Origin of the sequence: Jiangella alkaliphila (assembly GCF_900105925.1) — a bacterium.
Lineage (GTDB): Bacteria > Actinomycetota > Actinomycetes > Jiangellales > Jiangellaceae > Jiangella > Jiangella alkaliphila.
The window spans coordinates 5071615-5127176 of the sequence record NZ_LT629791.1 but is presented as its reverse complement, the minus strand read 5'-3'; the positions used below and the strand labels follow the sequence as shown (position 1 = coordinate 5127176).

At 72.6% G+C, this 55562-nt stretch carries 57 protein-coding genes, 2 pseudogenes and 1 riboswitch (1 of these 60 running past the window's edge); of the genes and pseudogenes, 34 read left to right on the top strand and 25 right to left on the bottom strand.

The window, feature by feature from the left end; translation table 11 throughout:
• Positions 1-181 precede the first annotated feature (181 nt).
• Both BLV05_RS23525 and BLV05_RS23520 read right to left on the bottom strand, forming a co-directional pair.
• Positions 182-1732, bottom strand: a complete 1551-nt coding sequence (locus BLV05_RS23525) for a DHA2 family efflux MFS transporter permease subunit (protein ID WP_046770132.1) — start codon at positions 1730-1732, stop codon at positions 182-184.
• Entirely contained in the window at positions 1729-2193 is a 465-nt protein-coding gene (locus BLV05_RS23520) for a MarR family winged helix-turn-helix transcriptional regulator (protein WP_052762688.1), read from the bottom strand. The genes BLV05_RS23525 and BLV05_RS23520 overlap by 4 nt, the downstream gene beginning before the upstream one ends.
• A 229-nt stretch (positions 2194-2422) precedes the next feature.
• On the opposite strand from BLV05_RS23520, the gene BLV05_RS23515 reads away from it, so the two are divergent.
• The 9 genes and pseudogenes from BLV05_RS23515 (at position 2423) to BLV05_RS23475 (ending at position 8500) form a co-directional block, all read left to right on the top strand.
• Entirely contained in the window at positions 2423-3025 is a 603-nt protein-coding gene (locus tag BLV05_RS23515; protein ID WP_052762687.1) for a CDP-alcohol phosphatidyltransferase family protein, read from the top strand.
• A gap of 56 nt (positions 3026-3081) precedes the next feature.
• Positions 3082-3942 (top strand): DUF881 domain-containing protein, encoded by an 861-nt coding sequence (locus BLV05_RS23510; RefSeq protein WP_157524285.1) that lies wholly within the window; start codon positions 3082-3084, stop codon positions 3940-3942.
• Positions 3939-4271, top strand: coding sequence for a small basic family protein (locus BLV05_RS23505; protein WP_046770129.1), 333 nt, complete (start codon positions 3939-3941; stop codon positions 4269-4271). The genes BLV05_RS23510 and BLV05_RS23505 overlap by 4 nt, the downstream gene beginning before the upstream one ends.
• Positions 4264-5319: a DUF881 domain-containing protein gene (locus tag BLV05_RS23500; RefSeq protein ID WP_052762686.1), complete on the top strand. Its 1056-nt coding sequence runs from the start codon at positions 4264-4266 to the stop codon at positions 5317-5319. Before BLV05_RS23505 ends, BLV05_RS23500 begins: the two co-directional genes overlap by 8 nt.
• A gap of 34 nt (positions 5320-5353) precedes the next feature.
• Positions 5354-5740, top strand: coding sequence for a glycine cleavage system protein GcvH (gene gcvH / locus BLV05_RS23495; RefSeq protein ID WP_046770128.1), 387 nt, complete (start codon positions 5354-5356; stop codon positions 5738-5740).
• 171 nt (positions 5741-5911) lie between these two features.
• Positions 5912-6442 (top strand): annotated as a pseudogene (locus tag BLV05_RS37805) (FHA domain-containing protein); the annotation flags it as partial.
• A gap of 71 nt (positions 6443-6513) precedes the next feature.
• Positions 6514-7182, top strand: a complete 669-nt coding sequence (gene ftsR / locus BLV05_RS23485) for a transcriptional regulator FtsR (RefSeq protein ID WP_046770183.1) — start codon at positions 6514-6516, stop codon at positions 7180-7182.
• 74 nt (positions 7183-7256) lie between these two features.
• Positions 7257-7733: a bifunctional nuclease family protein gene (locus BLV05_RS23480; protein WP_046770126.1), complete on the top strand. Its 477-nt coding sequence runs from the start codon at positions 7257-7259 to the stop codon at positions 7731-7733.
• A gap of 134 nt (positions 7734-7867) precedes the next feature.
• Positions 7868-8500, top strand: coding sequence for a MerR family transcriptional regulator (locus BLV05_RS23475; RefSeq protein ID WP_082155431.1), 633 nt, complete (start codon positions 7868-7870; stop codon positions 8498-8500).
• A gap of 19 nt (positions 8501-8519) precedes the next feature.
• Here BLV05_RS23475 and BLV05_RS23470 read toward each other — a convergent pair whose 3' ends face one another.
• Both BLV05_RS23470 and BLV05_RS23465 read right to left on the bottom strand, forming a co-directional pair.
• Positions 8520-9188, bottom strand: a complete 669-nt coding sequence (locus BLV05_RS23470; RefSeq protein ID WP_082155430.1) for a potassium channel family protein — start codon at positions 9186-9188, stop codon at positions 8520-8522.
• Positions 9181-10554 (bottom strand): TrkH family potassium uptake protein, encoded by a 1374-nt coding sequence (locus tag BLV05_RS23465; protein ID WP_197683281.1) that lies wholly within the window; start codon positions 10552-10554, stop codon positions 9181-9183. The genes BLV05_RS23470 and BLV05_RS23465 overlap by 8 nt, the downstream gene beginning before the upstream one ends.
• A 389-nt stretch (positions 10555-10943) precedes the next feature.
• Between BLV05_RS23465 and BLV05_RS23460 the strand changes: the two genes are divergently transcribed.
• The 5 genes from BLV05_RS23460 (at position 10944) to BLV05_RS23440 (ending at position 17252) form a co-directional block, all read left to right on the top strand.
• Positions 10944-11459: a helix-turn-helix domain-containing protein gene (locus tag BLV05_RS23460; RefSeq protein ID WP_046770125.1), complete on the top strand. Its 516-nt coding sequence runs from the start codon at positions 10944-10946 to the stop codon at positions 11457-11459.
• Between the two features lie 87 nt (positions 11460-11546).
• A riboswitch (glycine riboswitch) is annotated at positions 11547-11644 on the top strand.
• Between the two features lie 76 nt (positions 11645-11720).
• Positions 11721-14585 (top strand): aminomethyl-transferring glycine dehydrogenase, encoded by a 2865-nt coding sequence (gene gcvP / locus BLV05_RS23455; protein ID WP_046770124.1) that lies wholly within the window; start codon positions 11721-11723, stop codon positions 14583-14585.
• Positions 14586-14707: 122 nt separating this feature from the next.
• Positions 14708-15394, top strand: a complete 687-nt coding sequence (locus BLV05_RS23450) for a DedA family protein (protein ID WP_046770123.1) — start codon at positions 14708-14710, stop codon at positions 15392-15394.
• A gap of 41 nt (positions 15395-15435) precedes the next feature.
• Complete coding sequence (locus BLV05_RS23445) at positions 15436-16608, top strand: sensor histidine kinase (RefSeq protein WP_052762685.1); 1173 nt, start codon at positions 15436-15438, stop codon at positions 16606-16608.
• Positions 16599-17252: a response regulator transcription factor gene (locus tag BLV05_RS23440; RefSeq protein WP_046770122.1), complete on the top strand. Its 654-nt coding sequence runs from the start codon at positions 16599-16601 to the stop codon at positions 17250-17252. The genes BLV05_RS23445 and BLV05_RS23440 overlap by 10 nt, the downstream gene beginning before the upstream one ends.
• Here BLV05_RS23440 and BLV05_RS23435 read toward each other — a convergent pair.
• Positions 17237-17854: a DedA family protein gene (locus tag BLV05_RS23435; RefSeq protein WP_052762695.1), complete on the bottom strand. Its 618-nt coding sequence runs from the start codon at positions 17852-17854 to the stop codon at positions 17237-17239. The two genes, BLV05_RS23440 and BLV05_RS23435, sit on opposite strands and share 16 nt — an antisense overlap.
• A gap of 259 nt (positions 17855-18113) precedes the next feature.
• Here BLV05_RS23435 and BLV05_RS23430 point away from each other — a divergent pair, with 259 nt between their 5' ends.
• From BLV05_RS23430 to BLV05_RS23415, 4 genes are all read left to right on the top strand, one after another.
• Positions 18114-18911 carry a polysaccharide deacetylase family protein gene (locus BLV05_RS23430; RefSeq protein WP_152690862.1) on the top strand — a complete coding sequence of 266 codons (798 nt, stop codon included), beginning with the start codon at positions 18114-18116 and terminating at the stop codon, positions 18909-18911.
• A 78-nt stretch (positions 18912-18989) separates the two neighbouring features.
• Positions 18990-19679: a hypothetical protein gene (locus BLV05_RS23425; RefSeq protein WP_052762684.1), complete on the top strand. Its 690-nt coding sequence runs from the start codon at positions 18990-18992 to the stop codon at positions 19677-19679.
• Between the two features lie 10 nt (positions 19680-19689).
• The gene (locus BLV05_RS23420; protein ID WP_046770119.1) at positions 19690-20316 is read left to right on the top strand and encodes a hypothetical protein; all 627 of its coding nucleotides are present in this window, start codon (positions 19690-19692) and stop codon (positions 20314-20316) included.
• Positions 20317-20464: 148 nt separating this feature from the next.
• Positions 20465-22120 carry a calcineurin-like phosphoesterase C-terminal domain-containing protein gene (locus BLV05_RS23415; RefSeq protein ID WP_046770118.1) on the top strand — a complete coding sequence of 552 codons (1656 nt, stop codon included), beginning with the start codon at positions 20465-20467 and terminating at the stop codon, positions 22118-22120.
• Positions 22121-22183: 63 nt separating this feature from the next.
• Here BLV05_RS23415 and BLV05_RS23410 read toward each other — a convergent pair whose 3' ends face one another.
• From BLV05_RS23410 to BLV05_RS23395, 4 genes are all read right to left on the bottom strand, one after another.
• Positions 22184-23563, bottom strand: a complete 1380-nt coding sequence (locus BLV05_RS23410) for a metallopeptidase TldD-related protein (RefSeq protein ID WP_046770177.1) — start codon at positions 23561-23563, stop codon at positions 22184-22186.
• Between the two features lie 8 nt (positions 23564-23571).
• On the bottom strand, positions 23572-25098 hold the full coding sequence (locus BLV05_RS23405; RefSeq protein WP_046770117.1) for a TldD/PmbA family protein: 1527 nt from the start codon (positions 25096-25098) through the stop codon (positions 23572-23574).
• A gap of 81 nt (positions 25099-25179) precedes the next feature.
• Positions 25180-25593 (bottom strand): type II toxin-antitoxin system VapC family toxin, encoded by a 414-nt coding sequence (locus BLV05_RS23400; RefSeq protein WP_046770116.1) that lies wholly within the window; start codon positions 25591-25593, stop codon positions 25180-25182.
• Positions 25590-25877: a type II toxin-antitoxin system Phd/YefM family antitoxin gene (locus BLV05_RS23395; protein ID WP_046770115.1), complete on the bottom strand. Its 288-nt coding sequence runs from the start codon at positions 25875-25877 to the stop codon at positions 25590-25592. The genes BLV05_RS23400 and BLV05_RS23395 overlap by 4 nt, the downstream gene beginning before the upstream one ends.
• 106 nt (positions 25878-25983) lie before the next feature.
• On the opposite strand from BLV05_RS23395, the gene aroC reads away from it, so the two are divergent.
• From aroC to aroB, 3 genes are read left to right on the top strand one after another with little or no spacing between them, the layout of a single operon-like run.
• Positions 25984-27180 carry a chorismate synthase gene (gene aroC / locus BLV05_RS23390; RefSeq protein ID WP_046770114.1) on the top strand — a complete coding sequence of 399 codons (1197 nt, stop codon included), beginning with the start codon at positions 25984-25986 and terminating at the stop codon, positions 27178-27180.
• Positions 27180-27680: a shikimate kinase gene (locus BLV05_RS23385; protein ID WP_082155427.1), complete on the top strand. Its 501-nt coding sequence runs from the start codon at positions 27180-27182 to the stop codon at positions 27678-27680. The genes aroC and BLV05_RS23385 overlap by 1 nt, the downstream gene beginning before the upstream one ends.
• On the top strand, positions 27670-28761 hold the full coding sequence (gene aroB, locus BLV05_RS23380; RefSeq protein ID WP_046770113.1) for a 3-dehydroquinate synthase: 1092 nt from the start codon (positions 27670-27672) through the stop codon (positions 28759-28761). Before BLV05_RS23385 ends, aroB begins: the two co-directional genes overlap by 11 nt.
• Here the strand turns inward: aroB and BLV05_RS23375 are convergent.
• Complete coding sequence (locus BLV05_RS23375) at positions 28758-29264, bottom strand: pyridoxamine 5'-phosphate oxidase family protein (RefSeq protein WP_046770112.1); 507 nt, start codon at positions 29262-29264, stop codon at positions 28758-28760. The genes aroB and BLV05_RS23375 overlap by 4 nt on opposite strands.
• Before the next feature lie 41 nt (positions 29265-29305).
• Positions 29306-30253: a type IV toxin-antitoxin system AbiEi family antitoxin domain-containing protein gene (locus BLV05_RS23370; RefSeq protein ID WP_052762683.1), complete on the bottom strand. Its 948-nt coding sequence runs from the start codon at positions 30251-30253 to the stop codon at positions 29306-29308.
• Between the two features lie 193 nt (positions 30254-30446).
• Here BLV05_RS23370 and BLV05_RS23365 point away from each other — a divergent pair.
• Both BLV05_RS23365 and aroQ read left to right on the top strand, forming a co-directional pair.
• Positions 30447-31363 (top strand): annotated as a pseudogene (locus BLV05_RS23365) (aldo/keto reductase).
• Positions 31364-31384: 21 nt separating this feature from the next.
• Positions 31385-31819 carry a type II 3-dehydroquinate dehydratase gene (gene aroQ / locus BLV05_RS23360; RefSeq protein ID WP_046770111.1) on the top strand — a complete coding sequence of 145 codons (435 nt, stop codon included), beginning with the start codon at positions 31385-31387 and terminating at the stop codon, positions 31817-31819.
• A gap of 7 nt (positions 31820-31826) precedes the next feature.
• Here aroQ and BLV05_RS37115 read toward each other — a convergent pair whose 3' ends face one another.
• Genes BLV05_RS37115 through BLV05_RS23340 form a run of 4 tightly spaced genes read right to left on the bottom strand, consistent with a single transcriptional unit; the run spans position 31827 to position 33777 of the window.
• Complete coding sequence (locus BLV05_RS37115; RefSeq protein ID WP_046770110.1) at positions 31827-32492, bottom strand: ribosomal protein L7/L12; 666 nt, start codon at positions 32490-32492, stop codon at positions 31827-31829.
• Positions 32493-32508: 16 nt separating this feature from the next.
• Positions 32509-32955, bottom strand: a complete 447-nt coding sequence (locus BLV05_RS23350; RefSeq protein WP_152690861.1) for a type II toxin-antitoxin system VapC family toxin — start codon at positions 32953-32955, stop codon at positions 32509-32511.
• Positions 32952-33257 carry a toxin-antitoxin system HicB family antitoxin gene (locus BLV05_RS23345; protein ID WP_046770108.1) on the bottom strand — a complete coding sequence of 102 codons (306 nt, stop codon included), beginning with the start codon at positions 33255-33257 and terminating at the stop codon, positions 32952-32954. The genes BLV05_RS23350 and BLV05_RS23345 overlap by 4 nt, the downstream gene beginning before the upstream one ends.
• A 40-nt stretch (positions 33258-33297) precedes the next feature.
• Positions 33298-33777 (bottom strand): hypothetical protein, encoded by a 480-nt coding sequence (locus BLV05_RS23340; RefSeq protein ID WP_046770107.1) that lies wholly within the window; start codon positions 33775-33777, stop codon positions 33298-33300.
• A gap of 99 nt (positions 33778-33876) precedes the next feature.
• On the opposite strand from BLV05_RS23340, the gene BLV05_RS23335 reads away from it, so the two are divergent.
• From BLV05_RS23335 to nusB, 3 genes are read left to right on the top strand one after another with little or no spacing between them, the layout of a single operon-like run.
• Entirely contained in the window at positions 33877-34986 is a 1110-nt protein-coding gene (locus tag BLV05_RS23335) for a M24 family metallopeptidase (protein ID WP_046770106.1), read from the top strand.
• Between the two features lie 45 nt (positions 34987-35031).
• A complete protein-coding gene (gene efp, locus BLV05_RS23330) occupies positions 35032-35592 on the top strand; it encodes an elongation factor P (protein ID WP_046770105.1) in 561 nt (186 codons plus the stop codon).
• A gap of 12 nt (positions 35593-35604) precedes the next feature.
• Positions 35605-36015: a transcription antitermination factor NusB gene (nusB, locus tag BLV05_RS23325; protein ID WP_046770104.1), complete on the top strand. Its 411-nt coding sequence runs from the start codon at positions 35605-35607 to the stop codon at positions 36013-36015.
• 12 nt (positions 36016-36027) lie between these two features.
• Here nusB and arfB read toward each other — a convergent pair whose 3' ends face one another.
• A complete protein-coding gene (gene arfB, locus BLV05_RS23320) occupies positions 36028-36489 on the bottom strand; it encodes an alternative ribosome rescue aminoacyl-tRNA hydrolase ArfB (protein ID WP_082155424.1) in 462 nt (153 codons plus the stop codon).
• Positions 36490-36567: 78 nt separating this feature from the next.
• Here arfB and BLV05_RS23315 point away from each other — a divergent pair, with 78 nt between their 5' ends.
• Genes BLV05_RS23315 through BLV05_RS23305 form a run of 3 tightly spaced genes read left to right on the top strand, consistent with a single transcriptional unit; the run spans position 36568 to position 40023 of the window.
• Positions 36568-38289, top strand: coding sequence for an FAD-dependent oxidoreductase (locus BLV05_RS23315; protein WP_046770102.1), 1722 nt, complete (start codon positions 36568-36570; stop codon positions 38287-38289).
• Positions 38286-39689, top strand: a complete 1404-nt coding sequence (locus BLV05_RS23310; RefSeq protein ID WP_152690860.1) for an adenylate/guanylate cyclase domain-containing protein — start codon at positions 38286-38288, stop codon at positions 39687-39689. The genes BLV05_RS23315 and BLV05_RS23310 overlap by 4 nt, the downstream gene beginning before the upstream one ends.
• Positions 39690-39711: 22 nt before the next feature.
• A complete protein-coding gene (locus BLV05_RS23305; protein ID WP_046770100.1) occupies positions 39712-40023 on the top strand; it encodes a DUF3817 domain-containing protein in 312 nt (103 codons plus the stop codon).
• Here BLV05_RS23305 and BLV05_RS23300 read toward each other — a convergent pair.
• Entirely contained in the window at positions 39989-40798 is an 810-nt protein-coding gene (locus BLV05_RS23300) for an SURF1 family protein (protein WP_052762681.1), read from the bottom strand. The two genes, BLV05_RS23305 and BLV05_RS23300, sit on opposite strands and share 35 nt — an antisense overlap.
• Before the next feature lie 187 nt (positions 40799-40985).
• On the opposite strand from BLV05_RS23300, the gene BLV05_RS23295 reads away from it, so the two are divergent.
• Complete coding sequence (locus BLV05_RS23295; RefSeq protein WP_152690859.1) at positions 40986-41747, top strand: hypothetical protein; 762 nt, start codon at positions 40986-40988, stop codon at positions 41745-41747.
• Positions 41748-41771: 24 nt separating this feature from the next.
• On the opposite strand, the gene BLV05_RS23290 is transcribed toward BLV05_RS23295, so the two are convergent.
• The 6 genes from BLV05_RS23290 to BLV05_RS23265 all read right to left on the bottom strand — a co-directional run bounded on the left by BLV05_RS23290 (position 41772) and on the right by BLV05_RS23265 (position 49381).
• Entirely contained in the window at positions 41772-43316 is a 1545-nt protein-coding gene (locus tag BLV05_RS23290; protein ID WP_046770098.1) for an ATP-dependent DNA ligase, read from the bottom strand.
• 100 nt (positions 43317-43416) lie between these two features.
• Complete coding sequence (locus tag BLV05_RS23285; protein WP_082155423.1) at positions 43417-44835, bottom strand: S1C family serine protease; 1419 nt, start codon at positions 44833-44835, stop codon at positions 43417-43419.
• A gap of 40 nt (positions 44836-44875) precedes the next feature.
• Entirely contained in the window at positions 44876-46378 is a 1503-nt protein-coding gene (locus BLV05_RS23280) for a HAMP domain-containing sensor histidine kinase (RefSeq protein ID WP_197683278.1), read from the bottom strand.
• The gene (locus tag BLV05_RS23275; RefSeq protein ID WP_046770097.1) at positions 46375-47064 is read right to left on the bottom strand and encodes a response regulator transcription factor; all 690 of its coding nucleotides are present in this window, start codon (positions 47062-47064) and stop codon (positions 46375-46377) included. Before BLV05_RS23275 ends, BLV05_RS23280 begins: the two co-directional genes overlap by 4 nt.
• 128 nt (positions 47065-47192) lie before the next feature.
• Entirely contained in the window at positions 47193-48146 is a 954-nt protein-coding gene (locus tag BLV05_RS23270) for a hypothetical protein (RefSeq protein ID WP_052762680.1), read from the bottom strand.
• A gap of 320 nt (positions 48147-48466) precedes the next feature.
• Positions 48467-49381, bottom strand: a complete 915-nt coding sequence (locus tag BLV05_RS23265; protein WP_046770096.1) for a Gfo/Idh/MocA family protein — start codon at positions 49379-49381, stop codon at positions 48467-48469.
• Positions 49382-49483: 102 nt separating this feature from the next.
• On the opposite strand from BLV05_RS23265, the gene BLV05_RS23260 reads away from it, so the two are divergent.
• The 4 genes from BLV05_RS23260 (at position 49484) to BLV05_RS23245 (ending at position 54636) form a co-directional block, all read left to right on the top strand.
• On the top strand, positions 49484-52126 hold the full coding sequence (locus BLV05_RS23260; RefSeq protein ID WP_046770095.1) for a bifunctional acetate--CoA ligase family protein/GNAT family N-acetyltransferase: 2643 nt from the start codon (positions 49484-49486) through the stop codon (positions 52124-52126).
• Positions 52127-52286: 160 nt separating this feature from the next.
• On the top strand, positions 52287-52868 hold the full coding sequence (locus BLV05_RS23255; RefSeq protein WP_046770094.1) for a DUF5998 family protein: 582 nt from the start codon (positions 52287-52289) through the stop codon (positions 52866-52868).
• Between the two features lie 3 nt (positions 52869-52871).
• On the top strand, positions 52872-53981 hold the full coding sequence (locus BLV05_RS23250; RefSeq protein WP_046770093.1) for an alkaline phosphatase family protein: 1110 nt from the start codon (positions 52872-52874) through the stop codon (positions 53979-53981).
• A 7-nt stretch (positions 53982-53988) separates the two neighbouring features.
• Positions 53989-54636, top strand: a complete 648-nt coding sequence (locus BLV05_RS23245) for a thymidine kinase (RefSeq protein WP_046770092.1) — start codon at positions 53989-53991, stop codon at positions 54634-54636.
• 4 nt (positions 54637-54640) lie between these two features.
• Here the strand turns inward: BLV05_RS23245 and BLV05_RS23240 are convergent, their stop codons facing one another.
• On the bottom strand, positions 54641-55336 hold the full coding sequence (locus BLV05_RS23240) for an APH(3') family aminoglycoside O-phosphotransferase (protein ID WP_046770091.1): 696 nt from the start codon (positions 55334-55336) through the stop codon (positions 54641-54643).
• Positions 55337-55562 carry the end of a hypothetical protein gene (locus BLV05_RS23235; protein ID WP_052762676.1) on the bottom strand. It continues 230 nt past the right edge of the window, so only the last 226 of its 456 coding nucleotides appear in the window; its start codon lies beyond the right edge, outside the window; the stop codon is at positions 55337-55339. It lies immediately after the preceding gene.

The following is a 55562-nucleotide window of genomic DNA, read 5'->3' as shown; positions in this document are numbered from 1 at the left end:
CTGGCGACCGCATGACGAGTGGATCAGGCCCGCAAGTGGTCCTCAGGAGGGTGAGGTGCACCTGCGGCGGGTGAGGTGCTTCGATCCGCGCCCCGACGATGGAGCCAGCGGCCAGCTGGCGTAGCTCGGCAAAGGCCCCGCCCGGCAGAACGCCGGACGGGGCCTTCGTGCGAAGCCGGCCTCAGTGCAGGACGACCGGCGGCGCCTGGCTGGCGTCGCCCTCGCCCTCCTCGCGGGGGTCGAGACGCAGCTCCTGCTTCGACCGCGGCAGGAAGAACGCCGGGACGAGGCAGAGCAGGACCAGCACGACCGCCACCACGTAGGTGTTGCCGAACGCCTCGGCCAGCGCCTGCTGTCCGGCCGCGAAGAGGTCCGGCGGCAGCTGGTCCTCGGACTGGGTCTGGACCGCGCCGTAGAACGTGGCGGCGGACTGGTTGTTGATGATGTTGTTCGTCAGGATGACCGACATGACGGCGGTACCGATCGAGCCGCCGGTCTGCTGGACGATGTTCATCAGCGTCGACCCACGGGCCACCTCGCCGTGCGTGAGGCTGGCCAGCGCGGCGGTCATGATCGGCATCATCGTCATGCCCATGCCGAGGCCCATGACGAACAGCGCGCCCATCAGCAGCCCGTACGGCGTGTCGGCGTCGAGCTGGGTGAACGTCCCCATGCCGATGGCGATGAGCACGATGCCGCCGAGCACCAGCTTGCCGGGGCCGGCCTTGTCGGTGAACCGGCCCGCGATCGGCATCGTCACCATGGCGCCGAGACCCTGGGGCGCGATCAGCAGACCGGCCATCAGCGTGCTCTCGCCGCGGACCTGCACGAAGTAGCCGGGGAACAGCAGACCGGCGCCCATGAAGGCCACGATGAACAGCGACATCGTCACGACGGCGATGGTGAGGTGCCGGTTGAGGAACAGCCGCAGGTCGATCAGCGGGTGGTCCTTGCGCAGCGCGTGGAAGACGAACGCGACCACGAGGGCCAGGCCGATGATGGCCGGGATGAGCACCTCGGCGTTGTTGACCGTGCCGTGCTCCGGGATCGACGACACGCCGTACAGGAACGCCGCGAGGCCGGGGGAGAGCAGCGCCATACCGAGGAAGTCGAACGTCTCGGACGGCTGCTCGGTGTCGCGCGGCAGCACCCGCCACGCCGCGAAGATGCCGACGATGCCGATGGGCAGGTTGATCAGGAAGATCCAGTGCCAGGAGGCGACGTCGATCAGCCAGCCGCCGAGGATCGGGCCGCCGATCGGGCCCAGCAGCATCGGCACGCCCAGCACGGCCATGACGCGGCCGACGCGGTCCGGGCCGGCGGCGCGGGTCATGATCGTCATGCCCAGCGGCATCAGCATGCCGCCGCCGAGGCCCTGCAGCACGCGGGCGCCGATGAGCGGGCCGATGTCCCAGGCCATGGCACACAGCACCGAGCCGAGGGTGAACAGGACGAGCGACGTCAGGTAGAGCCGCTTGGTGCCGAACCGGTCCGCCGCCCAGCCGCTGATCGGGATGACCGCGGCCAGAGCCAGGGTGTACGCCGTCATCGTCCAAGCGACGGTGGCGTAGGTGGCGTTGAACTCGGACTGGAAGGTCGGCAGCGCGATGCTGACGACCGTGATGTCGAGGATCGACATGATGGCGCCGAGCACCACCACGCCGGCGACCTTCAGGACGCCGCGATCGAGCTTGTCAGACCCGGTGTCGGGGGGTCCGGCCGGTGCACTCATGAGAGTTGTTCCTCCAGGCGAGATGGTGCGGATGGTTCGACGATCGGAGCGAGCGCGGCGGTGAGCCGGTCCCGGTCCGCCGGGTCGAGGGACTGGGCGAACGCCACGAGTGCGTTGCGGTGGTGGGCGTCGATCTCGGTCATGATCGACCTCCCCGTGTCGGACAGCGAGACCAGCCGGACCCTGCGGTCCTGCGGGTCCTCACGCCGTTCGACCAGCCCGTGCGCGAGCAGGCGGTCGACGTTGCGACCGGCCGTGGCCAGCGTGAGGTCGAGACCGTCGGCCAGCTCGTTGATCGGCAGCGCCTCGGCATGCCGGCCGAGCAGGATGAGGCAGCGGAACTGGGAGATGGACAGATCCATCTCGACCATGGACCGCAGATCGGAGTCGGCCTTGGTGCACGACAGCTGATGGAAGAGCGCCTCCAGCGCGCGGATGAGCTCGAGCTCGGAGGCGGACACCCGAGAATACTAACGCACCCGCAACCATTGCGGGTGTGAGAGCGATCACGCCCGTACGTCCCCCGGTCCCCGTCCACGCCCGCAAGCATGACTGCCGCTGACGCCGTCGCGCATCGGATTTTCCCCGCCACTGTCCTGGCCACACCAACCAAGACGTACGACCCCGCCGGATTGTGACGCGTACGCTGGGGGCGGCATCGAGCCACAGGCGAACGGGGGACGACGGGCTGTGAAGGCGCAGGAGACGGCGGTGCAGACCGACCGGGTGTTCACGGTTCCGAACATCCTGTCGTTCCTGCGCCTGCTCGGCGTGCCGGTGTTCCTCTGGCTGGTGCTGGTCGAGGAGGCCGACACTCTCGCGATCATCCTGCTCGCGGTCTCCGGGTTCACCGACTACCTCGACGGCTACCTCGCGCGGCGGTGGAACCAGATCAGCCGGGTCGGCCAGTTGCTCGACCCGCTCGCGGACAGGCTCTACATCCTCACCACGATCGTGGCGCTGACGCTGCGCGAGGTCATCCCGCTCTGGTTCGCGGTGCTGCTGGTCGCGCGCGACGTGTACATGGCGGGCATCGTCGCGCTGCTGCGCGCCCGCCGCGGCATCACCGGCCTGCCCGTCCACTTCCTCGGCAAGTCCGCGACGGCCTGCCTGCTCTACGCGTTCCCGCTGCTGCTCTGGGGTGACGGCGACGGCACCGTCCCGATGCTGGCCCGGGTGTTCGGCTGGGCGTTCGTCATCTGGGGCGTGGCGCTGTACTGGTGGGCGGCGGTCCTCTATACCGAGCAGACCCGCAAGGTGCTCGCGACACCCGTCGCCGGCCGGAATTCCTGAGGGCCTGACGCGGATGTCGGCGCGGAACGTCGTGACGTGCGTGCGAGCATAGGACCGTGGTGACAGGGCAGGCTCCGCGCGTCCGTCCGCTGCGGCGGCCGGACGAGTCGATGTCGCTGCTCAACGACCTGTTCGCCAAGCCGCTCGACGCCGGGTACGAGGAGGCGGCGGCACGACGTCAGGCCGCGGGCGAGCGGCCGACCTCCGAGCGCACCTGGCGGTCGCCGGCCCTGGCGATCGGGCTGGTCGCGCTCGGCCTGTTGCTGACCATGTCGGTGTTGCAGGTACGCGACACCGCTAGTGTTGTCTCTTCGGAGCGGCAGGGGCTCATCGAGCAGATCGACAACGAGGACGCACGGGTCAGCCGGCTGCAGGGCGAGGTCACCGCCCTGGAGGCCGAGATCGGCGAGCTCGAGAGCAACCTCCTGCAGAACTCCGCGGCCGGGCAGCAGATGCGTGAGGAAGTCGAGGGCTTGCAGGTGACAACGGGGGCGATCGCCGTGACGGGGCCAGGGGTGGTCGTCACGGTCGACGATGCCGAGGACCAGAGCGCCGAGGACGGCACCGACCGCGTCCTCGACCTCGACCTGCGCCAGGTCGTGAACGGGCTCTGGTCGGCCGGCGCCGAGGCCATCGCCATCAACGGCCAGCGCATCACCCCGCTCACCGGCATCCGCTCCGCCCAGGACCTCATCCAGATCAACTACCGGCCCACGGACGCGCCCTACGAGATCTCCGCCATCGGCGACCCTCGCACGCTGGCCCGCGACTTCGGCGACGGCAGCGGCGGCGAGTGGTTGCGCCGCACCGCCGCGAGCAGCGGCATCTCGTCCAACGTCCGCACCGAGGAGTCCCTGGACCTTCCGGCCGGCAACACTCCGCTTTCCTTTGCCACCCCGGGGGAGGGCGCGTCGTGATCCCCCTCGCCGGGCTCCTGGTCGGCATCCTGGCCGGCCTGTACTTCGACGTGTCGGTGCCGCTGGAGCTGCAGCCGTACCTGCCCATCGCCATCGTGGCCGCGCTCGACGCGGTGTTCGGTGGCATCCGGGCGGTCATCGAGGGCATCTTCAACGACAAGGTGTTCGTGGTCTCGTTCATCGCCAACGTGCTGATCGCCGCGTTCATCGTGTTCCTCGGCGACCAGCTCGGCGTCGGCTCGCAGCTGTCGACGGCGGTGATCGTCGTGCTGGGCATCCGCATCTTCACCAACGTCGCGACGATCAGGCGGCACATCTTCCATGCCTGACCCCACCGCCGATCCCGCCGACGCCGTGCCCGACGGCGCCGCCGCCCCGGCCGAGCCCGTCCGGCGCAGCGAGCCCACGGAGTACGAGGAGCACGAGGCGCGTGAGGGGCGCGCCGAGCCCGATGAACCAACCGAGCCCGCTGCGCCTGCCGAGCCCTCGGAGCGGGACGCGCGCGACGCGCCGGACGAGCCGCCGGAGCGGGAGGAGCCGAACGAGCCGGCCGCCGGCGACGAGCCCGCGGCGCCGCGGCAGCCGTTCGTCCCCGGTGGCAGCCGCTTCACCCCGGCCGCGCCGTCGGGCACGCAGCGGCTCTGGAACGCCGTCCGGCAGAAGCCCGACGGCGGCCAGGTGCTGGTGGCCGTGCTGGTCGCGCTGCTCGGGTTCAGCGCCGTGCTGCAGGTGCGCTCGGACGACGACGACGCGCTCGCCAGCGCCCGCCGCGACGACCTCGTGCAGATCCTCGACGGGCTGCGCCGCCAGGCCGACCGCCTCGACGACCACGTGACCGAGCTGGAGTCCGATCGCCGCGACCTCGTCAGCGGCGCCGACACCGAGGCGGCCGCGCTCGAGCAGGCCGAGGAGCGGGCCCGCAGCACCGGCGTGCTGGCCGGCACCATCCCGGCCAGCGGTCCCGGCATCATCATGACGATCAGCGACCCCGACCACGCCGTCAGCGCCTTCACCATGCTCCGCGCCGTCAACGAGCTGCGGGTGGCCGGCGCCGAGGCGATCCAGATCCGCGGCGGCGGGAACGACGAGGCGGTCCGCGTCGTCGCGAGCACGTCGTTCGAGAACCCGAGCAGCGACGTCCTCACCGTCGGCGGCAAGGAGCTGGAGCCGCCGTACGACATCACCGCCATCGGCGACCCGGGCGAGCTGTCCGGCGCCATGACGTTCGCCGGCGGCATCGTCGCCAGCATCGAGGACGACGGCGACGGCGCGGACGCCACCGTCGACGAGTACGACGACCTCATCGTGGACGTGTTGCACGAGCCGGAGGCGCCTCAGTACGCTCGCCCGGCGCCGGACGACGGCGACGACGAATGACCCCGCACAGGTGCCCCCGAGGAGGCAGATCTCGTTGTATCCCGACGACCTGAGGTACACCGCGGAGCACGAGTGGGTCCGCAGCCCCGGCGAGACCGAGGGCAGCGTCCGCGTCGGCATCACGCACTTCGCCCAGGAGCAGCTCGGCGACATCGTGTACGTCCAGCTCCCGGCCGTCGGTGACGAGCTCACCGCGGGCGGCGTCTGCGGCGAGCTCGAGTCCACCAAGAGCGTGAGCGAGCTGTTCGCGCCGCTCACCGGCACCGTCACGGCGCGCAACGACGAGCTCGACGCCGCGCCCGAGCAGGTGAACGCCGACCCGTACGGCGCCGGCTGGATGATCGAGATCGTCCCCGCCGACCCGGGGGCCGTCGATCAGCTCCTGACGGCCGACGACTACCGTTCTCAGGTGGAGGGCTGACCGGGGCGGTCGGAAGGGGGGAAGCCGCCGGTTGACCCTGGCGGCGGCCGGTTCTAGGTTGCCAACATCCGTAAACCCTCAGGCGCTGGTCGAGAGTGAGTGAGACACTCGTAGCGCCGACGAGTCGAAGCCGGGGGGAGACCCTCGGCGGGAGGCCAGCTGATGCCGTTCTGCACCCAGTGCGGGCACCAAAACCCGTCCGACGCGAAGTTCTGCTCGAATTGCGGAGCCCCGCTGGTCCGGCCCATGCAGCCGGCCGAGACGGGGGGTGACGCCACGAGCACCATGGCCATGGTGCGCGAGGAGACCGCGCAGGGGGTCGAGCGGGACGACTCCAGTGACCTCGCGGCGGCCGACCAGGCCGCCGTCGACGCACTGCCCGAGGGCAGCGCTCTGCTCGTCGTACTGCGCGGCCCCAACGCCGGCAGCCGGTTCCTGCTCGACACCGACGTCGTGAGCGCCGGCCGGCACCCCGACTCCGACATCTTCCTCGACGATGTCACCGTCTCGCGGCGGCACGCGGAGTTCCGGCGCATGCCCGGCGGCTTCGTCGTGTCCGACGTCGGCAGCCTCAACGGCACCTACGTCAACCGCGACCGCATCGACGAGGTGGCGCTGAGCAACGGCGACGAGGTCCAGATCGGCAAGTACCGCCTGGTCTACTACTCCAGCCAGCACGGGTTCGGAGGCGGGCCCAGGTGAGTCCCGCCGAGGGGAACTCGGCGCGTGCCTCCGGGCCGGCGCGGCGCGACGCCGCGCCGGCCGGCCAGACGATGAGCATCGGCGAGGTGCTCGCCCAGCTGCGGCCCGACTTCGCCGACGTCAGCATCTCCAAGATCCGGTTCCTCGAGACCGAGGGCCTGGTCGAGCCGCAGCGCTCGCCGTCGGGCTACCGCCGCTTCACCCACGACGACGTCGCACGGCTGCGCTACGTTCTCACCGTCCAGCGCGACCACTACCTGCCGCTGCGGGTGATCAAAGAGCAACTGGCACAGCTCGACCGAGGAATGGAGCTGGTCACCGAGGGTGGCAGTTCGGTCACGCCATACACCGCGGCCGCGGCGGCGAACGACGAGGTGCTGCTGCCGCGCGCGTCGCTGCTAGAGGCCGCGGCCATCTCCGACGAGCTGCTGACCGAGCTGGAGTCCTACGGGCTGGTGACGGCGCGCCGCGGGGGCGCGTACGACGCCGACGCCTTGCTGGTCGCCCGCACGGCCGGCGAGCTGGCCCAGTACGGGCTGCAGCCGCGGCACCTGCGTTCGGTCCGGACCGCCGCCGAGCGGCAGGTCGGGCTGGTCGAGCAGGTGGTGGCGCCGATCTTCCGGCAGCGCAGTGCCGACTCCCGCGGCCGGGCCGAAGAGGCCGCCGTCGACGTCGCCCGGCTGACCGTCCGGCTGCACGCCGCGCTGGTCGACGCCGGGGCGCGCCGGCTGTCGCGCTGAGGGCGGGCCGGACGTCGTCCCGCGGGCTGGTTCTGCCGCAGAGCCCGGCCCGATGCGGGGGTAGTGTTGAAGGCGTGCGCGAGCTAGACGTCGTGGGTGTCCGTGTGGAGATGCCCTCCAACCAGCCCATCGTCCTACTGCGTGAGGTGGGCGGAGACCGGTTCCTGCCCATCTGGATCGGCGCGGTGGAGGCCACCGCCATCGCGTTCGCCCAGCAGGGCGTCGTCCCGCCCCGGCCCATGACCCACGATCTGTTCAAAGACGTGCTCGACGCCGCCGGCATCACGCTCGAGCAGGTCCGCATCACCGAGGTGCGCGACAACACCTACTACGCCGAGCTGGTGCTGTCCGGCGGCCTCGAGGTCAGCTCGCGGCCGTCCGACTCCATCGCGCTCGCGCTGCGCACGGGATCTCCCATCTACGCGTCCGAGCCGCTGCTCGACGAGGCCGGGGTGCTCATGGCCGACCCTGACTCCGAAGAGCAGGAGGACGAGGTCGCCCGGTTCCGCCAGTTCCTCGACGAGGTCACCCCGGAAGACTTCAGCGGCTGAGCCTCCTGTTACTCGTGTGACTGGTGTGATTCCTGTCTAGAGCTGAAGTCGAGCTTGAGACTTGCCGCGTGTTGCATTGACCGGGGTGGGGCCCGGGCCTAACGTCACTCGTGTAATACGACGTCGCAATCGGCATGGACCATGAAGGGGTCGGCGTGAGCGCAGACAGCACATCCGGTACTGGCGCGGCAGGTGACGCCGGTCGTACCGCTGCGGCCGGTCGCGCCGCCACGCGGCAGGGCCTGCTGTTCGAGGGCATGGTCGGCCCGGTCCCCGACGACGTCGGCTACCGCGGGCCCACCGCGTGCAGCGCCGCCGGCATCACCTACCGCCAGCTCGACTACTGGGCCCGCACCGGCCTGGTCGAGCCGAGCATCCGCAGCGCCGCCGGGTCCGGCAGCCAGCGGCTCTACTCCTTCCGCGACATCCTCGTGCTCAAGATCGTCAAGCGGCTGCTCGACACCGGCGTCTCGCTGCAGCAGATCCGCCAGGCGGTCCAGCACCTGCGCGACCGCGGCGTCGAGGACCTCGCCGGCATCACGCTGATGAGCGACGGCGCCAGCGTCTACGAGTGCACCTCCGCCGACGAGGTCGTCGACCTCGTCCAGGGCGGCCAGGGCGTCTTCGGCATCGCCGTGGGCCGGGTGTGGCGCGAGATCGAGGCCACCCTCGTCCAGCTGCCGGCCGAGAAGCCCGGCGAGCCGCCGGCCGAACACCCCGGCGACCAGCTCGCCGCCCGCCGCCGCGCCCGCGCAGCGGGGGAGTAGGAGACCGGCCGCCCCGGCGTCAGGTCAGCTCGCTGAACCGCTCGGCGTCGGGGATCAGCCCGGAGACGATGAGCGTGTCGCCGTCCTGTACGACGGTGTCCGCCGTCGCGTAGGTGAACCCCTCGCCCGGCCGCTTCACCGCGACGACGGTGACGCCGTACTTCTGCCGGATCCCGGTGTCGCCGAGGCGCAACCCTACGGTCTCCCGTGGTGGCGTCGTCTTGACCATCGCAAAGCCGTCGTCGAACTCGATGAAGTCGAGCATGCGGCCGCGGACGAGGTGGGCGACCTTGGCGCCCATGTCGTGCTCGGGCTGGACCACGTGGTGCACGCCCAGCTGGCGCAGGATCCGAGCGTGCGGCTCCGTGATCGCCTTGGCCCAGACATTTGGGATCCCCATGCTGAGCAGCACCGACGCGGTGAGGATGCTGGCCTCGAGGTGGCTGCCGATGCCCAGGACCACGCGGTCGTACTCCTGCACGGACAGCTGACGCAGCGCGTCCTCGCTGGTGGAGTCGGCGATGGCGACGTGGGTGAGCTGGCTGCTGACGGCCTGCGCGGCCGCGGGGTCGCTGTCGATGCCCAGCACCTCGGTGTCGCCGGTGCGCATCAACTCCAGCGCCAGCGACGTGCCGAACCGGCCGAGGCCGATGACGGCGACGTCCAGGGTGCGCGTTCTCCTAGCCAATGATCGGCCTCTCTTCCGGTCGTTCGTAGAGCCGCGTCCGTTGCCGCAGCACCAGCGCGCTGGCCAGCGTGACCGTACCGACGCGCCCGATGAACATGATGAACACCAGCAGTAGCTGCCCGCCGGCCGGCAGCTGCGGGGTGATGCCGGCCGACAGCCCGGCGGTGGAGAAGGCGGAGGTTACCTCGAGCAGCACCTCGTCCAGGCCGAACCGCGTCGTGGCGACCAGCGCGACCGTCGGCACCATGACGACGGCGATCGCGAGCAGCGCCACGGTGAGCGCCTGCCGCTGGGCCTGCTCGCTGATGCGGCGGCCCAGCACGTGCACCGTCGGGTCGCCGCGGATCTCGGAGAAGATCGCGTAGAACAGCAGCGCGAACGTCGTCACCTTGATGCCGCCGGCCGTGCCCGCGCTGCCGCCGCCTATGAACATCAGCACGTCGGTGCCCAGCCACGTGGCGTCCGTCATCTGCGTGACATCGACGGTGTTGAAGCCGGCCGTGCGCGTCACCGACGAGTGGAAGAACGCCGCGAACACCCGGTCGGTGCCGTCGAGCGGCCCGAACGTGGCGGCGTTGCGCCACTCTGTCGCCGCCGTGTACGCGGTGCCGGCGACCAGCAGCAGGCCGCTGATCACGACGGTGAGCTGGGTATGCAGCGTCCACCGCCGGGGCGAGCGCCAGCGGTGCCGAAGCTCCAGCAGTGCCGGGAAGCCGAGACCCGCGCAGATGACCGAGACCGCGATCGGCAGGAAGATCACCGGGTCGCCCACGAACCCCATGAGGTTGGTGCTGTAGAGGGAGAAGCCGACGTTGTTGAACGAGGCGATCGCGTGGAAGAAGCCGTGGTAGGCGGCCTGTCCGAGCGGTTCGTCGTGCTGCGTGGTCAGCCGGGCCGTCAGGATCGTGCCGACCGTCAGCTCGAACGTCGCCGTCACCGCTGCAACCCCGAGGACGACCCGGCGGACGTCGGTGCGGTCCAGGCCCTTGCTCTCGGTGGCGGCGGTGAGCCGGGTCCGCAGCCCGATCCGGCGCGCCACGAGCACCACCAGCAGCGACCCGAGCGTCATGATGCCGAACCCGCCGACCTGGATCAGCCCGAGGATCACCACTTCGCCGAACGTGCTCCAGTACGTCGGCGTGTCGACGACGATCAACCCGGTGACGCACGTGGCCGACGTCGACGTGAACAGCGCGACCAGCGGGGGAGCGGATCCGGGCCCTTCGCGCGCGATGGGCAGCATGAGCAGCAACGTCCCGGCGATGACGACGGCGGCGAACGCGACCACGACCACCTGAGCCGGCTGCGGCCGTCGCGGTCGCCGGATCGCGCCGCCGCGCCCGTCCGGCCGCCGAGCCCACCCCACGGCGGCCACGCTACACGGCCCGGCCCCACTGGTCCGCGCGTCCGCTTCGCCCGGCCCGCGCGGCGGCGCGGCCGGGCGGGCGGCGGCCTCCCAGAGGCAAGTGCGGCCCGCTGGAGACCTGCTGTCTTTGGGGACGGCAGGTCTCCATCGCGCGCGATCGTGGGCTGCGGTCGTTGGGGACGGCAGGTCTCCATCGCGCGCGATGGAGGGCTGCTGTCTTTGGCGACGGCAGGTCTCCAGCGGCCTGAGACATCGGCCGGCGGCCCCTCGCGCACCCCCAAGCCCGCTATCCGGGGCGGCCGTCCACAGGATGGGCGGATCCGTGGGGCTGTCCACAGATGGGCGTGAGGGCCTGTCGCGGGCCATACGAAGCGTGGTCGCATGGACGCATGATCGAGAAGACAGTGCGCAGCGTGGAGCATCCAGGCCCGGCCCAGGTCCCCGCCTGGGGTCATGAGGGCGCGCACCCCAGCGTCCGTGCCGCCCTGTTCGTGGCGGGCACTGTGCTCCGGACTGCCCGGGCACATGCCGGGCTGAGCCAGCGAGAGCTGGCGGAACGGGCCGGTGTCGCGCTGTCCTCGATCGTCAAGACCGAGGCGGCCAGGTCCGTACCCAGCTGGAGCACGATGATGACCTGCCTCGAGGCGTGCGGAGTGCGGCTGGCGTTCGTCACACCTGATGGCGAAGTCGTGCTGACGGCGCCGTTGGTCCTGGCGCCCGATGCGGCCGGACGGCACTATCCTTCGCACCTGCCCGTCTGGGCGGTAGAGCGCGACGAGCAGTGGTGGGACAGTCACCCGCTCCGCCGGGCACCGGTCGTGCCGCGAGAGCGGATACCGCGATACAGCTATCGGCTCCGATCGCCCGGCGACGAGGGCAAGGCCAGGTGGGAACGCGACCCATGAACGCCGGCGGCCGGCGGCCAGGGCGGACCAGTCCGCGCGTCCGCGTCGCCCGTCACGTCCGGCCGCGTTATGCTGACGGCGAGCTGTGGACTCTGACCGGGAGAGTTCTCGCATCCGCAGGGTGCGAGGCGCCGAAGGGGCAACATCCCCGCCAACCTCTCAGGCACACGGACCGGTCAGGCGAGGCCACTCTGAAGCCGTCCCTCGTGGGCGACGACAGAGGGGGAGCTGACTCGCCATACCGTCCGAGGAGCTCCGTCGATGTCCCAGCAGTTCCAGCCACTGTCGTCCGTGGCAAGTGAGGCACCCTTCGTCGCCCGGCACGTGGGGCCGCGCGACGAAGAGATCGCGAAGATGCTCGACGCCGTCGGGTACGAGACGCTCGACGCGCTGGTCGAGGCGGCCGTGCCCGACGCCATCCGCAACCTGGGCGCGCTCGACCTGCCGCCGGCCAGCACCGAGACCGAGGCGCTGGACGAGCTGCGGGCGCTGTCGCGGCGCAACCAGCGGCACACCCAGATGATCGGCCTCGGCTACTACGACACCGTGACGCCGCCGGTGGTCGTGCGCCGCGTGCTGGAGAGCCCGGCCTGGTACACCGCCTACACGCCGTACCAGCCGGAGATCTCGCAGGGCCGGCTCGAGGCGCTGCTGAACTTCCAGACCGTCGTGTCCGACCTCGCCGGGCTGCCGACCGCCAACGCCAGCCTGCTCGACGAGGCGACCGCCGCCGCTGAGGCCATGACGCTCATGCGCCGGTCGATCCGGGGGAGCACAGCGAACACCGTCGTCGTCGACGCGGACTGCCTGCCGCAGACGATCGCTGTCATCCAGACCCGGGCCGAACCGCTGGGCATCGACGTCGTCGTGGCCGACCTGGACGAGGGGTTGCCCGACGGCGAGCTGTTCGGCGTCGTCGTCCAGTACCCCGGCGCGTCCGGGCGGGTCCGCGACCTCGCACCGGTCGTCGAGGCCGCGCACGAGCGGGGCGCGCTCGTGACGGTGGCCGCCGACCTGCTCGGCCTGACGCTGCTGACGCCGCCCGGCGAGCTGGGCGCCGACGTGGTCGTCGGGACGTCGCAGCGGTTCGGGGTGCCGCTCGGGTACGGCGGGCCGCACGCCGGGTACATGGCCGTCCGGGCCGGCCTGGAGCGCGGGCTGCCCGGCCGGTTGGTCGGCGTCTCGAAGGATGCGACCGGCGCGCAGGCGTACCGGCTCGCGCTGCAGACCCGCGAGCAGCACATCCGCCGCGAGAAGGCGACGTCGAACATCTGCACCGCGCAGGTGCTGCTGGCCGTGGTCGCGTCGATGTACGCCGTCTGGCACGGCCCCGAGGGGCTGCGCGAGATCGCCTCGCGGGTGCACGGCCACGCGACGAGGCTCGCGGCGGCACTGCGGGCCGGCGGCGTCGAGGTCGTCCACGACGCGTTCTTCGACACCGTGCTGGCCCGGGTGCCGGGCCGCGCGGCCGCCGTCGTCGCCGACGCCGCCGAGCTGGGCGTCAACCTCGGCCTCGCCGGCATCGACGACGTCCGCATCGCCTGCGACGAGGTCACCACCGACGCCGACCTCACCCGGGTGCTGCGCGCGTTCGGCGTCGCCGGGACGGTCGTGGCCGCGCCCGTCGCGATCCCCGAGGGCCTGCGCCGGCACAGCCCGTATCTCACCCACCCGGTCTTCAACACGCACCGGTCCGAGACGTCGATGCTGCGCTACCTGCGCAAGCTCGCCGACAAGGACTACGCGCTGGACCGCGGCATGATCCCGCTCGGCTCGTGCACCATGAAGCTCAACGCGGCCACCGAGATGGAGCCGATCACCTGGCCCGGGTTCGCCGGCATCCACCCGTTCGCGCCGGTCGAGCAGGCCGACGGCTACCTCGCGCTGATCCGCCAGCTGGAGGGTTGGCTGGCGACCGTGACGGGGTACGACGCGGTGTCGATCCAGCCGAACGCCGGGTCGCAGGGCGAACTGGCCGGGCTGCTGGCCATTCGCGCGTTCCACCGCGACAACGGCGACGAGCAGCGCGACGTCTGCCTCATCCCGTCCAGCGCGCACGGCACCAACGCGGCGTCGGCGGTCATGGCCGGCATGCGGGTCGTGGTGGTCGCGGCGGCCGGCGACGGCACCGTCGACCTCGACGACCTGCGGGCGAAGCTCGACGAGCACGCCGGCCGGGTCGCCGCGATCATGGTCACCTACCCGTCGACGCACGGCGTCTACGAGGAGGGCATCACCGACCTCGCGACGCTGGTGCACGCCGCCGGCGGGCAGGTGTACGTCGACGGTGCCAACCTCAACGCGCTGGTCGGGCTGGCCAAGCCGGGCGAGTTCGGCGCCGACGTCAGCCACCTCAACCTGCACAAGACGTTCTGCATCCCGCACGGCGGCGGCGGTCCCGGCGTCGGCCCGATCGGCGTGCGGTCGCACCTGGCGCCGTTCCTGCCGAACCACCCGCTGCTCCCCGAGGCCGGGCCGTCGACCGGCGTCGGTCCGATCGCGGCGGCGCCGTTCGGGTCCGCATCGATCCTGCCGATCCCGTGGGCGTACATCCGGATGATGGGCCCGGCCGGGCTGAAGCTGGCCACCCAGACCGCCGTGCTGAACGCCAACTACATGGCCGTGCGGCTGCGCGACCACTTCCCGGTCCTCTACACCGGCCGGGGCGGGCTGGTGGCGCACGAGTGCATCGTCGACCTGCGGCCGCTGACGAAGGCGACCGGCATCTCTGTCGACGACGTCGCCAAGCGGCTGATCGACTACGGCTTCCACGCGCCGACGATGTCGTTCCCCGTCGCCGGGACGCTGATGATCGAGCCGACCGAGTCCGAGGACAAGACCGAGCTGGACCGGTTCTGCGACGCGATGATCGCGATCCGCGCCGAGGCCGACCGCGTCGCCGCCGGTGACTGGCCTGCCGACGACAACCCGCTGGTCAACGCGCCGCACACCGCGTCGTCCGTCGTCGCGGAGTGGTCGCACCCTTACGACCGCGAGACCGCCGTGTACCCGTCGCCGGCCAGCCGCGACGACAAGTACTGGCCGCCGGTCGGGCGCATCGACGGTGCGTACGGCGACCGCCACCTGGTCTGCTCGTGCCCGTCGCCGGAGGCGTTCCAGGACTGACGCTCAGGGTGCACCCCCGACGAAAGTCGGGGGTGCGACTCCGACTGAGGTCGCATGTGCGCGGCGGGTGACGCCGCGTAGGGTCGGAGGTGACGAGTCGGCCGAGCAGAGAACACGGGGAAATGAACGACGCGATCATCGACTTCGCCCGCGATGTCATGGGCTCCCCATGGGTCTACGCCGTCATCTTCGGTGTCGCGCTGCTCGACGGGTTCTTCCCGGCCGTGCCGAGCGAGACCCTGGTCATCACCGGCGGGGTGTTCGCGGCCGCCGATGGCGTGCCGAACCTGTGGTTCGTCATCCTGGCCGGCGCGGCGGGCGCGTTCGTCGGCGACCACGTCTCCTACTTCATCGGCCGCACCGCGGGCTCCAGGGTGAAACACCGCATCGAGGGCGGTAAGAAGTCCGGCGCGATGTTCGCCTGGGCCGAACGCCAGCTCAACGAGCGCGGCGGCGTCATCCTCATCATCGCGCGCTACATCCCCGGCGGGCGCACCGCGGTCACGCTCACCTGCGGGACGGTCGGCTACCCGCTGCGCAAGTTCTCCCTCTTCGACGCCATCGCGGCGCTGTCGTGGGGCGTCTACTCCGGCATGATCGGCTACGTCGGCGGGCACGCGTTCGAGGACAACCCGCTGCTGGGCCTCGGCGTCGGCCTGGGCATCGCGCTGACCATCACCGGCCTGGTCGAGCTGATCCGCCACCGCATCGCCGTGCGCAACCGGCGCCGCGAAGAGGAGGCCGGGACGCCCGAGTCCGCGGCCGGCGCGGAGGGGTCACCGGACGAGAAGCCGCAGGAGCTGGTCTGACGACCGCCGCCGCGCCGCCGCCGGCCTGGGTCCGCGGCGTCGTGGACGTGGCGTGGCGGCGCACCGCCGGGCTCTGCCTCGGCGCGGTGTCGGCCTTCGTGTCGCTCGGACTCCTGCTGCTCACCGGCCTGGCGCTGCTGCCGGTCGCCGCGGTCCCGGCGGCCCGCGACCGGGTGCTGAAGGCGGCCGGGCGGCCGGCCGACACGCTGGTGCGGTGGGAGCGGCGGCGGCTGCGGCAGTGGCTGGCGACGCCGACGCCCGCGCCCGCGCTGTCGCCGGGTGGGACGACGGCCGGTGCGTCGCGCCGGGCGCTCGGCTATCTCGCCGCCCGCACGGTGGCCGGGCTGCTGGGCGCGGCGATCCTGCTGCTGGTCGTCTGGGGGATCGTCACGGTCGCGGTGACGACGCGGATGTGGCTGGTCGGCTCACCGGACGACGCCAACGGCGAGCCGGTCACCGGGCTGACCATGCTGTCGCTGGTCCTGCCCGGCGCCGTGCTGCTGTACATCGCGGTCCAGGGGCTAGCCGGTGTGGTCGGGCTGGAACGGCGGGCGGCGCGGCGGTTCCTCGGGCCGACTGAGGCCGAGCTGCTGCGCCGTCGCATCGACGAACTGGCCGAGTCGCGGGCCGGCGCCGTGGCCGCCGTCGACGCCGAGCGACGGCGCATCGAGCGCGACCTGCACGACGGCGTCCAGCAGCGGCTGGTCGCGCTCGGCCTGCTGCTGGGGCGGGCGCGGCGGGCGGCGGAGCGCGACCGGCCCGCCGCCGACGAGCTGCTGCGGGCGGCGCACGAGGAGTCGCAGCGGGTGCTGGCCGACCTGCGTGCCGTCGCCTGGCGGGTGTACCCGGCGGCGCTGGACACGCTCGGGCTCGAGGAGGCGCTGACGGCGGTCGCGGAGGGCGCCGGCGCCAAGCTGTCCTACGCGGCCGGGTCGCCGCCGGAGCCGGTCGCGACCGCCGTCTACTTCGTGGTCGCCGAGGCCGCCACCAACGCCGTCAAGCACGCCGGTGCGTCGTCGCTGCACATCGACGTGTGGCGGGCCGGCCCGGCGGTGCGGGTGCGGGTGACCGACGACGGCGCGGGCGGCGCCGATCCGGACGGCGGCGGGCTGGCCGGGCTGCGCCGCCGGGTCGCCGCGCTGGACGGCCGGTTCGCCGTCGAGTCGCCGCCCGGCCGCGGGACCGTCGTCGAGGCGGAGCTGTCGTGCGCGTGATGCTGGCCGAGGACTCCGTGCTGCTGCGCGAGGGCCTGGCGAAGCTGCTGCGCGACGAGGGCCACGACGTCGTCGCCTCGGTGGGCGACGCCGACGCGCTGCTGGCCGCGGTCGCCGCGGTCGCCGCCGACCCGCCGGACGTCGTGGTCGCCGACGTCCGGATGCCGCCGTCGCACACCGACGAAGGACTGCGGGCGGCGCTGCGGATCAAGGCCGACCGGCCCGGCGTCGGGATCCTGGTGCTGTCGCAGTACGTCGAGAAGCGCTACGCCGCCGAACTGTTCCAGACGCACACCGACGGCGTCGGCTACCTGCTCAAGGACCGCGTCGCGCACGTCGGCGACTTCCTCGACGCACTGGACCGGGTCGCCGCCGGGGGAGCGGCCTACGACGCCGAGGTGGTCCGTCAGCTGATCGCCCGGACCAGCCACAGCGACCCGCTGCAGGCCCTCACTCGGCGCGAGCGCGACGTGCTGGAGCTGATGGCGCAGGGCCACACGAACGCCGCCGTCGCCGGCCGGCTGCACGTGTCGCGCAGCGCCGTCGAGAAGCACGCGAACGCGATCTTCGAGAAGCTCGAGCTGACCGGCGACGGCGGCTACAGCCGCCGGGTGCTGGCGGTGCTGCGCTACCTCGGTTCCTGACGGCGCACCCGGTGCCGGGCCCGCTCGCGGTCGCGCCGGTTGGACCGGACGCGCAGCACCACGAACGCCGCCACCGCGATGACCACGGCCGCGATGACCGCGTACTGCAGGATGCCGATGTAGCCCTCGACGGCGTCCCAGTTCTGCCCCAGCTGGTAGCCGAGCAGGATGAACACGCTGTTCCAGATAGCGCTGCCGAGCCCGGTGAAGAGCAGGAAGACCGGCAGCGACATGCGTTCGACGCCGGCCGGGATGGAGATGAAGCTGCGGAAGATCGGGATCATCCGGCCGAAGAAGATGGTCTTGACGCCGTGCTTGGCGAACCACCCCTCCGCCTTGTCGACGTCGCTCATCTTGACCAGCGGCAGCGCCGCCAGGATGGTCCGGGTGCGGTCGCGCCCCACCGCCGCGCCGACGGCGTACCAGATCAGCGCGCCGACCACCGAGCCGATCGTGGTCCAGATGATCGCCGCCGCCAGGTTCATGTCGCCGCGGCTGGCGGTGAACCCCGCCAGCGGCAGGATCACCTCGCTGGGCAGCGGCGGGAACAGGTTCTCGGCGGCGATGGCGAGGCCGGCGCCGACCGCGCCCATGGTGTCCATGAGGTCGACGGCCCAGCCGGCCAGGCCGGTCAGCTCGGTTTCCGGGGAGAGGCGGATGTTCACGACTCGACCGTACGGGATCGGGGTGGACGGGCGCGATGAAGGTCACCGCCGGATCACCCTGTGGTTCTCCGCAGGATGGGCGGTCTGTGATGGAAAGCGCATTCGGCGCGCCTCATCGGGTCTGCGGCACTGCGCCGGTACCGTCGCACCTGCCGGGTTCTGACGGATTCGTCCTGAGTGAGGCGGGGTGGTGCCGGTGTCCAGACAGCTCCGTGCTGCCCTCATGCTGTGCCTGATCGTCGGCGTCATCGTCGGCGCCGCCCGCAGCGAGCCGCCCGGCAGCACGTCCGCCGCCGCCGAGACCACCCAGCAGGTGTCGCCCAAGGTGCCGGAGCGGCTGTTGTCGCTGGTGCCGGCCACGACGGACGGGAAGGCCCCCGTCGCCGAGGTCGACGACGCCGGCACCCGCCGCCTCAACGGCCGCGACGGCCCCACCGTCGCCCTCACCTTCGACGACGGGCCGCACCCTGAGCAGACGCCGCAGGTGCTGCGGATCCTCCGCGAGTACGACATCACCGCGACGTTCTGCGTGGTCGGCGAGATGGCGCGGCTCTACCCGAAACTCGTCCGCGAGATCGCCGACGACGGCCACCGGCTCTGCGACCACACCATCACCCACGACACCTCGCTGCCCGACAAGCCCGACGACGTCATCGAGGACGAGATCGGCGGCACGCTGGACGCCATCGAGGACGCCGTGCGCGGTGTGGACGTGCCGTTCTTCCGCGCGCCTGGCGGCAACTTCGCCGCCAACGTCAACGACGTCGCCGCCGAGCACGACCAGGTGCCGCTCGGCTGGAGCGTCGACCCCGGCGACTGGCGCAAGCCCGGCGCCCGCGCCATCCACGACTACGTCGCCGAGCACGTCCATCCCGGCGCGATCGTCCTCCTCCACGACGGCGGCGGCGACCGCGCCGGCACCGTCGAGGCGCTGCCGGCGATCATCGAGACGCTGCTCGCCGCCGGCTACGAGTTCGTCCTTCCCCGGGCATGACCTGCTGCGCCGACCGGCTGATCCTATTGCCGCACCGACCAGCGTGATCACTGACGGTCATATGGCACCCTTACGCCCATGCGACGCGTCTTCCGGGCGATCGGCCAGGGCCTCTGGGTGCTCATGCCGGTCTACTCCATCGGCATCCTCGGTTGGCTGCCCGCGGGGCAGGCGTGGTGGCGCACCAGGTCGTCCGGCTGGCTCGCGGCGACCGTGCTGCTCGCCGCGGGCGGGGTGGGCGTGCTGCTGCGGTATGCGCTGGGCTCGGACAACGACGTGTTCGTCATGATCTTCCTCGCGACGGCCGTTGCGGGTGTGGCCACCGCACTGAAGGCCCGCCCGGTCGTCTTCGCGCGGCGCGAGGAGACCGTCGAGCTGCCCCCGTACGAGCCGGACTCCGCCGCCGTCCCGGCCGCCGAGGACCACCCGGCTGTGCGCGAGGTCCTCGCCGGCCGGGAACGGCGGCGGCAGGCGCGCGAGATCGTCGCCCGCGACCCGGCCATGGCGCTCGAGCTGAGCATCGGCCGGCCCGACGCGCGGCGCAGCTACGACGACGGCGGGCTGGTCGACCTCAACAACGCCGGCGCCGACGGGCTGGCGACGGCGCTGGGCTGGCCGATCGAGACGGCCGAGGCGTTCGTCGTCGCGCGGGACCTGCGCGGCGGGTACGCGTCGCTGGACGAGGTCGCCGCGCTGTCGGGTCTGGAGACGGCGCTGCTGGACCGCGATGCCGAGCGCATCGTCCTCCTCCCGCACCGCACGACGTGAGAGGCCGCGCATGACGACGACGAACGAGAGCCGGTTCGAGCGCTGGCGCCGGACGGCTGTGGCGGCGGCCGCGTCGGCCGGCGAGGCGCGCGCGACCGTGGTCCGCGAGCTGGCCGCGGCGCTCGCCGTCCTGGTCCGCCGGGTGCGGATCCCGCTGCTGGTCGCCGGCGTGCTGCCGCTGCCGCCGGCGCTGCTGCTGGTGTTGGAGGGGCTTGCCGCCGACAGCGGCCGCCCCTTCTTCCTGGCCGTCGCGGCGGCCGGTGCGGCGCTCGGGCTGCTCTTGCTGTGGCGCCGGCGCCGGCTGGTCCGCGCCGTCGACCCGGTCGACGAGCTGGCCGCCGAGCTGGCCGAGGCCTACGACGTCGCCGGCGCGTGGGCGCGGGCGAACGACGCGCTCGAGCAGGTGCGGTCGGCCGGGCCGGGGCTGCGTGGCGCCGGGCGGGCGGCGCGTGGTGTCTGGGCCGGCGTCCAGCTGACGAAGGACCTGTTCGACCGGTTCTCCGACCTGCCGCGGGTCGCGCCCTTCCTTCCGGTGTCGCTGCAGTTCACCGGCTATCTGTGTCTCGCGTCGGTCGTCGCCGCCGGGGTGCTGGGCGGCTTCGCGGTGGCCGGGCTCGGCGTCGTCCTGCTGACATAACTCTTCTGCCGTTGTGTGTGGGTTTGTCACCTTGCGTTGGGGTGACGCCGACAGGGTGAGGTTCGCAACTCCGTGCCCCCACCCTGACCGGAGGACTTCCATGGCGAGACGCAAACGCTGGCTCGTTGGTACCGGTATCGCGGCAACGGTGACCGGCCTGGGCGCGACCGGCTTCGGCCTGGCCGGCGCCGAGACCGCACCGGAGACCGAGACCGCCACCGGCGTCGTCTACGACGACCGCAACCGCAACGGCCAGCGCGACGGCGGCGAGGCCGGCGTGGCGGACGTGTCGGTGTCGAACGGGCGCGACGTCGTGCGCACCGACGCCGACGGCCGCTACAGCCTGCAGGTCGACGACGAGACCGTCATCTTCGTCAGCAAGCCGGCCGGCTGGATGGTGCCGGTGAACGACGTCCAGCTGCCGCAGTTCTATTACAACCACTACCCGAACGGCAGCCCGTACGAACTGCGCTACGGCGGCGTCGAGCCGACCGGCCCGCTGCCGGCGTCCGTCGACTTCCCGATGTACCAGGACGACTCGGTCGACGAGACGTTCTCGGCGCTGGCCTTCGCCGACCCGCAGACGTCCAACACCGGGCAGATCGACACGATGGCGATCGACGTCATCGCCGGGATCGTCGGGAACACCGACGCCCGGTTCGGCGTCACCGTCGGCGACGTCGTCAACGACCCGCTGGACCTGTTCGCGCCGCACAACCAGGCGGTGTCGGCGATCGGCATCCCGTGGTGGAACACGCCCGGCAACCACGACCAGGACTACGACGCGCCGACCGACGCGAACGCCACCGACACCTACAAGGAGACGTTCGGGCCGACGGACTACTCGTTCGACTACGGCCAGGTGCACTTCGTACTGATGGACAACGTCAAGCACGAGGGCCCGGACCACGGCTACATCGGCTACCTCAACGACGAGCAGCTGCAGTGGCTGGAGAACGACCTGCGCCACGTGCCGGCCGACAAGCTGATCGTCATCGGGACGCACATCCCGCTGGCCACCGACGCCACCACGTCCGACGGCGTCAACACCACGAACCTGACCGACCTATTCGCGATCCTCGAGGACCGCGAGCACGTCTACACGATCTCCGGCCACGACACCAGCAACAGCTGGCAGATGTACATGGGCGAGGAGCACGGCTGGTTCGGCCCGAAGGACTTCCACCACCAGGTGCTCGCCGAGGTGCGCGGCAGCGGCTGGAACACCGGCCCGCGCGACTCGCGCGGCATCCAGGCGGCGGACATGTCCGACGGCAACCCGAACGGCCACTACGAGCTGTTCTTCGACGGCAACGAGTACACGGCCCAGTTCAAGCCGGCCAGCCTGCCGGAGGAGTACCAGATCAGGCTCACCTTCGACGGCGGCTGGGGCGACGAGGTGCGCATCCCGACCGGCGTCAGCGGGGTGGACGGCTTCGCCGCCGGCACCGTGCGGTTCAACGCCCGCGACTGGATCGGCACCGGCGTCCAGCGCCCGACCGTGACGGCGAACGTGTTCGACGGCGGCTCGCGGCACACCGTCGAGGTCAGCGTCGACGGCGGCCCGTTCCTTCCGATGACGCATCTGTCGCCGCAGAACGACCCGTACATCTCCGTGCTGCGCTCGACGCTGACCGGCAGCCTGCGCCCGGCCGCGCCCGAGCCGTCGTCGCACCTGTGGTCGTACGAGCTGCCCCGCGGCCTGCGGCACGGCGAGCACACCGTCACCGTCCGCAGCACCGACCCGTACGGCCAGGTCTCCACCACCGACGACACCATCACCGTCGCCGGCGGCCGCCCGTAGCTCTCGGTTCATGGTTGGCGGTTTGGTGGTGCTCTGGCACCACCAAACCGCCAACCACCGGGTCTACGAGGCCTGCGAGACCGATGACATGTTGAAGTCGGGGACGCGCAGCGCCGGCATCGCCGTGCGCGGGAAGTAGTCGCCCCACTCGCGGCTGAACGTCGGCACCGTCGCGCCGGCCGCGGTGAAGCGGTCCAGCAGCGCGATCGGGCTCTCGTTGAACCGGTAGTTGTTCACCGCGCCGGTGACCTCGCCGTTCTCGACCAGGTAGACGCCGTCGCGGGTGAGGCCGGTGAGCAGCAGCGTCTGCGGGTCGACGGCGCGGATGTACCAGAGGCAGGTGAGCAGCAGGCCGCGCTCGACCCCGGCCGCCAGTTCCTCGACGCCGCCGGTGGCGCCGTCGACCGTGAGGCCGAGGTTGTCGACCGCGGGGGTGACGGGCAGCCCGGTCAGGCCGGCCGAGTGGCGGCTCTGCAGCAGCGCCCGCAGCGTGCCGTCCTCGATCCACGAGGTCGGCGCGACCGGCAGGCCGTTGTCGAACACGCTGGACTCCGCCGACGAGGCGTGCGCGTACACCGCCGGCGCGCACTCCAGTCCAGGCGCGGCGGGATCGGACCACAGCGACACCGGGTGCTTCGAGAGCCGCTCGCCGACCCGGGTCGCGCCGCCCGGCGCGGAGTACACCGAGCGCCCGTCGGCGGCGTCGCGGCCGCTCATCGTCCAGTAGGCGTAGATCATCAGGTCGGCGACGGCGGTCGGCGGCAGCACGGTGTCGTACCGGCCGGCCGGCAGCTCGACGGTGCGTTGCGCCCAGCCCAGCCGCTTCGTCAGCTCCGCGTCGAGCGCGGTGACGTCGACATCGGTGAGGTCGCGCGAGGACTGCCCGACCCAGGCCGAGCGGGTCTTGTCGGCGGACTTGCCGGTGATGCCGATGTGCCCGGTCGGCTGCTCGTGCCGCGCCCGCAACCCGGTCGACGACCCGAGGTACGTCGTGCGGACGCCGTGCTCGAGGTAGCCGTACAGCAGCCGCCGCTCGTCGTCGGCGCGGCTGAACGCGTCGCCGAGGGCGGGCGCGATGTGCGCGAACACGTCGGGGGACGTCTCGCCGGGCGCGTCGCTCCAGCCGGGGCGGGCGTCGCCGGGGACCAGTGGCTGCGCGTCCTCGGCCGGGCCGTTGTCGCGGGCGGCCTGCTCGGCGGCGCGGACCAGCGGCTCCAGGCCTTCGGGCGTGACGGCGCTGCGGGCGACCACGCCGGACGCGGTGCCGCTGGCGCCGTCGACCGTCGCGATCACCGTCACCGACCGGCCGCGGGTGACGCCGTTGGTCGTCAGCGCGTTGGTCGCCCAGCGCAGGTTCGCCGTGGACGCCTCGTCGACCAGCACGAGCGTGCCGCTCGCCTTGGACAGCTCCAGGCAGCGCTCGACGATCTCCTGCGGCGTCATGGTGCCACTCACTGGCCACCCTCCTCGGCGGTGTTGAGGACGCGGATATCGCGGAACAGCGCCGACGGGGCACCGTGCGACACCGGCGCGATCTGCCCCGGCTGGGCCTTGCCGCAGTTGAACGCGCCGCCCAGCACGTACGTCTGCGGGCCGCCGACCGCGGCCATCGAGCCCCAGAAGTCGGTCGTGGTGGCCTGGTACGCGACGTCGTTGAGCTGGCCGTCCAGCTCGCCGCCGCGGATGCGGTAGAACCGCTGGCCGGTGAACTGGAAGTTGTAGCGCTGCATGTCGATCGACCACGACTTGTCGCCGACGACGTAGATGCCGTCGTCGACCTGCGAGATCAGCTCCGCGGTCGACGGGCCGCCGTCGGCCGGCTGCAGCGAGACGTTGGCCATGCGCTGCACAGGGACGTGGCCGGAGGAGTCGGCGAACGCGCAGCCGTTGGAGCGGCTGGTGCCGAGCGCGCTGGCGTTGGCCGCGGCCATCGCGCGGTCGAGCTGGTAGCCGACCAGCGTGCCGCCGCTGACGATGTCCCACCGCTGCGCCTCGACGCCCTCGTCGTCGTACCCGATGGTCGACAAGCCGTGCGGCGTGGTGCGGTCGCCGGTGACGTGCATGACGGGGGAGCCGTAGCGCAGCGTCCACAGCTGGTCGAGGGTGGCGAACGAGGTGCCGGCGTAGTTGGCCTCGTAGCCGAGCGCGCGGTCCAGCTCGGTGGCGTGGCCGATGGACTCGTGGATCGTCAGCCACAGGTTCGTCGGGTCGATGACGAGGTCGTAGCGGCCGGCCTGGATGCTCGGCGCGGCGAACTTCTCCGCCAGCAGCGGCCCCAGCTCGTCCAGCGCCGCGCCCCAGTCGACGACGCCGTCGGCGCCGGTGGCGTACTCCCAGCCGCGGCCGGCCGGGGCGGCGAGCGTGCGCATGGTCTCGAACCGCCCGGTCTGGGGGTCGACCTTCACCGCCTCGAAGGACGGGTGCAGCCGGACCCGCTGCTGGGTGGTGACGGTGCCGCGGGTGTCGGCGTAGAACTTGTTCTCCTGCACCTGCTGCAGCTGAGCGGTGACGTGATGGACGTCGGGCTGCGCGAGGACCCGCACGGAGTGGCCGACCATGCGGTCGATCTTCTCTGTGTCGGGGACGTCGAACGGGTTGACCTCGTAGGCCGACACCCAGGTGACGTCGGGGTGCACCGGCTCGTCGGCCAGCTCGACGCGGGCCGGGCTCAGACGCTTGGACACCTTGGCGAGGTCGACCGCCTTCTCGGCCGTCTTCGCGGCGTCGTCCGTCGTGAGGTCGACGGTGGCGGCGAACCCCCACGTGCCCTCGTGCAGGACGCGCACCGCGAACCCCACGTCCTCGCCGTCGCGGCTGCCCTCGAGCTTGCCGTCGCGGAAGGAGAGATCCTGGGAGCGGATGCGCTCGAGCCGGAAGTCGGCGTGCTCGACCCCCAGGTCCCGGGCCCGCTGCAACGCGGCGTCGGCCAAGGAGCGCATCGGCAGGGCGATGAAGGCTGGATCGATCTCATGCGGCACCCTGCCGAGCCTAGACCAGCGGTCCGACGACGGTTCACCGCACTACGGCCGTAGCGCTCGTGGGCGCCGGCCGGGGTGGGTTCAGCCGGCGAACGGATCGAGGAGGGTCACACCCGTCCGGGCGAAGTCGCGCACGTTGCGGGTCACCAGCGTCAGGCCGCGCCTCAGCGCTGTGGCTGCGATGAGCCCATCGACGACGGGGATCGGCTGGTGCTGGGGGAACCGGCCCCAGATCTCGGCGGTGACGGTGTCGACCGGGAGTATGCGGTCGGCGAACTGGTGGGCGATGGTGTCGAGCCAATCGGCCAGCCGCTGCGCCTGCGCGTGGTCGTCGCGTGCCTGTAGTCGCCCGACGCCGCGGCGCAGCTCGCCGATGGTCAGGCTGCTGACATAGAGGCGGCTGGTCGGTGCGTCGTTCCACCACTCGAGCACGCGGTGGTGCGGGCGGGGGCGGCGGACCTCGGACACGACGTTGGTGTCGAGGAGGTAGGTCACTCGCGACCCACGAGGTCGATGTCGCGCGGAAGGTCGTGCGCGCGCTCGGCGACGATCTCGTCGAGCACGTCGGAGAACTCGTCCGACCCCGATCCGTGGGTGAGCGCGTGCTTGAAGTCGGGTGCGAGCTCGACGCGCAGGAGCTCGCGGTAGCGAATGATGTCGATCACGACGGCCAGCTCCTCTCCGTGCTTGGTCACGATCTGCGGCCCCTCCTCGGTCGCCTTGCGCAACAGCTCGCTCAGCCGCTGCTTGGCGTCTTGGACCGGCCAGGTGGATTCCATCTAGACAGTCTAGACGGAATCGTCGCTGTCGGCAATCGGCGCCCACTGACGCCGACCTGTGGACTGCGGTCGGGGTGCGCGGCGGAGAGCGTGGGAGAATTCGAGCATGCTCAGATGGCTGACAGCGGGGGAGTCGCACGGGCCGGCCCTGGTCGCGATCCTCGAGGGACTTCCGGCCGGGGTCGAGGTCACGACCGCCGACATCGACGCGGCGCTGGCGCGGCGGCGGCTCGGGTACGGCCGCGGTGCCCGGATGAAGTTCGAGGCCGACGAGGTCACGCTCGTCGGCGGGGTGCGGCACGGCACGTCGCTCGGCAGCCCCGTCGCCATCCAGGTGGGCAACACCGAGTGGCCCAAGTGGGAGCAGGTCATGGCCGCCGACCCGGTCGACCAGGAGGTCCTGGACGGCCTCGCGCGCAACGCCCCGCTGACCCGTCCCCGCCCCGGCCACGCCGACCTCGCGGGCATGCAGAAGTACGGCTTCGGCGAGGCCCGCCCGGTGCTCGAGCGGGCCAGCGCCCGCGAGACGGCCGCCCGGGTGGCGCTCGGCGCGGTCGCGTCGGCGTTCCTGCGGCAGGCGTACGGCGTCCGGCTGGTCAGCCACACAGTCGGGCTGGGTACGGTCGCGGTGCCGGCCGGCTCGCCGCTGCCCGGCCCCGACGACGTCGAGTACCTCGACGCCGACCCGCTGCGCTGCTTCGACGCCGACACCAGCAAGCTCATGGTCGCTGAGGTCGACGTCGCGCATGACGAGGGCGACACGCTCGGCGGGGTCGTCGAGGTGGTCGTCACCGGCCTGCCGCCCGGCGTGGGCAGTTACGTGCACGGCGACCGCAAGCTCGACGCCCGGCTGGCCGGCGCGCTTATGGGCATCCAGGCCATCAAGGGCGTCGCGGTCGGCGACGGCTTCGAGCTGGCCCGCACCCGCGGCTCGCAGGCGCAGGACGAGATCGTGCCGGTCGACGGCGGCGGGGTGCGGCGGACGTCGGGCCGGTCCGGCGGCATCGAGGGTGGCATGACCACCGGCGAGACGCTGCGGGTCCGGGCCGCGATGAAGCCGATCTCGACCGTCCCGCGGGCGCTGCGCACCGTCGACACCGCTACTGGCGAGGTCGCCAAGGCGCACCACCAGCGCTCCGACGTGTGCGCGGTCCCGGCGGCCGGCGTCGTCGCCGAGGCCATGGTCGCGCTGGTCGTGGCCGAGCTGGCGCTGGAGAAGTTCGGCGGCGACTCCGTCGCCGAGACCGCCCGCAACCTGGCCGCCTACCTCGACGCCATCCCGGCGGGGCTGGCGGTGCGCTGATGGCGCCGCGCGTCGTCGTCATCGGCCCGCCCGGCGCCGGCAAGACCACCGTCGGCACGCTGGTCGCGCAGCGGCTGGGCGCGACCTTCCGCGACACCGACACCGACATCGAGCGCACCGCGGGCAAGCCGATCACCGACATCTTCGTCGAGGACGGCGAGCCGGCGTTCCGCGCGCTGGAACGCGCCGCGGTGGCGACGGCGCTGGACGAGCACGACGGCGTCCTCGCACTCGGCGGCGGGGCGGTCGTCGGGGCCGAGCACCGCGCGCTGCTCGCCGGGCACGTCGTCGTCTTCCTCGACGTCGGCCTGGCCGACGCGGTCTCGCGGGTCGGGCTGAACCGGGACCGGCCGCTGCTGCTGGAGAGCCCGCGGGCCCAGCTCAAGCGGCTGCTCGACGACCGCCGCCCGGTCTACGTCGAGGCCGCCACGGTCACCGTCGACACCGCCGGCCGCACCCCCGAGGACATCGCCGACGAGGTCGTCAAGCATGTCCACTGACGCCGCCACGCCGACCCGGGTCCACGTCGGCGGCGAGCACCCCTACGACGTCGTGGTGGGCAGCGGGCTGCTGGGCGAGCTGCCCGGGCTGCTCGGCGACGGCGTCCGGCGCATCGCCGTCATCCACCCCGGCGCGCTGCGGACGACCGCCGACACCGTCCGCGACGACCTCGTGGCGCAGGGCTTCGAGGCGCACGCCGTCGAGGTCCCCGACGCCGAGGAGGCCAAGACCGCGGAGGTCGCCGCGTACTGCTGGTCGGTGCTCGGCCGCATCGGCATGACCCGCTCCGACGCCGTCGTCGGCATCGGCGGGGGAGCGACCACCGACCTCGCCGGGTTCGTGGCGGCGTCGTGGCTGCGGGGCGTGAAGTGGGTGCCGATCCCGACGACGGTGCTCGGCATGGTCGACGCCGCGGTGGGCGGGAAGACCGGCATCAACACCGCCGAGGGCAAGAACCTGGTCGGTGCGTTCCACCCGCCGGCCGGCGTGCTCTGCGACCTCGCCGCCCTGTCGTCGCTGCCGCCGAACGAGTATGTCGCCGGCCTCGCCGAGGTGATCAAGGCCGGCTTCATCGCCGACCCGTCGATCCTCGACATCATCGAGGCCGACCCCGCTGGCGCCGCCCGGCCCGACGGCCCGTACGTGCGTGACCTCGTGGTGCGGTCGGTGCAGGTGAAGGCCGACGTCGTGGGCGCGGACCTGCGCGAGTCAGGGCTGCGCGAGATCCTCAACTACGGGCACACGCTCGGCCACGCCATCGAGAAGCTCGAACGGTACAAGTGGCGCCACGGCGCCGCGATCTCCGTCGGCATGGTCTTCGCCGCCGAACTCGGCCGTCTTGCCGGCCGCCTCGACGACGACACCGCCGACCGGCACCGCCGCATCCTCGAGACCCTCGGCCTGCCCACCAGCTACGACGGCCAGGCCTGGCCCCGGCTGCTCGACACCATGCGCATCGACAAGAAGACCCGCGGCGACCGGCTGCGGTTCGTCGTACTCGACGCGCTGGGCAAGCCCGGCATCCTCGAGGCCCCCGACCCGCAGCTCCTGACGGCCGCCTTCACCGAGGTCGCCCGCTAGCCGAACCGCCATCGGGTCGGGTTGTAGTCGTCGTCGGCGCCCGACCCGTAGCCGAACCCCGTGGACGGGGTCAGCGCGTACACGTTGAACGGGCCTGGTCCGGCGGTGGGCGCGCCCTCGGCGTGGAAGACGCCGTCGCGGATGTCGACCGGCCAGTCGTACTGGTCGAGGTAGCGCGCGGCCACAGCCTGCAGCACGGGTTCGTCGCGCACGGGCGCCGCCAGGCCCTCGACGGCGATGTCGATGCCGCCGGCGGTGACGGCGACGACGCAGCGCGGGTCGGCCGCCAGGTTGCGCCCGGCCACGCTGCCCGGCCACGCGGCGAAGTGGAACCCGCCGTCGACGACCACGCCCAGGATCGGGACGACGTGCGGCCGCCCGTCGGGGCGCACCGTCGACAGCCAGTACGTGTCGGCCGCGGCCAGCGCCGCCACCGCGTCGGCCCACGGCGTGGTGGCCGAGCCGTCGGTCAGCATCGAACTGGTCTCCGGTTCATCGCTCATGCGGCCATCGTGGCACCCACCACCGACAACGCCGCCGAACCTCACCGGACCAGCATCGGCACGCCATACATCTCGTGTGCCCGGCGTGACCGCTCGGCCAGCCGGGCGACAACGGCATCCGGGTCGCGGTGGATCTCGGCGCCGGTCCAGCGGGTGACGACGAAGCCGAGGTCCTCGAGGCGCTCCTGCCGCAGTTTCTCCTTCCACAGCACGGTCTCGGCCGTGCTCCACGGATCGTCGTATTTCACCCGGCCGTCCGCCTCGCCCAGCAGCCGGTGCCGGCGCCAGGCGAAGTCGGCCCGCACGCCGCCGCGACGCTCCGCGGAGAGCCAGGCGTTGCACTCGGGGAGCGCGAGCCCACGCCGCACGAACACCGCGTACGACACCGACTCGACCGGCGACTCGCGCAGCCCCGACGCGTGCTCTGCCACCAGCCGCGCAGCCGACACGCCAGGCCAGCCGGCGAGGTCGGCGACGGTCGCGGCGAGCTGCGCCGGCGTGGCGAGGTCGCGGCGCAGCGCTGCATCGCCGACGACGAGACCGGCGGCCACCCCGTCGGTGCGGGCGATGTCGAGCACGTTGCGGGCCACCGTCAGGACCGGCAGCCCGAACACCGTCGTCCGGTGGGCCGGTGGAACGGCCGCCGTCCGGAACCGGACGCCCGGATACGACGGCCGCCCCGCAGCCCGGACCGGCCGCGTCAGCGTGACGACCTCGTCCCAGCCGGACGGGAGGGGCAGTTGCTGCAGTGCCGCACCGGAGTAGTGGCTGACCCACGCGCCGCCGAGCGACATCAGCACCGCGCGGATCTCCAGTTCGTGCCGCAGCCGCTGGTCGGCGCCCATCCGCTCCCACACGTCGCGCGAGCAGTAGACGCCGTGGCGCACCACGATCAAGCGGCCCTGCCGCACCTGATGACGGATGGCGCTCTCGGTGAGCCCGGCGGCCAGCGCGCCGGAGTACGTGAACAGCGGCGGCAGGTCGACCATGACGCGTCCTCTCATTCGCCTGCCGGGCGCCTCATTGTCGCTCTTCGGCGAGGCCGGCCGCGCCTTGGCACGGCCGGCCATCCTCTTGGCACGGCTGGACGTCGCTGCGACGTCCGATATGCGCGGTTCGCGGCGACGGTCAGCCTTGCCAAGGCGGACGGCGGGCGACGGCGGCCCCGCTAGGCTCGGCCGGGTGAAGTACATCGACATCGGCGGATCCGGGCTGATCGGCTCGGCCGTCACGCTCGGCTGCATGCGCATCGACCAGCTGTCCGAGGACGAGGTCGCGGGGCTGATCGGCGCGGCCGCCGACGCCGGCATCACGATGTTCGACCATGCCGACATCTACGGCGGCGGACGGTGCGAGGAGGTCTTCGGAGCCGCGCTGGCCCGGACCTCCACCCGGCGCGAGGACATCGTCGTCCAGACGAAGTGCGGCATCCGCGACGGGTTCTTCGACTTCTCCGCCGAGCACATCCGCACCTCCGTCGAGGGGTCGCTGCGCCGGCTGCGCACCGACTACGTCGACCTGCTGCTCCTGCACCGGCCGGACACCCTGATGGAGCCGGACGAGGTCGCGGCGGCCTTCGACGAGCTGGTGACGGCGGGCAAGGTGCGCCACGTCGGGGTCAGCAACCAGAACCCGGCTCAGCTGGAGCTGCTGAAGGCGCACGTGCGGCAGCCGCTGATCGCCAACCAGCTGCAGTTCGGCCTCGCCCACACCCCGCTGATCGACTCCGGCCTCAACGTCAACACCGGTTCGACGGCGGCGTGGACCGCGACGGCGGCGCGCTGGAGTACTGCCGGCGGCACGGCATCACCATCCAGCCGTGGTCGGTCCTGCAGCACGGCCACATCGCCGGGACGTTCCTGACGAACCCGAACTTCCAGGAGCTGAACGATGCGCTCGCGGCCGTCGGCGCCGAGACCGGCACCACGCCGGGCACCGTCGCCGTCGCCTGGATCCTGCGCCACCCGGCCCGCATGCAGCCGGTCGTCGGGACGACGAAGCCGGCCCGCGTCGCCGAGCTGGCCCGCGCGGCCGACCTCGAGCTGAGCCGCGAGACCTGGTACGCGCTCTACCGGGCGGCCGGCAACCGGCTCCCGTGAGGCAGCGATAAGGTCGGGCCCGTGACGACGCGCGTACTGGTGCTCAACGGTCCCAACCTCGGCCGGCTGGGGTCGCGCGAGCCGGACGTCTACGGCAGTACGACCTTCGCCGGCCTGGTCGAGCGGTGCCACAAGACCGCCGCCGAGCTCGGCCTCGACGCCGATGTGCGGCAGACCGACGACGAAGCGGAGCTGGTGCACTGGCTGCACGAGGCCGCCGACGCCGGCACGCCGGTCGTGCTCAACCCGGCCGCGTTCACGCACTACTCCTACGCGCTGCGCGACGCGTGCGCCCAGCTGGGCGCGCCGCTGATCGAGGTGCACATCTCCAACCCGGCCGCGCGCGAGGAGTTCCGGCACACCAGCGTCGTCGCCGGGGTCGCCACCGGCACGGTCGCCGGGTTCGGGCTGGGCTCGTACGACCTCGCACTGCGGGCCGTCGCCGGCCTCGTCTGACGGCAGATCAGAGCCGGTCGACGATCGCCTTGGCCCTCCTGAGGTCGAGGTCGGGTGCGTTCTCGATCAGCAGCTTGATCGCCTGGATCTTCTTGCCGTCGGCCACCAGCGCCTGAACGCGCGCCATCACCTCGTCGGTCGGGTCCGCGGCGGCCGGCGACGGGACGTCGAGCGCGGCGACGACCCCGGACTCCTCCATGCGGTCGACGGTGTCCTTGGCCTGCTTGAGCCCGAGGCCGGTGTGCTCGCGCAGCTCCTTGATCGCGTGGATCTTCTTACCCTGGGCGATCAGCTGCTGGATGCGCGCCATCGCCTCGGGCGTGATCGTCTCGGGGGACCGCCGCACCGGCGCGACCGCCTGCGTGCTCGCCCCGGCGGCCAGCCGGTCGACGTACTCCTTGGCGTCCTTGAGCCCGAAGCCGGTGTGCTCGCGGACCAGCTTGACGGCATGGATGAGCTTGCCCTCCGCGAGCAGGGCGCCGACGGCGTCGTCGAGCGATTGGCGGTCGACGACGGGCGGCGGCGGCGCGGCGGGCACGCGGGTCACGTCACTCCCGCCGCTCACCGACGGCGTCCCGCGGACCGCGTCGGCCCGTCCGCGCAGGATGACGATGCCGAAACCGAGCACCAGCGCGGCCCCGAACGCGATGACGACGATCAGCCAGAAATCCACGCGACGACCGTACCGGTCAGACGGCCACGAACCCCAGATCGGCGGCCGCCGCGCGCTGTGCGTCGTCGTGCGAGGCGAACCCGACCCGCTCGCCGGAGCGGGCCAGCGGCCGCGCGGCGAGGTCGGCGATGGCCAGGTGCAGGGCGTCGACGGCGCGGATGCCGAACCGGCGCACCAGCACCCGCGCGGTGTTCTCGGTGTCGAGGGTGTCGGCCCGGATCAGCGCGACCGGTCCCGTGGGCGAGACGTCCTCGTAGAGCTTGGCCAGTAGCGTGTCGACGTCGCCGACGTGGCGGGTGCGCGCCGCCCGGACCAGCGCAGACGACGCCTCCAGCAGCGCCAGCGTGGACGTCACCAGCAGCGAGCGGCCCTCGATCAGCCCGCGCGCGACGGCGTGCCGCGGCTCGTCGGCGAGGTAGGAGCGCACCAGCACCGACGAGTCGACGTAGGTGAGCATGCTCATCGGCCGTCGGCCCACAGCTCGTCGACGACCGGGCCGGCGCCCTCGGTGGCCTTGAGCGCGCGGGTGAACTGGGCGGGCGGGACGGACGGCGCCGGGTTCTCGACCAGGATGCCGAGGTCGCGGGCCTTCTCGCGCAGCTCCAGACGCCGCACGTCGATGTCGTCGTCGGACGGGGGAGGCGGCGGCGCGGCGGCGGAGAGCACCTTGTTGGCCAGCGCGTTGATGGAGACGCCCTCGCGCTGCGCACGCGCGGACAGCCGCCGGTGGAGGTCTTCGGGGATCCGCAGCAGCAACTGGCGCATGCCGCGATGCTATCACCGGTACCAGCGGTGATATCAAGTGTTACAGAGCGTCGAGGAACCGCCGGGCGTCGCGGGTGTTCATGCCGGTGCGGTCTCGGAGCAGCTTGATGGCGGCCGTGCGGCGCAGGCGGTCCTGGCTGACCAGCCGGCGCAGCGTCGCCAGCAGCTCGGCGTCGATGGCGCCGCGGCGGCGGGACGGGCTCGCGGGTGCGGTGCTGGCCGGCTCGGGCTCAGGGAACACCTGTCCCACCTGGACCGCGTAGACGATGGCGGTAGCCTGCGGTAGTGGAAGGCTGGCCCGTTTGTGCAGGATTTTCACGGCTTGGTCGGTATTGCCGCGCGATGCGACGTCTCGGACCTCGTCCTGCAACTCGCGGGGGAGCCGCACGCCGGGCGGCGGTGTCAAGGACGAAGAGAAGGTGCGCGCGGTGGTTGTCTCGGGCCCACGCCGAATGACGAGAAAGCTCATGACGAGGGCCAGAATGACGATGACTACCAGGCCTAGGATGAGCATGATCATGAGAGTAGTCGAGCCGTGATCAACTGCGAAGCACCCGTCTCAATTATTGAAATGCGACGACGTCTACACAGGTCAGTACGGATGGAGAGGGCATAAACGATGGCGGAGACCCACGCGAGGCGACGCGCCGGACTGGCTCGGAGGCTGGTTGATGACAAGATTGACGCGGCGCTAGTCACAAGCCTGGTCAACGTCCGTTATCTCACCGGCCTCGACAGCAGTAACGCGGCATTGCTCCTGACCTCGGACGGTTCGGCCGTGCTTGCGACGGATAGCCGCTATTCTACGGCGGCGAAGGCCGTGGCAGAAGATGTCGAGCTGGTCGTAGAGCGGGGTGTCGCGACGTCCCTCGCCACCCGTGCGGCGAAGGCCGGGGGGAGTCTACGGCTGGGCGTCGAGGAGCACGCCGTCACCCTGGAGATGTGGGAGGCGGTCCAGACCGCGCTCGAGGCCGAGCCGGCCACGGTCGAGACCGTCCACCTGGGCCGCGCGGTCGAGCAGCTGCGCGCCGTCAAGGACGAGGACGAGCTCGGCCTGCTGGCCGAGGCGTGTGCCATCTCGTGCCGGGCGCTGGACGACCTCTACGCCGCGGGCGGGTTCGCCGGGCGGACGGAGAAGGAGATCGCCCGCGACCTCGAGTGGCGGATGTTCGGCCACGGCGCCGACGCCATCGCCTTCGAGACCATCGTCGCGGCCGGCTCGAACAGCGCCATCCCGCACCACAGCCCGACCGAGCGCGTGGTCGAGCGCGGCGACCTGCTGAAGATCGACTTCGGCGCCGCCTACCGCGGCTACCACGCCGACTGCACCCGTACGTCCGTCGTCGGGACGCAGCCGCAGGACTGGCAGCGCGAGATCTACGACCTCGTCGCCGCCGCCCAGCGGGCCGGCACCGAGGCCGTCATCGTCGGCGCCGAGTGCATCTCCGTCGACAACGCCAGCCGCGCGGTCATCGACGACGCCGGCTACAAGGAGAACTTCGGGCACGGGACGGGGCACGGCGTGGGCCTGGAGGTCCACGAGGCGCCGACGCTCGGATACTCCGCGACGGGTACACTGGCCGATCGCATGGCTGTGACCGTCGAGCCCGGGATCTACCTGCCCGGCCGCGGCGGCGTCCGCATCGAGGACACGCTGGCGGTTCGGGCCTCCGGTGGTTCCGAGCTGCTCACACCCACCACCAAGGACCTGCTGGTCCTGGACGCCTGACGCGGCCGGGACCCGTAACCAAGACGACAGAAGGCATCGAACGACGTGGCGACGACCAACGACCTCAAGAACGGCATCGTGCTCAACCTCGACGGGCAACTGTGGAGCGTGGTGGAGTTCCAGCACGTCAAGCCCGGCAAGGGCGGGGCTTTCGTGCGGACGAAGCTGAAGAACGTCCTGTCCGGCAAGGTGGTCGACAAGACGTTCAACGCGGGCGTCAAGGTCGAGACCGCCAACGTCGACCGCCGCGAGATGACCTACCTGTACCGCGACGCCGACGACTTCGTGTTCATGGACACCCAGAGCTACGAGCAGACGCACGTCTCGACCGGCGTGGTCGGTGGCGCCGCGAACTTCATGCTGGAGAACCAGGACGCCACCGTCGGCCTGCACGACGGCACCCCGCTGTTCGTCGAGCTGCCCGCGTCGGTCGTGCTCACCATCGAGTACACCGAGCCGGGCCTGCAGGGCGACCGGTCCACCGGCGGCAACAAGCCGGCCCGGCTCGAGACCGGCTACGAGGTGCAGGTGCCGCTGTTCATCACCAGTGGCGAGAAGGTCAAGGTCGACACCCGCGACGGTTCCTACCTCGGCCGCGCCGGCTGACGGGCGCGGGTTATGCCAGCGAGGAGCCGTGCCCGCAAGCGTGCGCTCGACATCCTGTACGAGTCCGAGCTGCGCGGGCTCACGCTCGGCGCCACGCTGGCGCACCGTCTCGCCACCGCCGAACAGCCGCTGAACGAGTACACCGTCCAGCTGGTCGAGGGCGTTATCGCGCACCGTGACCGCATCGACGAGCTGATCTCGACCTACTCCGAGGGCTGGACGCTGGAGCGCATGCCGGCGGTCGACCGCAACGTGCTGCGCATCGGCGTCTACGAGGTGCTGTACCGCGACGACGTCCCCGACCCGGTGGCGCTGGACGAGGCCGTCACCCTGGCCCGCGACCTGTCGACCGACCAGTCGCCGACGTTCGTCAACGGCCTGCTCGGCCGGCTGGTCGCCATCAAGCCCAGCCTCAGCGCCTGAGTCGTTACCGGCTCAGCTGTCGTCGGGACGGCGGCGCAGGCGCTTGGTCTCGCCCTGCTTCTTCTTGCTCTCCACCCGGCGGGCCTTGGCCCGGCGCGACGGCTTGGTGGGGCGGCGCGGCGGCGGTGGCGGGCGCAGCGCCTCGTCCAGCAGGGCCGCCAACCGCTCCTGAGCGGCCTCGCGGTTGCGCAGCTGCGAGCGGTGCTCGGACGCGACCACCGTCAGCACGCCGTCCACCAGCCGGTGCGCCAGCCGCTCCGTCACCCGCGCCCGCGCCGCGGCGCTGAGCACGCGCGACCCCGTCACGTCGAAGGACAGCTCGACCCGTGAGTCGGTGGTGTTGACGCCCTGGCCGCCAGGCCCGCTGGACCGGGAGAACCGCCAGGACAGCTCGTCGTCGGGGATGACGAGCGTCTCGCTGACTCGGACCGGCGCCACGCGATCAGTATCTCTCCCGCTCGCGACCGGTTCCATCAGCCCGCCCCGGCCCTAGACTCTCGAGCATGCGGCCGGCAGGGGCACGGCCGGCCGCAGCCTTCGGGGGAGGTCGGCATGGACCAACGGCCGGTGCTGGTGGTCATCGAGCACGAGCACGACGCCACGGGGCAGGCGCGCATCGCCGACCAGCTGCGCCGGCGCTACGGCGGCGACTACGACGTCGTCGACGAGCGGAGCAGTGCGGCCGGGCTGGCGTCTCTCGAGTCGCTGCGCGAGCGCGGGCTGCAGGTGGCGCTCGTCCTGTGCGACCGCCCGCCCACCTCCGACGACGCCGGCGACCCCGAGGACGCCGTCTTCAGTGAGGTCAAGCAGCTGTACCCGGAGGCGAAGCGGGCGCTCGTCGTCGACTGGGGCGCGTGGGCCGACCGCGCGACCGCCGACTCCATCCACCGGCTGATCGCGCTCGGCAAGATCGACTACTACGCGCTGCGGCCGTGGCGCGCGCCGGACGAGTACTTCCACCGCACCGTCACCGAGTTCCTGCTGGAGTGGGAGCGGTCGGTGTCGGCGGCGCCACGCGAGGTGACGGTGGTCGCCGAGCGCTGGTCGCCGCGTGCGCACGAGCTGCGCAGCCTGCTGGTCCGCAACGGGGTGCAGCACCAGTTCCACGCCTCCGACACCGACGAGGGCCGGACGGCGCTCGCCGCGGCCGGTCTCGACGGCAGCGCGGCGCCGGTCGTCCTGCTGCACGACGGCCGGGTGCTGGTCGACCCGACGAACACCCAGCTCGCCGACGCGTACGGGGTCGACACGACGCTCGGCGCCGAGACGGACTTCGACGTCATCGTCGTCGGCGCCGGGCCTGCGGGGCTGGCGGCCGCCGTGTACGCGTCGTCGGAAGGGCTGCGGACGCTGGTCGTCGAGCGCGAGTCGATCGGCGGCCAGGCCGGGTCCAGCTCGTTGATCCGCAACTATCTCGGATTCGCCCGCGGCATCAGCGGCGCGGAACTGGCGCAGCGTGCCTACCAGCAGGCATGGGTGTTCGGTGCGACGTTCCTGCTGATGCGCGAGCTGGTCGATCTGAAGTCCGAGGACGGCTGGCACCTGCTGACGGCGGCCGACGGGCAGCGGGCCCAGGCGCGCGCCGTCGTACTGGCCACCGGGGTCAGCTACCGCCGCATGGACGCGCCGTCGCTGACGCAGTTCGAGGGTGCCGGCGTCTTCTATGGCGCGTCGGTGTCCGAGGCCCGGGCGCTGGCGGGGGAGCCGGTCTACGTCGTCGGCGGCGGCAACTCGGCCGGCCAGGCCGCCATCTACCTGTCGCGCTATGCCGGCTCCGTCACGCTGCTGGTGCGCGGCGCCTCGCTGGCCGACAGCATGTCGCAGTACCTCATCGACTCCATCGACGCGGCCGGCGTCCGGGTCCGGTTCCGGACGGAGGTCGTCGACGGCGGCGGCAGCGGCCGGCTGGCGTGGATCGAACTGCGTGACCGCGACACCGGCGCGACCCGCACCGAGCCCGCCGCCGGGCTGTTCCTGCTCATCGGCGCCGAGCCGCACACCGGCTGGCTGCCGGAGCGGATCGAGCGCGACCAATGGGGCTATCTGTTCACCGGCCCGGACGTCATGGAGAGCCACGCCGCGCGGCGCTGGCCGCTGGAGCGGCAGCCGCTGATGCTCGAGACCTGTGTGCCCGGCGTGTTCGCCGTCGGCGACGTGCGCCGCCGGTCGGTCAAGCGGGTCGCGTCCGCCGTCGGCGAGGGGTCCGTAGTCATCCAGCAGGTGCACCAGTGGCTCGCCACCGCACCGATCACCGGCGACCCGGCCCGGCCGTGACGGAGCAGCCCGCGGACCCGCCGTCGCCCGCCGACCCGCCGGCCCGCACCGTCGCGCCTCGGCTCGGCACGACGGCGCTGCTGCTCGCGCTCCCGCTGGCCGGGCTGTTCGTGCTGCTGGCGATGCCGGACTGGGACGTGCGGTGGCAGCACCACCCGGCACACTTCTGGCTGGTGCTGGGTGCGGCGGCACTGAGCACGGCGCTGGCCTACGCGACGGGGACGGCTGCGCGTCGTCGCAACGACGCCCGCGTCTTCCTGGTCTCGCTGGCGTTCCTGTCGGCGGCCGGGTTCCTCGGGTTGCACGCGCTGGCGACCCCCGGCGTGCTGCTCGACTCGCCCAACGCTGGGTTCGCGCTGGCCACGCCGGTCGGGCTGCTGGTGGCGGCGATGTTCGCGGCGGCGTCGGCGACGGAGCTGGCCGGTGGCCGGGCGCACGCGGTGATGCGCCGGGCGCACCTGATCCGCGGCGGCCTGCTGGCCGTGCTGGTGCTGTGGGGCGCGGCGTCGGTGGGCGGACTGGCGCCGCTGGACGACCCCGCGCCGCCGGAACGGGCGTCCGGCCCGCTGGTCTGGCTCGCGGTGGCCGCGCTGCTGCTGTATGCGTTCGCCGTCGTCCAGTACCTGCGGCTGCCCAGCCACCCCGGCTCGGTGACCCTGCTCATGGCCATGGCGGCGGCGTTCGTGCTGCTCGCCGAGGCGTCGGTTGCGGTGGCGCTGGGCCGCAACTGGCACGCCAGCTGGTGGGAGTGGCACCTGCTGATGCTCGCGGCGTTCGCGCTGGTCGCCGTGAGCGCGCACCGGCAGTGGCACGAGGAGCGGTTCGCCAGTCTCTACCTCGGCGACACCGCGAAGGGGACGCGCGAGCTCAGCGTGCTCTTCGCCGACCTGCAGGGATTCACGTCGTTCTCCGAGCGCACCCGCCCGCAGGACGTCACGCAGATGCTCAACGAGTACTTCACCATCGCCATCCCGCCCGTGGTCGAGCAGCACGGCGGCACCGTCGACCGGCTGGTCGGCGACGCGCTCATGGTGACCTTCAACCGCGACGGTGACCAGCCCGACCACGCGCGACGGGCGGCCGCGGCGGCTCTGGCGATCCAGGCGGCGACGGCGACGGTGGCGGCTCAGCACCCCGGCTGGCCGCGCTTCCGCGTCGGCGTCAATACGGGCGAGGTCGCCGTCGGCATCCTCGGCACGGCCGGCGGCCGCACGTTCACCGTCATCGGCGACGCCGTCAACCTCGCCGCCCGGCTCGAGAGCGCCGCACCTGTCGGCGGGGTGCTGATCGGCGCCGAGACGGCTCGGCGGCTACCTGGTGCGCGGACCGAGCGGGTCGAGGGCCTGGAGGTCAAGGGCAAGACCGGCGTCGTCGAGGCGTACCGGCTGCTGGGGCTCTGACCGGCAGGGCTAGGCTCACGGGGTGCGCCGAGATGCCCTGCCCTTCTACCGCGTCATGGCCTACACCACGGGTGTGGTGCTGCTCCTGCTGTGCGTGGCGATGTTCGTCCGCTACGGCCCGGCCGATGACGCCACCATGAGCCGCACGGTGTCGCCGATCCACGGCTGGCTGTACGTGATCTACCTGATCGCCACCGGGCTGCTCGTGCACCAGCGCGGCTGGAAGGCCAGCTGGGCAGTGCTGGTCGCGCTCGCAGGCACGGTGCCGTTCGCGTCGTTCTTCGCCGAGCGGTTCGTCGTCAGGAAGGCGCGTGAGACGGAGCGGGTGCGCTGACGTCGTCACCCCTGCTCGTCGTGGACGGGGTGTCCGCGCGCCGGCGGGTGCGGACGCCGTTGCGGACGATGCTCACCCAGAACACCACCGCGGCCAGCGCGAACACCCACCACTGCGCCCAGTAGGAGAGGTTCTGCCACGGGCTGACGTCGCGGATCGGGGCGACGGTGTCGACGTCGAGCGCGACGGGCGCGGCGGCCGGCGCCGGCGACTCGTCGCGCAGCAGCAGGTAGCCGTGCAGCGCCGTGGCCTCGCTCACGCCGGCGCGCTGGGCCAGCTGGTCCGGCGCGATGTAGGCCATGCGGCCGTCGTCGAGCTGCTGGCCGGTGCGGACGGTCGCGTGGTCGGACGTCTCGGGCGGCAGCAGGTAGCCGGTGACGGTGACCTCGCCCGCCGGGACGGCGGCGCCCGCGTCCTCGGGGTCGTCGACCCAGCCGCGCAGCACCGGCACCACCATGCCGTCGTCCGTCTCCAGCGGCGTGACGACGAACGACCCGAGCGTGCCGTCGTGCACCCGGCCCGGGACGATCTGCTGCTGGCCGGCCAGGTACGTGCCGGTGGCCACGACCTGCCGGTCGGCGCCGTCGCCCAGTTCCGCCCCGGGCGACGCCAGCTCGGCAACGGCGACCGGCTCGCGGTCGCGCAGTTCGTGCCGTCCGTGGCTGTCCTGGTAGACGTCGGCCTGCCACCAGCCGAGCAGCAGGCAGCCGGCCACCGCCGCCATCGCGACCCCGTGCAGCAGCAGCCAGCGAGGCGTCAGCAGGAACCGATACACACCCACACCGTAACGGCCGGGTGGGCGGCCCGGTGCGTGCGGGGGAGCCGTAGTGGGCAAGATCAGACATTTATGTCCGGATGGACCACATGATCTTGGTGGCGCGTTGGGTAGGCTTCGAACAGTCTCGTTCGGGGGACGGGCAGCATCCACCCTGGTGAACGATCACGATGGAGAGAAGATCGAGATGAGTCGACCGCACCCGCTGAGCGCCATGAAGGAGTGGGAGTGGTCGCAGGCCTGGGAGCAGCAGCAGGAGATCGTCGACCGGCTGAAGGCCAAACGTGGCTCGTGGCTGCCCAACGTCGTCGAGAAGCGACCCTGGGGCGCCGTCCGGTGGACGTCGGGCCGGCCCTCGCATGCGGCCACGTCGGGTCAGGCGGTCCCCGAGACGTTCGCGGTGCTGCGGCCCGGTCTCAACGACCAGCCGCTGCGTGACCGCGTGGCCGAGGCGCTCGCCCAGCCGGCGCCGATGTTCCAGGTCGTCGGCATCGGGCTGCGCCGCCACCAGCTCGTCCCGGCCATCGCCGGCGCGGCGGTCGGCGCGGTGCTACTGATTGTGGTGGCGCTGCTGATCGGCCTCGGCCCCATCGGCGCGATCGTCGGCGCACTGGTCGGCCTCGCCGGCGGTGGCGTTGGCGGCGCGGCCCTCGGCCAGTACCTGTTCGACCGCGAGCGCGACGCCGTCCTCAAGGAGGGCGAGCGGGTCCGCGTCGTGACCGGCCGCTACGCCCCCACCGCCTGGTCCCGCCTCGTCGACGCCACCACCGGCCTCGAGACCGCCGCGACGGCCGCCGCCGACGACCAGACCGGCAACGCCGTCCAGACGGCGCTGTGGGAAGCGGCAGGGCTGCTGCTGCGGTCGTCCGACCACACCGGCGTCGAGGTGCTGGCGGACGGCATGGAGCGGCTCGCTCAGGCCCACCGCGGCATCAGCGGCGGCCGCTGACCTTCCCCATGAACGGGCAGGCCTCTAGCCAGGCCCCCGGATCTTCAACACCGACTCGATCGTGTCGGCCTCGGCGGCCGGCTTGTCGGGGCGATGCCGCAGCACTCGGGCGAACCGCAACGCCACGCCCGCTGGATAGCGCGGCGATGTCTGGACGCCGTCGAAGGCGATCTCGACGAGCAGCTCAGGCCGCACCCGAACCACCCACTCCTCAGTACCCCCGACGGCGAGCGACCGCAGCTCAGCCGTCTGCCACGTCAGCATCGCGTCGGTCAGGCCCTTGAACGTCTTTCCCAGCATCACCCAGCCGCCGGCCGGCCCGTACGTGCCGGCCGGATCGAGCGCCCCCAGATGCAGGTTGGACAGCCAGCCCTGCCGCCGCCCGTGGCCCCACTCGGCGGCGAGGATGGCGAGGTCGAGGGTGTGCCGCGGCTTCACCTTGAGCCAGCCCGAACCGCGCCGGCCGGCCTCGTAGGGGACGTCGAGCCCCTTGACGATGACGCCCTCGTGGCCCTGGGCGATCGCGTCGGAGAAGAACGCCTGCGCCTCGTCGACCGACCCCGTGACCAGCCGCGGCACCCGGGCCGACGCCGGCACGACGGCGGAGAGGGCGGCCCAGCGCTCGGTGCCGGGCGCGCCGATGAGGTCGGCGCCGTCGACATGCAGGACGTCGAAGACGAAGAGCGAGAGCGGCGTCTTGGCCCGCGCCGTCGCGACGTCGACCCGGCTGCTGACCCGTGAGCCGGTGCGTTGGAAGGGGAGCGGCCGCCCGGACGGGTCGAGCGCGATGGTCTCGCCGTCGAGCACGGCCGAGCGGACGGGGAGCGCCAGGGCCGCCTCGACCAGCTCGGGGACCTGGCCGGTGATGTCGTCGAGCGTGCGGGTGAACACGGCGACGTCGGTGCCGTCGCGGTGGATCTGGACCCGGACGCCGTCGACCTTCCATTCGACGGCGGCCTCGCCGGTGCGTTCGAGCGCCTCGGCGATGTCGGGCGCGGGGGATGCCAGCATGGGCCGCAGCGGCGACCCGACGGTGAGCCGGAACCGCGCCAGCCCGTCGGCCCCGGACGCCAGCACCGCGGCCGCCACGGGCACCAGGGCCCCCGCGACCGTGACCGCGCGGCGCACCTCGGCCGACGGCACGTCGGCGGCCCGGGCGACGGCCTCGGTGAGGACGCCGTCGAGGGCGCCCTGGCGCAGCTCGCCGGAGACCAGCCCGGCCAGCAGCCGCTGCTCAGCCGCCGTGGAGCGGGCCAGCAGCTCGCGGAAGCGCTCGCGCCGCGCACCCGTGGACCCCTTGCCGGACAGCTCGGCGACGGCGGCGAACGCGGCGTCGACCTCGAGCACCTCGAGCGACGGCGACTCGGCCGGCGGCGGTATGTCCCGCAGGGACGCGTAGCCCAGCCCGGTGCGGCGCTGGCGCAGCTCACCGGCCAGGTAACCGGCCACGACCTCGACCTCGGCCGGCGCGGCCCGGCGCAGGCAGCCGGCCAGCAGGTCGATCTTCGCCAGCCGCCCGGAGACCCCGGCGACGGCGGCGGAGGTGTCGGCGACGTCCTTCAACAGCACGTCCCCAGTCTGCCGCCTGCCACTGACAAACGGCGACGCCCCCGAGAACACACGCACCAGTGCTCTCGGGGGCGCCCTTACCACCGGACGACGGCGTGGCTCAGCTGGTCTGTGCGTCGCTGCCCAGGGTCACCGTGGCGGTGCTCTCCTGGCCGTCGCGCACGTAGGTGAGCTCGATCTCGTCGCCGGGACGGTGCGACCGGACGGCCGCGATCAGGGAGGTCGCGTCGGTGATGACGCGGTCGCCGACGCGGGTGACGACGTCACCCTCCTGCAGTCCGGCCTCGGCGCCGGCGCTGCCATCGTTGACCTGGGCGATCTCGGCGCCGCGGACGTCGCCCTGGGCGTCGCCGACGCCCACGCCGATCTGCGCGTGCGTGGGCTGCTCGCCGCTGCGCAGCTCCTCGATGATCGGCTTGGCCTGGTCGATCGGGATGGAGAAGCCGAGGCCGATCGAGCCGCTGTCGGTGCCGGTGGTGAGGATCGCGCTGTTGATGCCGACGACCTGGCCGTCCAGGTTGACCAGCGGCCCGCCCGAGTTGCCCGGGTTGATCGGGGCGTCGGTCTGGATGGCGTCGATGACGGAGTTGACCCCGGCCTGCGGCTGCCCCTCGCTGCTGGCCGCCATCGGGCGGTTCAGCGAGGACACGATGCCAGTGGTGACGGTGCCGTCCAGGCCGAGCGGCGAGCCGATCGCGACGACCTGCTGGCCGACGGCGAGGTCGCCGGAGTTGCCCAGCTCGGCCGGCTGCAGGTCGGACACGTCCTGCGCCTTGATGACGGCGAGGTCGGTGAGCGGGTCGGTGCCGACGACCTCGGCGTCCGCCGTGGTGCCGTCGGAGAACGTCACCTGGACGGTGCCGCCGTCGCCGACGCCCTCGACCACGTGGTTGTTCGTGACGATCTCGCCGTCGGAGGAGATGATGAAGCCGGTGCCGCCGGCCTCGCCGAACTGGCTCTGCACGGTGATCGACACGACGCTGGGCAGCAGGTCCGCGGCGACGGCCTGGACGCCGGTCGCGTTCGAGGCCTGCTGGCCGCTGTTGCTGCCGGAGTCGCTGCTCAGGTCGCTGCGGCTCACCGGGCTGCCGGCGTCGTCGCCGCCGTCGTCGTCACCGGCGACCGCGACGACGGCCGCGCCGGCACCGCCGCCGATGATCGCGCCGAGCGCGACGCCGGCCAGCACGAGCGGGGCGCGACGGCGCTTGGGCTCGGGCTGGCGGTCGTGCTCGGACGGCGGCTCGTGCGGCGGCGGGGAGCCGGCCGCGCCGGCCTCGGTGGGCACCGCGCCGGTGGCCTGCTCGCCGGACGGCGGCGTGGACCAGCCGCTGCGCGGCAGCTCGGTGGTGTGTGCGGGGGTGGGTGCCGCGGCGGGTGCGGGGGTGGCGGCCGGGGTCGTGGGGACGGTGTCGGCCGGCGTGCCCGCGGGCGGCGGGGGCACGGGTGCGGTCGGTAGCGTCGTGGTGCTGGCCGAGCCCTCGGGCTCGCCGGGGGTGGTGCTGCGGGTCACGTCGTCCATGTCTCAACCGTGCCCGGCATCTCTGAGAGCAGGCTGAGAGTCAGTCAAGAGCAGCCGAAGAAGCTCCCGGCAGCCGCATCGTCAGGCGCGCGCCGCCGGACAGGGCCCGGCCGGCCTCGACGCTGCCGCCGTGCCGCTCGGCCGCCGCCTTGACGATGGCCAGCCCCAGCCCGGAGCCGGGCAGCCCGCGCGCCTCCGACGACCGGTAGAAGCGGTCGAAGACGCGGGTGAGGTCGGCCTCGGCGATGCCCGGGCCCTCGTCGCTGACGTCCAGGACGCCGTCGCGCAGGGTCACGGTGACGGTGCCGTGCGGCGGGCTGAACTTGGCGGCGTTGTCGAGCAGGTTCGTGGCCGCGCGGCCGAGCTGGGTGGCGTCGCCCTGGACGATCCAGCTGTGCAGGTCGGCGGCGAACGCGACGCCCGGGGCCCGGCGGCGCACCCGGCCGAGCGCGTCGCGGACCACGTCGGCGAGGTCGACTTGTTCACGCGACGCGGCCGGCGGGTCCTCGCGGGACAGCTCGACGAGGTCGCCGACCAGTGTGGACAGCTCGACGGCCTGGGCGCGGGTGTCGGCGATCAGCTGGGCGCGGTCGGCCGGGGCCAGTCCGCCGGTGGCCTCGCTCTGCACCAGCAGGTCGAGGTTGGTGCGCATGCTGGTCAGCGGCGTGCGCAGCTCGTGCCCGGCGTCGGCGACCAGCCGCGACTGCCGCAGCCTCGCCTCGCGCAGGGCCGTCAGCATCGCGTTGAACGCGTGCGCCAGCCGGGCGATCTCGTCGCTGCCGGTGACCTCGATCGGTTCGAGCTGCCCGGTCGCGGCGACGTGCTCGGCGGCCTGGGTGAGCTGCCGGACGGGGCGCAGCCCGGCCCGCGCGATGGACAGCCCGGCCCACGTCGCGAGCACGATGCCGACGCCGCCGGCGATGAACGACACCAGCCGCAGCCGGTCGAGCACCTCGTCGGTCGCCTTGGTCGACTGGCCCAGCACCAGGGCGAAACCCTGCTCCGCGGGGACCGCCACGACCCGATAGGGCTGTCCACCGAGGTCAGCGGTGCGCACGCTCTGCGGTTGCCGGCCGAGCGCCACCTCCAGTTCGGCTTCGCCCATGGGCGGCGTCGTGTCGCCGCCGCTGGCGACGATGGCGGTGCCGTTCGCTTGGAGCAGCGCGATGCGGACGTCCGTGGCGACGATCGCCGCACCCGGCACCTGGGCCAGCTGCCGGGGGTCGCCGAGCGTCGTGGAGACGGCCTGGCGGGCCCGGTCGAGGAGGTTCTCGTCGACGCTCTGCTGGAGCTGGGACGAGACGGTGAGGTAGGCCGCCAGGGCGGTCAGCGTGACGGCCAGGCCGACGCCGAGGGCGGCCAGGGCGCCGACCCGCGTGCGCAGCGACAGCCGCGACGCGAACCCCGGCGTGGACCGGCCGCCGGGCGGGTCGCCCGGCGCGCCACCAGCGCCACCAGCGGCGGCGCGGCTGGTACCGGGCGGCGGCGGGGGAGGGACGATGTTGTCCGGCGACCAGACGCGGCGGGCGGCGTCGCTGGTCACGGCGGGTCCTCGCGGGCGACGTAGCCGACACCGCGGACGGTGTGGATGAGCCGCGGCTCGCCGCCCTCCTCGGTCTTGCGGCGCAGGTACCCGACGTACACCTCCAGCGAGTTCGCCGTCGTCGGGAAGTCGTAGCCCCACACCTCCTCGAGGATGCGGTCGCGGGTGAGCACCTGCCGCGGGTGCCGCAGCAGCAGCTCGAGCAGCGAGAACTCGGTGCGGGTGAGCCGGATCGCGCGGCTGCCGCGGGTGACGTCGCGCGTGACGGGGTCGAGGACGAGGTCGCCCATGCGCAGCTGACGTCCGGCGGCGGGGTCGGCGGTCGGCGCGGTGCGGCGCAGCAGCGCACGCAGCCGGGCCAGCAGCTCCTCGAGGGCGAACGGCTTGGGCAGGTAGTCGTCGGCGCCGGCGTCGAGCCCGGACACGCGGTCGGAGACCTCGTCGCGGGCGGTGAGCATGAGGATGGGCAGGTCGTTGCCGGCGGCGCGGAGCGCGCGGCAGGTCGCGAGGCCGTCGAGGCGGGGCATCATGATGTCCAGGACGACGGCGTCGGGCGCGTCTGCGCTGATGGCGCGCAGCGCCTCCTCGCCGTCGCCGGCCAGCTCGACCTGGTAGCCGTTGAACGCCAGCGACCGGCGCAGCGACTCGCGCACGCCAGGATCGTCGTCGACGACTAGTACTCGCATGCCCTCAGTCTGCCCGTCCGAGGTGAGAATCGCCTGAGAGCGCGCCAGGTGAGGTGGCAGAACGACTGCGGCGGACGACCTCCCGGAGGAGGCCGTCCGCCGCCAGTACTACGTACGGCTGAACCAGGTCAGCTGAACGCGGGGCCAGCAGCCTCGGCCGCGTCGGACGCGACGTCGGAGCGAGCCTCGGCGTCGGCCTTGGCCTGCGCCTTGCGGTCAGCCGCCACGTCGGACGGCGTGGCCGACCGGGACAGCGGCGCCGAAGCGGCCGCAGCACCGGAGTTGTCGTCGCCGCGAACGCGGTTGTTCTCAGCGGTGACGGTGCCCGTGTTGCCCGAGACGTTGAAGTCGCCACGGATCACGTTGTCGGACACGTACACGTCGGCGCTGTTGTCCGTGATGCTCAGGTTGCCGCCGAACGCGTTGTAGCCACAGCCGGTCAGCGGGGCGGACGCACCGATCTGGAGGATCTCGCCGCTACCGCTGAACGAGGCGTCGCCGTCGACCTCCGACAGGCACAGAACGCCGCCCTGCTCGGCACCGGTCACCGTGTAGGTGCCCTCGATGACGGTGTCGTAGACGTCGGTCAGGGTGTCGCCGGTGGTCGCGAGGTTCCGGGTGACCCAGCCACTCTCGATGAAGGTCTCACCGTTCGTGGAGGTGACGCTGCGGGCGTGGCTCGAGCCGACCGAGTAGAAGAACCCGGAGTCGGTGGCGGTGACGTTGTTGCCGAGCGTGCTGTCCTCGGCGTACGTGCCGTACGCGGCGGTCAGCGTGGTGGTGCCGGTGACCGACGTGCCGACGACGTCGACGAAGCCGTTCGCCAGGACGCGAACGTTGCCGTTGACGGTATTGCCGTCGAGCAGCAGGTTGGCGTCGGCGCGGACGGTCACGTTGCCGTTGATGACGACGTTGGTCAGCTCGCACGACTTGCCGGCGGCGACAACCAGGTCACCGGGGACGGTGACGTCGGCTGCGACACCGTCACAGAACGTCGTGAGTGCGGCCTGGGACGGCGCGGCGAAACCTACGGCCATGAGACCGGCGGCAGCAGCCGTCAGGGCGATCTTGCGGTAGCGCATGTGCGCTCCTCTCTGCGGATCCTGCGGATGGTGCGTGAATGACGCGTTCCCCGAGCGATGCGTCACGACGCCGGCCGGGTCACGGACCTTCATCGAGACGGATCGCGCGAGGAGGTGGAGGGCTCTGTGCGCGAGATTCAGTTGTCAACACCGAATCGAAGCGCTAGATACCCCCCGGCTCCTTTCGGAGACTTGGTACGACGTGCACTCTTTCCGGGAAATGACGATCATGTCAAGGTTTGGCCCGGATTTCGGGGCCACTTGTCGACCTGAGTTCGCTTGGGCGACACGATACGAGAGCGGCGCGTCGATGGCGTTCATCATGACGACATTTGTCCGTTGTGTCGCGCTGAATCGAGCGCGTCCTGGGCCCGGACCAGGACGTCCAGGACCCGCGCGCCGAAGGCCAGGCCGTTCGGGTGCTCCGGCGCCCCGGGCCGCGTGGCGGCGATCAGTTCCGTGACGGCCGTGCTCAGCGCGTCGACGACGGGGGTGTTCTGGTCGGGCAGGACGGCGTGCCCGGCGCCGCCCCACACGCGCGCGTAAGAGAGACCTGCCGCCGCAGGGACGTTCTGCGAGACGGTGACGGTGCTGGAGGCGCCGCCTCGGTGCCCCAGGACGAGGTGGACGGTGCCGAGCGGGTCCTCGTGAGCCGCGACCGTCGCGACGGGCTCCAGGAGGCTCAGGAGGACGGAGAGGGGGTGCGGAGCGAGGTCCCAGAGGCCGCCGTCGCGCTCCAGCCGCCACGGCGTGGAGAAGACGCCCTGCTCGCGCTGGACCGAGCCCAGCGTCACCGCCGTCCCGCCCTCCCAGGGGTGCTCGGCCGCGGCGGCCCGACAGGACTCGAGCCAGTCGCGCACCTCGGGCCGGTACAGCTGGGTGAAGAACACGGCGCTGGCGACCCCGGATGCGGCGGCGGCGTCGGTCAGCGCGCGGCCGGCGTCGGCGTCGTGCGCGATCGGCTTCTCCAGCAGCAGGTGCTTCCCGGCCGCGGCCGCCGCCGTGGCGTGCTCGGCCTGGACGTCAGGCGGGACGGAGAACTGGACGGCCTCGGTGTCGGTCAGCAGCTCGTCGAACGAGCCGTACGCCCGCACGCCGAACTCGTCGGCGAGCGCCGCCGTCCTGGCCGGGTCGCGGCCCCAGACGCCGGCGAACGTCGCCTCCTTCGTCGCCGCGAGCGCGGGTGCGTGGGCCACCCGGGCCCAGTGTCCGGTGCCGACCAGTCCGAAGCGCATGGCACCGGACCCTACTCACGCCTCTCATGATCATGTTCCCTGGCGGCGTGTCAGCGACCGCGAGGGAACATGATCATGGGAGGGCGCCGCTAGCCTGGGCGAGTGGACGAGGCCGCGGACTATCCCGCGCATTGGGAGGCCGACGTCGTGCTGTCCGACGGCGCGACGGCGCACCTGCGGCCCATGACGCCGGCCGACGACGAGCGCCTGGTCGAGTTCTACGCGCGCGTGAGCGACCGGTCGAAGTACTACCGCTTCTTCGCTCCTTACCCGACGCTGTCCAGCCGCGACGTCGAGCGGTTCACCCACGTCGACCACCGCGACCGGGTGGCGCTGATCCTGATGGTCGGCGACGACATGATCGCCGTCGGTCGATACGAGCGGCTCAGCGCCACCGACGCGGAGGTGTCGTTCCTGGTCGAGGACGGTCACCAGGGCCGCGGCGTGGGCAGCGTGCTGCTCGAGCACCTGGCGCAGGCGGCCCGGGAGCGCGGCGTGCGCCGGTTCGTCGCCGACATCCTGCCGGCCAACCACAAGATGATCAGCGTCTTCGCCGACGCCGGCTACACCGTCGACAACAGCTACGAGGACGGCGTCGCCCACGTGGAGTTCGAGATCGCGCCGACCGGCAGCTCGCTGGAGGTCATGGCCGCGCGCGAGCACCGGGCCGAGGCACGCTCGATCGAGCGGCTGCTGACGCCGCGGTCGGTCGCGGTCATCGGCGCCAGCCGATGGCGCGAGAAGATCGGCCAGACGCTGGTCCGCAACCTCGTGCTGGGCGGCTTCACCGGGCCGGTCTACGCGGTCAACCGCGAGGCGGCGGCCGTCACCGGGCTGCCGGCCTACAAGAGCGTCCGCGACGTCCCCGGCGAGATCGACCTCGCGCTGGTCGCGGTCCCCGCCGACGCCGTCGCCGACGTCGTCCTCGACTGCGCCGCCAAGGGCGTGCGCGGGCTGGTCGTCGTGTCGTCCGGGTTCGCCGAGACGGGCGAGCCGGTCGGCCGCTCGCGGCAGGCCGAGCTGGTCCGGCTGGCGCGGGCGCACGGCATGCGCATCGTCGGGCCCAACTGCCTGGGCATCGTCAACACCGACCCCGCCTACTCGCTGAACGCGTCGCTGGCCACCACGCTGCCGCCGGCCGGAAAGGTCGGCCTCTTCGCCCAGTCCGGCGCGCTGGGCAGCGCGATCCTCGGCGACGGCGCCGCCCGCGGCCTGGGGATCTCGACGTTCGTGTCGGCCGGCAACCGGGCCGACGTGTCCGGCAACGACCTGCTGCAGTACTGGCGCGACGACGCCGCCACCGAGGTCGTGCTGCTGTACCTGGAGTCGCTGGGCAACCCGCGCAAGTTCTCCCGGCTTTCCCGCGCGGTCGCCGAGATCAAGCCGGTGGTGGCGGTGAAGAGCGGCCGGTCGACCCAGGGCGTGCCGCTCGGGCACACCGTCCGGCGCATCGAGGCGCCGGCCGACGCGCTGGACGCGATGTTCCGGCAGTCAGGCGTCGTCCTGGTCGACACCATCCCGGAGATGTTCGACGTCGCCCAGGTGCTGGCCTTCCAGCCGCTGCCCACGGGCCGCACGGTCGCCGTCATGGGCAACTCCGGCGCGCTGTGCCTGCTGGCCGCCGACGCCGCCGTCAGCGCCGGGCTGGACGTCTACGGCGACCCGGTCGGGTTCGGCGCCGGCGCGACCGCCGACGACTACCGCAAGGCGCTGCGCGCGTTCGTCGACGAGCCCGCCGTCAGCTCCGTCCTCGTCGTCTACGCGCCGGCCGTCGACGGGCCCGGCGGCGGCGACGTCGCCACGGCCCTGGCGGAGGTCGCGGCCTCGGCCGGGAAGCCGGTCGTGACGACGTTCCAGGGCCAGCGCGGCGTCCGCGGGCCGGCCGGCGTGCCGTCGTACCCGTCGCCGGAGGAGGCCGCTCGGGCGCTCGGCCACGCCACCGAGTACGCCGAGTGGCGGCGGCGCAGTCACGGCAAGGTGCCCCGGCTGGACGGCTGCGACGCCGCGGCCGCCCGGAAGCTGGCCCGCGCCGTGCTGAGCGCGCCCGGCACCGACCCGGCCGAGGGCGCCGAGCTGGAGCCGGCCCGGCTGCGCGAGCTACTCGCCGCGTACGGCGTCGACCTGCCGCCGATGGTCCCGGCGCCGACCCTGGAAGCCGCGCTGACGGCGCTGGGGGAGCTGGGCGGCGAGGTGGTGCTGAAGGCGACATCGCCGCGGCTGCGGCACCGCCCCGACCTCGGCGCCGTCTGGCGCAACATCGACACCGAGGAAGAGATGCGCGACGCCTGGGCGACGATGGCGCGGACGCTGACCGACCCGGCCGAGGCCGGGTTCGTCGTGCAGCCGATGGCGCCGGGTGGCGTGCCGGTGTCGATCCGCGCCTGGGCCGACCCGATGTTCGGCCCGGTCATCTCGTTCGGCGTGTCCGGGGTCGCGTCGGACCTGCTCGGCGACCGCTCGTATCGCATCCCGCCGCTCACCGACCGCGACGCCGCGGAGATGGTGCGCGAGGTGAAGGCGGCCGCCTTGCTGATGGGCTACCACGGCGGCATCATGGCCGACCTGGGTGCGGTCGAGGACCTCGTCCACCGCATGTCGCGGCTGGTCGACGAGGTGCCGGAGGTCGGCTCCGTCGAGCTGGACCCGGTGCTCGCCGGCGAGTCCGGCCTGACCGTCGTCAACGGTTCGGCCAGGGTCGCGGCGCCGGCCGGACGACAGGACTGGTACACCCGGCGACTGCCGTGACGTCAACGGCCCGAGGAGGGTCATGCAATACCGACGGGCGATGGGGGGCCGAAGGTCTCCCTGAGCCCTCGGTCCAGGGCAGATACGGACTAGAGAGAGTTCGTGGTCTTTGCATGACCCGAACTCTGAACAAGGTGAACGAGCGTGCGAGGATGGTGGAATGGCGGACACAGGGACGCGTGAGGGCCTTCGCCTGGCCATCCAAGAGGCCGGGTACTACCCGGACCTCGTTGCGGACATGCTCGAGACCTCGCTGGCCGGCGAGGCGGTCAACTCGTACGTGGTGCACCACGAGCCGCACTTCGACCGCGACGAACTGCGCCGGCACGTCAGCGTGCTGGTGCTCACCCCGACGAGGCTGATCGTCGGGCACACCGACGAGTACCCCTCCGACGACACCCACGACGTGCCGTACGCCACCACGTCCACTGAGGCGGTGCCGCTCGACCGCGTCACGTCGGTGGTGGTCAGCCGCACCGTCACCGCGCCCGCCTCCTACCGCACCGGGGCCCCGGCGCTCGACGTCGTGCTCACCGTCGGCTGGGGGGCCATGAGCCGCATCGACCTCGAGCCGGCCACCTGCGGCGACCCCGACTGCGAGGCCGACCACGGCTACACCGGCGCGCTGACGTCCGACGACTTCACGCTGCGGGTCAGCGAGGCCGGCGACGGCGTCAGCCGCGTGCGCGACCTGCTGACGTTCGCCCGCGCGCTGTCCGCCGCCACCATCAGCGTGCGGTGACCGGTGCCGTTGTTGCCCCGTTACGGCGAGGCGGCCCTCGCTGACCTCCTGCCGTCCGTGCTGGCCGCCCTCGGCGTCCCCGGCGAGCTCGACGTGCTGGGCTTGCCGCCGGCCCGCCGCTACTGCGTCCTGCTGGTCGACGCGCTCGGCTGGAACCTGCTGCGCGCCCACCCTGCGCAGGCGCCGTTCCTGACGTCGCTGACCGGCCGGGCCATCACCGCCGGCACGCCCACCACCACGGCCACCAGCCTGGCCAGCCTCGGCACCGGCCTGCCGCCCGGGAAGCACGGCATCGTCGGCTACACGTCGCGGGTGCCGGGCGGCGACGGCCTGTTCAACGCGCTCAAGTGGGACCCGCCGCTGGACCCGTCCACCTACCAGCCCTACCCGTCGCTGTTCGACCGAGCCGTCCGCGCCGGCATCGCGACCACCGTCATCGGGCAGAGCAGCTTCCGCGACACCGGCCTGACCCGCGCCGCCATGGGCGGGCCGTTCCGCGCCGCCAACACGTACGGCCAGCGGGTCGCGGCGGCGGTCGAGGGGTCCTCCGGCGCCGCGCCGTCGCTGGTGTACGTCTACGACGGCGACCTCGACTACACCGGCCACCAGCACGGCTGCCGCTCGGCCGCCTGGCGCTACCAGCTGGCCATGGTCGACCGGTTCGCCGAGCAGCTGTACGACGAGCTGCCGGCCGGCACCGTCCTACTCGTCACGGCCGACCACGGCATGGTCGACGTCGAGCCCGACCGCCGGGTCGACGTCGACGACGTGCCCGCGCTGCGCGAGGGCGTGGCGCTGGTGGCCGGCGAGGCCCGGTTCCGGCACGTGTACGGCGTGCCCGGGGCGGCGGCCGGCGACATCGCCGCCGCGTGGCGGTCGGTGCTGGGGGAGCGGGCCGCGGTGCTGACCCGCACTGAGGCCGTCGGCGCGGGCTGGTTCGGCGCGGTGGAGTCGCGGGTGACCGAGCGGCTCGGCGACGTCGTCGTCAGCGTGCACGGCGACTGCGCGGTCGAGCGGCGCAGCGTGTTCCCCGTCGAGACGCGGCTGCGCGGGCTGCACGGCGCACTGAGCGAGGACGAGCTGCTGGTGCCGCTGCTGGCCGGGGAGGCCTGAGGACGGCGTGGCGGAACTGACCTTCTTCACCGGCACCATGGACTGCGGCAAGTCGACGCTGGCCCTGCAGACCGACTACAACCACCGCCGCCGCGGGCTGGCCGGGCTGATGCTCACGTCGCACGACCGCGCCGGCGAGGCGACGGTGTCCAGCCGGCTCGGGCTGTCAGCCGACGCCGTCGAGGTGACGCCGTCGTCGCAGCTGTGGGCGCTGGTGGCGGCCCGGCTGACGGCCGGGGCCCGCATCGACTACGTCATCGCCGACGAGGCGCAGTTCTACACGTCCGAGCAGGTCGACGACCTCGGCCGCATGGCCGACGAGCTGGACGTCCCGGTGTACGCGTTCGGCATCCTCACCGACTTCCGCACCCGGCTGTTCCCGGGCTCGGCCCGGCTGGTCGAGCTGGCCGACCGCGTCGAGACGCTGCAGGTCGAGGCGCTGTGCTGGTGCGGCCGCCGGGCCACCCACAACGCCCGCACGGTCGGCGGCGTCATGGTGACGGAGGGCGAGCAGGTGGTCGTCGGCGACACCGACGGCGCGGGGGTGGTCGGCTACGAGGTGCTGTGCCGGCACCACCACCGGCGCCGCATGACGGCCGTCAGCGCACGGGTGGCCGAGTCCGGCGCCGAGCCGCTCCCGTTCGCCGCCTCGTGAACGCTCAGAAGAACTCGTCGAGCAGCCGGTAGAAGGCCTGCTTGGCCGGGTCGGGCTCGACGCCGCAGCCGGTCAGGTAGCGGGCGGCGGCGTCGTCGCCGAGGCCGTCGGCGAGCTCGCGATTGGCGACGGCGAGGTCGAGCCAGCGGTCGGCGACGCCCAGCCGCCCGGCGTCGACGAGCCCCGACACCGTCAGTGTCTCGGGGTCGATCAGCACGTTCTGGGTGGTGAGGTCGCCGTGGCAGACCACCACGTCCTCGCCGGCCGGCCGGGTGGCCAGCAGCTCGGCGATCAGCCGGTCGCGGGTCCAGCCGCGGCGGTCGTCGTCGAGATCGTCCAGGTCGACGTCGGCGGCCAGCGCCGCGGGCATCGTCACCGCCAGGCGGCGGTCGAACGGGCAGTCCGCGACCGGCAGGGAGTGCAGCGCGCGCGTCAGCTCGGCCAGCGCGTCGACGACGTGGCCGCGCAGCGCCAGTGGCCAGTCGTCGTCGGCGGGGCGGCCCGGCACCTCGGCCGTGACCAGCAGGCCGGGACCGCACTCGAGCACCTCGGCGGCCGGGATGCCCTGCGCGCGCAGCCAGGTGAGCCGGGCGGCCTCGCCGAGCAGATCGTCGGTGAGTGACTCCTTGCGGTACGTGCCGGCCACCCGGACGATGCTGGCGCCGGACTGACCGGTGGTGACCCGTTCGGCCTCGCTCATTCAGATGCTGACCCAGCTGGTGACGACCGGCGGGCGGGCGTCGTCGTCGAACCGGCAGCTGACCGAGATGGGGCCGGCGGCGACCGGCGCGGCGCGGAACCGGCCGTCGGCGTCGGTAGCCACGGTGACGACGCCGTCGGCGTGGCGCACCTCGATGGTGGCCGGCGCCGGCGCGACGATCTGGCCCATGACGCGGTGCGCGCCGGCGTCGCGGGTGACCTCGAGG

Coding starts and splice junctions, on each gene's coding strand:
- BLV05_RS23425 (WP_052762684.1), top strand. CDS start 18,990: ATGCGACGCGTCTTCCGGGCGATCGGCCAGGGCCTCTGGGTGCTCATG.
- aroC (WP_046770114.1), top strand. CDS start 25,984: ATGCTCAGATGGCTGACAGCGGGGGAGTCGCACGGGCCGGCCCTGGTC.
- BLV05_RS23240 (WP_046770091.1), bottom strand. CDS start 55,336: ATGAGCGAGGCCGAACGGGTCACCACCGGTCAGTCCGGCGCCAGCATC.
- aroB (WP_046770113.1), top strand. CDS start 27,670: ATGTCCACTGACGCCGCCACGCCGACCCGGGTCCACGTCGGCGGCGAG.
- BLV05_RS23270 (WP_052762680.1), bottom strand. CDS start 48,146: ATGCGCTACCGCAAGATCGCCCTGACGGCTGCTGCCGCCGGTCTCATG.
- BLV05_RS23475 (WP_082155431.1), top strand. CDS start 7,868: ATGGACCATGAAGGGGTCGGCGTGAGCGCAGACAGCACATCCGGTACT.
- BLV05_RS23420 (WP_046770119.1), top strand. CDS start 19,690: ATGACGACGACGAACGAGAGCCGGTTCGAGCGCTGGCGCCGGACGGCT.
- BLV05_RS23460 (WP_046770125.1), top strand. CDS start 10,944: ATGATCGAGAAGACAGTGCGCAGCGTGGAGCATCCAGGCCCGGCCCAG.
- BLV05_RS23525 (WP_046770132.1), bottom strand. CDS start 1,732: ATGAGTGCACCGGCCGGACCCCCCGACACCGGGTCTGACAAGCTCGAT.
- BLV05_RS23340 (WP_046770107.1), bottom strand. CDS start 33,777: ATGATCATGCTCATCCTAGGCCTGGTAGTCATCGTCATTCTGGCCCTC.
- BLV05_RS23285 (WP_082155423.1), bottom strand. CDS start 44,835: ATGGACGACGTGACCCGCAGCACCACCCCCGGCGAGCCCGAGGGCTCG.
- BLV05_RS23255 (WP_046770094.1), top strand. CDS start 52,287: ATGGCGGACACAGGGACGCGTGAGGGCCTTCGCCTGGCCATCCAAGAG.
- BLV05_RS23275 (WP_046770097.1), bottom strand. CDS start 47,064: ATGCGAGTACTAGTCGTCGACGACGATCCTGGCGTGCGCGAGTCGCTG.
- BLV05_RS23385 (WP_082155427.1), top strand. CDS start 27,180: ATGGCGCCGCGCGTCGTCGTCATCGGCCCGCCCGGCGCCGGCAAGACC.
- BLV05_RS23435 (WP_052762695.1), bottom strand. CDS start 17,854: ATGGACACCATGGGCGCGGTCGGCGCCGGCCTCGCCATCGCCGCCGAG.
- BLV05_RS23375 (WP_046770112.1), bottom strand. CDS start 29,264: ATGAGCGATGAACCGGAGACCAGTTCGATGCTGACCGACGGCTCGGCC.
- BLV05_RS23410 (WP_046770177.1), bottom strand. CDS start 23,563: ATGACGCCGCAGGAGATCGTCGAGCGCTGCCTGGAGCTGTCCAAGGCG.
- ftsR (WP_046770183.1), top strand. CDS start 6,514: ATGAGCATCGGCGAGGTGCTCGCCCAGCTGCGGCCCGACTTCGCCGAC.
- BLV05_RS23450 (WP_046770123.1), top strand. CDS start 14,708: ATGAACGACGCGATCATCGACTTCGCCCGCGATGTCATGGGCTCCCCA.
- BLV05_RS23315 (WP_046770102.1), top strand. CDS start 36,568: ATGGACCAACGGCCGGTGCTGGTGGTCATCGAGCACGAGCACGACGCC.
- BLV05_RS23335 (WP_046770106.1), top strand. CDS start 33,877: ATGGCGGAGACCCACGCGAGGCGACGCGCCGGACTGGCTCGGAGGCTG.
- BLV05_RS23395 (WP_046770115.1), bottom strand. CDS start 25,877: ATGGAATCCACCTGGCCGGTCCAAGACGCCAAGCAGCGGCTGAGCGAG.
- BLV05_RS23370 (WP_052762683.1), bottom strand. CDS start 30,253: ATGGTCGACCTGCCGCCGCTGTTCACGTACTCCGGCGCGCTGGCCGCC.
- gcvP (WP_046770124.1), top strand. CDS start 11,721: ATGTCCCAGCAGTTCCAGCCACTGTCGTCCGTGGCAAGTGAGGCACCC.
- nusB (WP_046770104.1), top strand. CDS start 35,605: ATGCCAGCGAGGAGCCGTGCCCGCAAGCGTGCGCTCGACATCCTGTAC.
- BLV05_RS23345 (WP_046770108.1), bottom strand. CDS start 33,257: ATGCGCCAGTTGCTGCTGCGGATCCCCGAAGACCTCCACCGGCGGCTG.
- BLV05_RS23500 (WP_052762686.1), top strand. CDS start 4,264: ATGCCTGACCCCACCGCCGATCCCGCCGACGCCGTGCCCGACGGCGCC.
- arfB (WP_082155424.1), bottom strand. CDS start 36,489: ATGGAACCGGTCGCGAGCGGGAGAGATACTGATCGCGTGGCGCCGGTC.
- BLV05_RS23265 (WP_046770096.1), bottom strand. CDS start 49,381: ATGCGCTTCGGACTGGTCGGCACCGGACACTGGGCCCGGGTGGCCCAC.
- BLV05_RS23295 (WP_152690859.1), top strand. CDS start 40,986: ATGAGTCGACCGCACCCGCTGAGCGCCATGAAGGAGTGGGAGTGGTCG.
- BLV05_RS23350 (WP_152690861.1), bottom strand. CDS start 32,955: ATGAGCATGCTCACCTACGTCGACTCGTCGGTGCTGGTGCGCTCCTAC.